Source organism: Psychrobacter sp. 1Y10 (assembly GCF_052259005.1).
Classification (GTDB): domain Bacteria; phylum Pseudomonadota; class Gammaproteobacteria; order Pseudomonadales; family Moraxellaceae; genus Psychrobacter; species Psychrobacter saeujeotis.
In genome coordinates this window covers 1-57,671 of sequence record NZ_JBQQES010000011.1, presented here as the reverse complement: position 1 = coordinate 57,671, position 57,671 = coordinate 1, and the positions used below count along the sequence as shown (strand labels likewise).

Sequence of the window (57,671 nt, the reverse complement as noted above, 5' to 3'; positions counted from 1 at the left end):
TAGTAGGCGTTTTCAGTAAGAGTATGATCCGTCTCGTCAACTACTTGGGTTAGCTCTGGTATTTGCTGCTTGAGCTGTACTTCAACCCCTTGACGCAAAGTCATATCGACAGCTGAACAACCTTGACAACCACCGCCAAATTTTAATACCGCAGTCAGGCCTACGCCTTCTTCTTCAATCAGTTCAAGCAGTTGTACATCACCACCATGCGCAGCCAAGCTTGGATTAATCTCAGACTGCAATACGTAGTTGATGCGTTCTTCAACACTGGCATCAGCACCGACTTTGGGCACTTTTGAGTTCGGTGCACGAAAAGTCAGCTGACCACCGAAACGGTCTTTATTATAATCAATGACTGCGTCTTCTAAATAAGGGACTGACGCCGCCTCAATAAAGGCCGAAAAATTCTCGTAATCGAATCGCAAATCAGCGCTGTCTTCTTCGCCTGGCTGATTGTATGCCATACAGCATTCTGCACGCGGTGTACCAGGATGCTCAACGAATATACGTACACCGATGCCATCAGTATCTTGCTTTGACAGCAGATCAGCCAAATAACCTTGCGCTGACTCGGTAATCGTAATATTGCTCTTGGTCTCAGCCTGTTCAGTGTCTAATGCTGACTCAAAGTCTGCAGACTGGTCTAATTGACCAGCAGTTTGGTTGTGCTCACTCATAAGGTTTCCTATGCGTTGTGACACAAATGCTATGTCTGTCATAGTTGCTGTGTCGTGAATTTTATAAACATAAATTTTATAAATGAAATAGATGAATTACTAAATACTGCAGTTTATCGTTGTATGAGCTTGGTTTGACTACAGTTTTAATAAAGTTATGACGACTATTATAACGCATTCAGATGATAATTCCGACTGCGCCACTATGATCTAACTATGACCGTCACAAATGGTTGCGATTGGTTTTTTAAATAATCAAATTTAAAAAGTAGAGGTCGTTAAGCCCTCGTGATAATACAAAACAAATAGAGTATGTGTTATAGCCTATATTAAGACTGTGTTGTTAATTATCAAGCGTTGGTAGACTCTTATGATAGACAAAATAAAATACGCAAAACGCTAATAAGAGCAGTGTTCCAATTTTTAACATGTTATTAATTTATCTGAACGATATTTATTTATGCTTTACTTAGTAATGATATTTTTTAAGAATCCCTAGTACCTATTTAATACCTATATCATTAGTACTTCTCCCAAACGACTTGTACGAGACCACTTTTATGATCACGAAAACGCTAAGTTTAATAGAGACTAAGGATGGTGAGCAAATTGCTATTTGGCGAATTATTGAAAGCATAAAGGTTAGTGAAACATCTGATGATAATGTTGCAGCTCATACCTCTATTGAAAGTATAAAGGTAGCTAAAACACAAAATATATTACTGACGCATGGTACGTTTTCGGACAAACACACCTGCTTAAAAATCGCAGAGTACTTAGCCGGTCTTGGTCATCACTGCTACATTATGGAATGGCGCGGACATGGTCACAGCTCAGTGCCAAAAGATAAATTTAACTTTGAAACCGTCGCAACTTATGACTTTGAAGCGACTTTTGGTTATTTATTTGATGAATTAGAGCTGGATAACTTACACTGCGTTACTCATAGCGGTGGCGGCGTTGGCTTGACCATGTTTTTAGTCCAAAACCCACGCTATATTGATAAAATCAATAGCATCACTATGTTTGCCTGCCAAGCGTTCGGGGCGGTCGTAAATGTCAAAAACTACACTAAAATACTAACAGCCAAATTACTTACCCGACTATTTGGCTACATCCCTGCAAAAAAACTCAAAATGGGCCCTATTAACGAAAGTTATTATACGATGAGTCAGTGGTTTGATTGGAACCTACAAAAGAACTTTAACAGCAGCTTTATTAAACAAAGTAATATTCAACAAGATGTGTTTGCAAAAAACATTATTGATAAAAGTACTGTGAATAAAGATGCTGAGAATGAAGTGACCAATGCTGATGACAGCTTTGATTATCGTCAGTATATGCCAATGATTACCACGCCTATCTATGCTATCAGTGCCAGAGGCGATAAATTCATATCACCCACTGCTGGCTGTCAGTTATTTTTCAATACTTTTAATAATCCTACTAACGTGTTTCGTGAATACTCAATCAGCCGTGGGGATTTGGACGACTATACTCATAGCCGTATTATGATTAGCCGCAACGCTGCTAAAGAGATATGGCCGACGGTTGTCGCATGGATTGATAAGCATGCGAAGTGATTGTTTATTTATCTTATTTATCGCCCCTATTACATCTAATCAAATGAACTTCACACCATATTAAGGACAAGTATCAAAATAAACTAACATCAGTAACGACACACCACTAAACATCTTTACACTTGTCAGCAACTCCTATGCTGTGTCAGTATTGGCGTCATTAAATTGTTTTCAATCAAAAAAATAAGTAGTAGGAAATTGGCATCTATGAGTGAATTGTCAGAGCAACATTTGGATAAGCAAGAGAGCAAACATTACCGCTATTTGGTATTTATTGGTCGTTTTCAGCCGTTCCATCGTGGCCATAAAGCCGTCATCGATGAAGCTTTAAAACGTGCTGATGAAGTTATCATGTTGATTGGTTCAGCCAACTTGCCGCGTAGTTTGCGCAATCCTTTCAGTGTCACTGAGCGTGCAGCGATGATTCAGGGCGCTTACTCAGCAGATGAAGCAGCTCGTATTCACTGCGTCGGCTTGGATGATGCACTCTATAATGACACGCGCTGGCTACAATATGTACAAGCAGGCGTCAAGTCTATCACCAGTGACTTAAATGCTGATATCGGTCTTATCGGTCACTCTAAAGACAGCTCTTCTTATTACTTGTCGCTATTTCCAAACTGGGCATCAGTTTCTGTGCCTAACTATCATAACTTATCTGCTACACCGATCCGTGATAGCTACCTAATGGGCGCAACCCCTACCCCTGAGCGTACACCTGAGTCTACTCGCAAAGTCTTAGATGAATTTAAAGAGACGAGTCATTATCAGCAGCTACACGAAGAAGCAGGCTTTATTGATAAGTATAAAAAACAGTGGGAATCCGCGCCTTACCCACCGACATTTATGACTGCTGACGCCTTGGTCGTACAGTCAGGACACATATTGTTGGTAGAGCGGCGCAGCATGCCGGGACGAGGGCTTTGGGCGCTGCCTGGTGGATTCCTTAATCCAAAAGAGACCTTATTTGACGCCTGCATCCGTGAGCTACGTGAAGAGACCCGTCTTAAAGTCCCTGAGCCTGTACTGCGAGGCTCTTGCCATAGTCAGCATACTTTCGATGACCCTTACCGCTCGGCACGCGGACGCACGCTTACCCAAGCCTTTTACTTTCAACTAAAGAATGACGCAAATGGCCTGCCAAAAGTAAAAGGTAGTGATGATGCTGTACACGCTTTTTGGTTACCCCTAGCCGAGCTTGATGCCACCATGATGTTTGAAGACCATTATGCGATTATCACTAAGATGGTTGGATTGTAATATAGTCAGTCCAACATGAAAAAGATACCGCGGAACTGGAATGAATTTTGCGCAGCCTCTGTCAGCGTAGGTACAGCAAGCCAGAAAAATTCATACCAGTTTTGTGTTATCAAATAATGCGTCCATTTTATTTAGTAACAGGTATAGCTCATCTAACTGACCGTTTAGTTCATTATTTAAGTGATTACTAACCGACAAAATTCTATATGATTTTATGAGCGTTCTTTCACAAATTTTTATTCTATAGGTTTTAGCGCCCAAGCTGATAGACGGCAAGGGCTAATCGTCGCAGCTGTTTTTTTATTAGCGCAGCTGCGACATATCAAAGCAGAGGAGTTCTGTGATGTACACCAGCAATTTGAACAATCTAATTCTTAACAGTGACAGCTATAAAACCTCACATTGGGTGCAATACCCAACTGGCAGTGAGTATCTGTCCAGCTATATCGAAGCTCGCGGTGGCGACTATGAGGTGGTGTTTTTCGGCTTACAAGCTTTTATTAAAGAATACTTAAGCACCCCTATTACTCATCAGGATATCGATGAAGCCGAAACGGTGATTCATGCTCACGGTCTAACGTTCAATCGTGCGGGATGGGAGCGTCTGGTCGATAAGCATGGCGGTTATTTACCTCTACGTATCGAGGCTGTGCCTGAAGGTAGCATCGTGCCTGTGTCCAACGTAGTCTGCCAAATTACCAATACTGATCCTGAGTTTTATTGGTTACCAAGCTATATCGAAACTGCCCTGCTGCGCGCCATCTGGTATCCTTCAACCGTCGCTAGTGTGTCACATTATTGCAAAGGTGTTATCCGCCGTGCGTTAGAAAAGTCTGCCGATAATTCAGAATCACTCATTTTCCGTTTGCATGATTTTGGCTCACGTGGCGCTTCTAGTCATGAGTCGGTAGCGCTCGGTAGCTTAGCGCATTTGGTTAATTTCGCTGGTACTGATTCTATGGCTGCTTTGGTTGCTGCTAGTCGTTGGTATCAAATGGGCAATGATATGCCAGCGTTCTCCATTCCTGCCGCTGAACACAGCACTATGACTGCCTGGGGCCGTGATGGAGAGGCCGCTGCTTTTGCCAATATGATTGAACAGTTCGGTGGCAAAAATAACGCCTTTTCAGTGGTCTCTGATAGCTATGACTTATGGAATGCCATTGATAATATCTGGGGCGATGCGTTAAAAGACGATGTCAAAAATATGGGTGGTACCTTGGTTATTCGACCAGACAGTGGCGAGCCGGCCAAAGTCGTACGTGAGGCACTGGAGCGCCTAGCAGTAAGGTTTGGTACCAGGCTTAACAGCAAAGGCTATAAAGTCTTGCCTGATTACGTACGTATCATCCAAGGCGACGGCATTAGCCCGCAAAGTTTAGGTAAAATCATCGATGTCGTGATGAAGGCTGGCTTTAGCGCAGAAAACATCACCTTTGGTATGGGCGGCGGCCTGTTGCAACAAGTCAATCGCGATACGATGAACTGGGCTATGAAAGCCAGCGCCATCTGTATCAATGGCGTATGGAAAGACATCTATAAAGACCCCGTCACCAGCCATTCTAAACGCTCAAAAAAAGGCCGCTTAGCGCTGATAAAAGACGATAACGGACAAATAAAAACCATAAAAATAGATGATTTAAATACTGATACAGCTAACCTGTTACGTGATGTCTATATCGATGGCAAACTGCTCGTGGAAGACAGTCTCACTAGTATACGGGAGCGCGCAGGATGGTAGCTCCTCTTAAAATGTCAGCCATTGCCAAAGATGTATTACTCGCCCCTATTTACTTATATCAAGGTCACAAAGTCAAACGCGACACTGTGCGCCTTCCTGAACCAGATGGCGAAAGACACGGTCATATTCAATTAGGTGACTCTCAATTACGTGACTCTGCTAAAATGGCAGTAAGTAAGATTACAAGAACGCTAAGCTTAATGATCGTTGGGGACTCTGCAGCCGCTGGTGTTGGTAGTTTAACGCAGCAAGAAGCGCTTGCTGGCAAGTTGATACCTGCCTTGCAGCAACAACCAGTCATTAACGCTCATTTCGATGCACTAAACTGGGAGTTGCAAGCGACAACGGGACATACCAGTTTCGATATTTTGCGCCGATTATATATTCTACCTACTCCCAGCCAGCCAGTTGATATTATGGTTTTGAGTGTCGGCGTTAATGATACGACCTCCAACGTCTCTACAGCAAAATGGCAACAGCAACTTGAGCAAATCATTACCATTGCTCAGCGTAAGTTTGGCGTACAAACACTTATTTTCTCAAGCCTACCACCGATGGCGCAGATGCCTGCTTTACCGTCACCGCTTAATAACTTTATCGGGGCAAAAGCCACGAAGCTCGACCAAGTATTGCAGGATGTTTGTGCCAAATATAATGATGTACATTATATGGCAGCAAACTTTACGCTAATGACAGAAAAGCATGCCAACGGTACCCCTATCGATAGCGCCACTATGTTTGCCAGCGACGGCTTTCATCCCAGTAGCTTAACGTATGGCTTTTGGGCACAGCAGTTGGCAGAGCTGATTGCGCAACTGCTTGAATCTCAGCTTGATGAGCATAGCAAATAAAAGCCTTTGTCCAATAAGCCACTTAAACTACGTTTAAAAAACGTAAAAAAACCGCTGAATTATCAGCGGTTTTTTATTACTTGGCAAAATAACTTGACGCAATAAGCGCAAATTACTCAGCAGAGTCAGCGGCTTTTTTACTACGGCCACCAAACGCGCCAAAGCGTTTGTTGAAGCTTGCAACACGACCTTCAGTAGAAGTTTTACGCTGCTCACCAGTATAAAAAGGATGCGATGCACTTGAGATATCAAGTGGATAATATGGGTATTCTTTACCTTCATATTCACGAGTCGCTTTAGTCTTAGCTGTTGAGCGCGTCAAAAAGAACACGTCAGCATTAGTATCATGGAACAAAACTTCTTGGTAATCAGGATGGATATCTTTACGCATAATAAGCTCTCTATGTCCGATGCATGCTTAACATCATTGACCAATGGTCAGATGATTGCATACGTAACTGAGGCACTAAGGACATGTACAAATCTGGCAACTGCGTCACTGGCTTATTCCAGCACTCAGCACCATATCTTTGCTCTCTTAGCCTTCCCCAGCGGGAAAATTAAACCGCGATTTTAACGGTTTTTGGTATTTGATGCAAGCAGCATGTAAGTCCTCAGTACTTATACTGCTAGCAACAATGAGCGCATAGTCCATGATATCACAGCTTCAAACAGCGCTATCATAATCGATGTCTCTACCTCGACTAATGGCGATCTGATAGAAAAAGTAGAATAAATTTAATTGCTTATTATCTGCTTTGGCCCAGCGCTGTACGTGACAAGCGTTTTATAAAAAAGACAGCCACTATGGTGACTGTCTTCTTATTATTTGCATTACGCTTTATTTGGTTGGAATAATATGCCAAACGCCAAGCTTATTGTCGCCGTCTTTGTCACCCACTTTGGTATCATTGGCATAAAAATATAATGGTTTACCATTCATGGCCCATTGATATTTACCGTCTTCACGTTGAAAAGCAGCAAACTGACCAGAAGCCTTGGCATTACTAGGTGCCATAAATGCAGGCCAAGCTACCAAGCAAGCACTACCACATTCTGATTTATTCATCGAATCTTTATCAAAAGTATATAAAGTCATATGATTGGTTGCATCAACCAGCATACCGTTTTTACTCGCCACTGGTACAGTGTTATTGCTCGTCGCTTGCACATCATGCATACCTGATGTGTCATTGCCAAATACGTTGTTTAACGTAGAGCACCCTGTGAGCGTCAAAACTCCTGTCAACGCAGACAACATAAGAATATTTTTCATCATAACTTCCTTGTAATTAAAAACAATATGGGTTCAAATTTATATGTCTCTTTTTACTTGTGGTCTTTTATCTTAGCGTTTGTTTAGCGATGTCTTTAACCATACAATATACGCCTAAATCCGACTGCAAGCGTCTCAATATAGCATACGCTACAAACCTGTCGTTTCCATTAGAATATAATTTTACAAAAGCGCCTTAAACTTACAAATTAATTAAAAACGTCCATTTTTTATTATTCAAATACCATATAGGTATTTTTTGATAAAGTTTTGATATTGCCTGCTCATTTAAAATGTCCTGTTTAAACCGTACATTCCATCACTGTTTGTTGACAAAATTAATGCATCAAATTACGTATTTACCGTCATGTTCATTACAGATTTTCGTAAAATAACACCATAGAATGTAAGTATGGCTAAACAATTAAAAACATGACTCTCACGACTTCATATATGTGTTGAACTTGGTAGTTAGCATACACATATCAGTACATACCATACATTCAACCAGATACTTCTAACGAAATTTTAACGAATACGCTGAATACGGTCTCAAGATGAGACTATCAAGGATATGACAACGACAATGACTCAAACTTTTATTAAAGATCAATCAAAATTAGCCTTAGGCGATGCTTTATCTCAGACAGCAAAGCTCAATACCCCTGCTAAACGTGTGGGTATATTAGGTGGTGGTACAGCAGGCGCAACGATTGCTATTCGTCTTGCAGCCTTAGGGCTTGAAACTTATTTGTTTGAAAAGAAAAAATCCTTAATTGACGGTCCGCCAATGTGCCATTTGCATGCAGGTGGCAACTTGTACCGCGAAATACCTGACGAAGACTGCGTCGCACTCCTTGAACAATGTATCGATATTTTGCGCCTTTATCCTTATACCATTGATGTACGCCCGACTGTATTTGCAGTGCCGACACGTGATGAAGGGCTACCTGAAGACTTATTGCCGCGCCTTGATATCTTAACAGACGCTTATCGTGAGCTTATCGCGCAAGATGCTAATAACAAAGTATTGGGCGAGCCTGACAATTACTATCAACTATATAGTCATGAAAAGATGATCGAGCTTTCTGAACAAGAGCAAGTTGCGGTACCAGAGACAGTTGATGAATGGATGATACCCGTTGCTAAATATTTGGACTTAAATAAAGTTAAGTTTCCACTGATTGTTGTACAAGAATATGGCTGGAACATTTTTCGTTTAGCAGCATCTGCGCAGCTAGCATTAGAAGAATACAATCATGCTCATGTCTTTACTGACACACAAGTTAAGCAAGTGATGCCAGTCGATTGTGAGAATTGTACAAATGCGGATCATCATGTTACCAAGTGGCGTATTGACTACCAGCAGGCTAATGCATCACAAACGGAAGCGGTTGAAGTCGACTACCTAGTGAATGCCTGTGGTTTTCGTACTGGAGTTATCGACGATATGGTCGGGGTTAAAGTCACGCGTATGGTTGAATTTAAATCCTCTTATATCACGCGCTGGGATGATGCAGGCGGGCAAATACCAGAGATTATTGTCTATGGTAATCGAGGCACACCAGAAGGTATGGCACAGCTCACGCCTTACCCAGATGGTTATTTTCAAATTCATGGTATGAGTAAGGCGATTACTTTGTTTAATGATGGTTTAGTTGCTTCTAATAAAGGTAGCGCCCAGCCTAAGTTACCGCAGCAATATGTACACTATATCGAAGATGGCTGGGACAAAGCCCCATTACAAGCACGTAGCCAGCAAGCGATTGAATATGTGGCTGAGTTTGTACCGACGTTTAATAGTGCACGTACCATTGGTAATGCGTTATATGGAGGACAACAAATCCCGGGCAAGGATGACACATTACGAGTGGCTGATGTAAGCTTATATTCTAATATACGCTACGCGCGCGCTGAAAACGTCAAAGCCTCATCAACCTTGATTGCCGCTGATCAGATCGTTCATGAATTAACACAGCTTGGACTGATCGCAAACGATACTGCTGAGGATCGTCGTCGTTATGCGCACGAATGGACTTATCTTGTACATAACGACAGTACAGCTGTTGATAATGTGGCACGCGTACTGGCTGAGGAGCGTGGGTTTCCTCAAGCTATGGCTGGTGTCAATCGCAGTATTCGTGAAGCCACTTTAGCAAATTTGGCGTCTAACACAATATAATATATCACTCCAACTCACACAGGTAAGAAAATACAAAAAAGGAGCAGATGACCAAATACTGGTTGTCTGCTCCTTTTTCTATCCTGCTATATAACTACTAATAATGAATACAGGCTATCTTACTTATCAATTGATTGACCTTATGATACTTGGCTTTCATTTCCAGCCATCTTCTCTGTATCAACCGCATCTTCTATCGTTACTAGTGTCTGTAGTAAGTCGATTGCTTCGTTGATAGTATTGCACACCACCAAACGATCGAGATCTTGCTGCTTCATAAAGCCTTGCTCAGTGGTATATTTTAAATGCTCAATCATACGATCATAAAAGCCATTAATATTGAGAATAATCATCGGTTTTTCGTGCTGATACAGCTGACGCCATGTGGCAATCTCCATTATCTCTTCTAATGTCCCAAGCCCGCCTGGCAACGTAATAAAAGCGTCTGCGTACTCTGCCATGACCGTTTTACGTGTGTGCATCGTATCAGTCAGATGCAGCCGTGTTAGCTGGTCATGCGCAATTTCATGTTTGAGCATAAACGTTGGAATCACACCGACAGCTTGTGCCCCGCCTTTGATAACTTCGTCAGCCACTGAGCCCATAAGACCAATACTGGCACCACCATATACCAAGCCCATACCGTTTTTTGCCAAGGCTTGTCCCAACTCACGTGCTGCTTGCTCATAAATATCACTATTGCCCAAACGCGAACCGCAATAGACTGCGACCAATGGCATAGTCAACGCTGATTTATCTACTGCCTTTTCAATATGTGCAATATCTTGGCTGGTCAATACTTCATAAGTGTCATTGTTAATTTTCATTTGCATAAAGCGCCCCTAATTTTGTATGGATTATCATTTGTGTGTATGACTATATTAAACTGTTTTAATAATTGTGTGCTTTGAACAAATACATTGCTCGCAGCTGATACCAAGTGTGTTTATTTTTCATTGTAGATAGAGTGTTGTCGATGCTCTGTTAATTACGCATAATAAACATAAATTGGTTTCACGTCTATTTTCGGACTTTGGAATATATAAACGATGAAAGATAATGTTAGATAAAGAGATACAACCAAGCATTTGTCTTGCTAGCATTCCTCTTAGCATAAGCTATGTTAATGGCTAATAACAACTTTTTATCACTGACGTATAATGACCAATCTTGGTAATAATACGCTGTACTTACAAGTATGCTAACCTTTACAGCATATCATTTATTAATAATCATCGCTTATTGGTACACATCATAAGGTATGGCAATGCATCAAAACCAAACACCACTTTCTGCAAATAAACAAGAGCGCATGTCTGCCACGCCTCTTGATACTACAAGCAACGCTCCATTAGAGACGAAGGTTACAAGTATCGATACTTATGCGTTGACCATCATATCTGATCGCAATCGAGCGTTAGCAGCGACCGTCTACCGTCCTAAAACTTCTGTAAACACAGCCGTGATGATCGCGCCAGCGACTGGTATCAAACGTCAGTTCTATCACAGTTTCGCGACTTTTTTAGCAGAGCAAGGCTTTGGAGTACTAACCTTTGATAATGAAGGTATTGGTGAGTCGCTGACGACCGATTTGACCAAATGTGATGCCTCTCTTATCAGTTGGGGGCGACATGATATGCCAGCCGCCCTCGATGCCTTACAAGATGAGTTCGGTAATGCCACTTATCACCTGATTGGCCATAGCGCAGGCGGTCAGCTGATTGGCCTTATGCCCAACTATGCCTCTATTGCTTCAGTTTTTAATGTCGCTTGTTCATCAGGGCGCATTAAAAATATGGACATGCCTTATAAGCTCAAGGCCATGGGTTTTATGGACGCCTTTATTCCACTCACTAACTTAACCTTAGGCTACACCCCAGCTGATAAAATCGGTATGGGCGAGCCGCTACCGCGCGGCGTAGCTCGTCAGTGGCGCGCGTGGTGCAATGGCGCAGGCTATATCAAGACCGCCTTTGGCAAAAGTGTCCACACGCATTTTTATGCTGAGATTAGCATGCCAGCATTATGGCTCGGCTTTAGCGATGATGACATTGCCAATAGTAAAAACATGGATGACATGATTCGCGTATTTACCAAAATGCCAATCGAAAAACGCATCTTTGATCCAAAAGACTTTGGCCTAAACAGCATTGGACACATGCGCTATTTTAGTAGTAGAACCAACGCTAAAGCTCCTAAACTGTGGCAAATGGCAGTGGATTGGCTAAACGAGCAATCACAATAAATATAATGCATCTTATATTCAAACCGCTTATTTATTTGTTGATGCTATTAGCCTCTTCTGCCCTGAGGCGCTTAGTCAAAGCAGAATGCAATGACGGTGTCATGTTATGAATGTTGCCTAGCATCCACTTAACGTAACCAATAGGTACTTCTTTAATAAGCTTGCCTTTATACTTACCAAATGGCATCTTCGCGACTGGGTTGGCGGTGTTCGAAATCTTGTGCGCTGTCTCAAAATCTATGGGCTTGATTTGTAGGCGCTCACAGCAAGCTTGGTAAAGCAAATAACACATGCGCGCATCACCTAGTGCATCATGTGCAGCAATGGTCATTTTGCTGGCTTCCTCTTGTCCCAATAACTGCTCAATACATTTGGACTGCCCATAATAGCGCCATTCTGGAAAAGCGACGCGCGCCAGTCGCACGGTACAAATCAGCTTAGCAGACGGCCTACCGATCACTCGCCAATCAAAGCGTACGTTATGGCCAATCAGATACTGCGGCAAGTCAAATTCATCCAATTCAAAACGCTCAAGTCCAGCGACATCATCATCGGTAATGCCATGAACTTTGATCACAATTGGTGATATAGGACGGCCACTGTTAAAGTATTTCATCCACTCAAACCCACTGGCCACATTAATGGTTGCAACTTGGATAGGTCGTGGATCTCGACCTTGGTCGGTTTCAGTATCAATAACAAGCGCAGTATCAGTCATAAAAAACCAGTCATCAGTATTAGTCCCAAAAGAGTCAGTCAAGAATCTAGCCAATTCACTATAAAATCTATGCCAGTAGTAAATTCTTATAAAAGTATCGATTTTTTTCTATACTAACTATAGTATTGTCATATGCATGCTCAGTCTTTATGGGGATAAAAGCGTCATATAACAATGACATACAAACATTAAAGAACAAGGCATCTATAATATTAAGGTGTGTTGTACACTCGACCTTTGTAAATGTCCAACACGATTTAGAGTAAACCACAAAACACAATAAGAGATGTCGATGCCAGTAGATCAAAAAAACCAGCAACCAAAGCCTGCACGTTTGCGCCGTATGCTGAGTGTGTTAATCAAAGCTGCTGTGCTATTGGCCTTATTATTTGTATTCGACAAACTTCTCCCAAGTATCAGTCAACAAACACAGTCCTTTGTCGTCGCAAAATGGCAACAGTTGAGTCTGCTACAACAAGAGTTGCCAACAGAAGATAGCCTGCCAAGTCCACTACCAGATCAGCACCTGACCGATACTTGGGGCGCTGCTCGTAGTCAAGGTCGCACACATGAAGGCATCGATATCTTTGCACCGCGCGGCACACCAGTACAGTCAACGACGCAAGGCATTGTCAGTAAGGTTGGCGAAAATACATTAGGCGGACGTGTGGTGGTGATCGTAGGTCCTGGCGGTGCAGGACATTATTATGCACACCTAGAAGATTATGCTGATATAACTCCCAACGACTGGGTAGATGCTGGTGATATCATTGGCTATGTTGGTGATAGTGGTAATGCCAAAGGTACACCGCCACATGTACATTATGGTATTTATATCAGCGGCAGTGCTGTCAATCCTTACCCACTTTTACAAAAAGACTAAAGCATAGGCTCAGATCGTACATGATTGGTGGGGAACAGCGCACTAAACGTCGACCCTACGCCTTCTGTTGACTCAATTTGTAAGTTTACATCGTATTGATACAAGACATGTTTGACAATTGCTAGACCTAACCCAGTACCGCCCGTAGCACGGCTACGACCACTGTCGATACGATAAAAACGCTCAGTCAACCGCGTGATATGTTGCGGCGCAATACCGATACCATCATCTTCAACAGCAAAGCGACAGCCTTCAGAGGTCTTCGCCCAACTGATTGTAATATTGCCACCTTTTGGCGTATATTTAATAGCATTAATAACCAAGTTGGATAAGGCACTATTTAAGTACATCTCTGACCCGTACAACCCATCGTAGGTGTCTATCTGCAAGTGAATGCTATGATTATATTCTTGGTTATAGGCCTGCGCGTCATCATAGATATGGGTAAGCAGTTTGGTCATATTAATATAATGAAACTCATGCGTCTCTTCAATCTCAATCCGAGACAACAGTAATAAATCATTGACGATTCTATTCATACGCGCTGTCTGCTGGGTCATCAGCTCAAACCCACGCTGCCAATGCGGCGGCATGTCTGGCTGATCTGAAAAGTTTTCGAGATAACCCATGAGGACTGTCAATGGTGTTCTAAGCTCATGTGAGACATTTGCCACAAAGTCGCGGCGCATTTGTTCCAAATGATGCAGGCGAGTCACATCATAGATGATTAATAGTTTTTCGTCCCCAAAAGGGGTGAGCTCACATTTCAAATAACGCTTAGGATCTCGCCAAGATGCCATATGCACACCATCGTTGGGTGTCGTCATGACTTGATAGTACTGGCGAAACTCAGGCACATTGATAAAATCAAAAATACTCCTACCTTTATCCGCTACTTGTAACAATAGCAAATCCTCAGCAGCTTGATTCCACCACTCTAGACTATCATCATCATTGAGCAATATTACGGCGTCTTGTAGAGCGCGTAATGAGCTTCTTATTTTTTTGAGCTGACCCATCACTTCTTGCTGGGTTGCTTGATCTTGCGGGTGCTGTTCTGGCTCGTTTTGTTGCTCGTTTTCTATAGGCATTATCATATCATTCATTACCCTTACGACTATCTACTGCGTTACATTGTCATTCATATGTCGTTCTGTTTAGAACTGGCTCATACTGGTTCAATGAGACTCGAAAACCGATAGCCAGTACCACGAACCGTTTGGATTAAAGTATCGCAGTCGTGGGGTTTTAATAATTTACGCAAACGCCTGATATGCACATCGATCGTCCGATCTTCGATATAAACATTGCCGCCCCATACCTGATCAAGCAGTTGTGTGCGCGTATAAGCACGCTCCGGATGACTCATAAAAAACGCCAATAGCCTATATTCTGTCGGTCCGATATCCACAACCTTATCATTAGCCGTAACGCGTTGGCTTTTAGGATCTAGGCTCAGCTTACCTATCTCGATGGGCTTATCAGCACTCAGCGCACTACTACGACGCAATACCGCTTTAATCCTTGAGATTAGCTCTCGTGTTGAAAAAGGCTTGGTCATGTAATCATCAGCACCAGCATCAAGCCCATGAACTTTACTGTCCTCTTCACTTTTGGCCGTCAGCATAATGACTGGTATCTCAGCAAGCAGCTCATCGCTTTTAAGCATACGACAAAAATCAATACCACTTTTATCTCCAGGTAACATCCAATCTAATAATATGAGCGCAGGACGATGATCAACCACTTGTTGATGCGCCTCTGACACATCAGCCGCTTGCAAGCTGTCAAATCCAGCCATCTCCAATGTCATCACCACCATTTCACGAATCGCAGGCTCATCTTCGACAATCAAAATTTGCTCATTATGCATAGGACAACCTTATTGTTAAGCGCTGAATAATTATATAAGAGGGAAATTTAAGCTAAAAAAGACGGTAAACACTCGTTAATGACCGTCTATTAAACGCGTTAATTATGACAGTTTGATGACATTCGCTCTTTAAACTTCTAACAAAAAGTTTAGAGGCCCATCATTGACGCTATCGATTTGCATATCAGCTCCAAACTGTCCCGTTGCAACGTTGGGATGCTGAGTCTTTGCATAAGCGACTAATTGCTCAAACAATACTTTTGCAGCCTCGGGCGGCATCGCACCGCCAAAGTCAGGGCGTCGTCCTTTGTCTGTTTTGGCCATCAAGGTAAATTGTGATACCAGTAATAATCCGCCACCTACCTGTTGTACATTTTTATCCAGTTTGCCAAGTTTAGCTGGATCAGCTGTATTTTCAAAAACACGATAAGTGACAATCTTATCGATCATACGTTTTGCCTGTTGTAAGTCATCATCGGGTCCTAAGCCAATATATGCCAAGAGCCCATGTTCAATTGAGCCTATACAACATTCATCAACTATAACACTAGCACGGTTTACCCGCTGAATTAGAGCTTTCATAAACTGCTTCCTTAAACAATTATGGTCATACGATTGAGTACTGACCATGGTAAAATATAAATATTTATTATTTCTAACTTTTATTTTCTTATTTTAACAACTACTTTGGTAACCCTTTATGACTTTATTTACCACCATTCAGCAGTTTGTACCGCAGCAAAAACTTAGTAAAGTTGCTGGACGTTTGGCGGCTAGCCGTCATCCAATGGTTAAACGTGCTTTTATTCGCAGCTTTGCAAAAGCATATGATGTAAAGTTGGATGAATACGAACGTCAAAGCTTAAATGCTTACGAGAGCTTTAACGATTTTTTTACCCGTGAACTCAAAGATGATGCTCGTGCTATCGATACTACCGTCCATGGCATTGTAAGCCCTGCTGACGGTATTGTCTCGCAGCTTGGTCAAATTAACGATCATAAGCTACTTCAGGCTAAAGGGCGTTACTACGACATCGGACAGCTACTTGCTGATAGTGATGATGGTAGTTACTTCGCTGATGGTAGTTTTGCTACTGTTTATCTAGCGCCCAGCAACTATCACCGTGTGCACATGCCTTTTACAGGTACCTTGACCAAAACTCGCTATGTGCCAGGTACATTATTTTCAGTCAATAATACCACTGCTGCTAACGTGCCCGACTTATTTGCCCGTAACGAGCGTTTGGTTTGTATGTTTGATACCGAATACGGCAAAGCAGCAGTCGTGATGGTTGGCGCTATGATTGTCGCCGGTATTGAGACGGTAGCGACAGGAAAAATTACCCGTACCGACGATATTCAAGAAGCTGAGCATAGTATGGTGTTGGCTCAAGGTGATGAGCTTGGGCGCTTTTATCTGGGGTCAACCGCCATTGTTATATTGCCTAAAGCTGCAAAAGCTGACTGGCAAGATAATATAATGGCGAACAGCGTGGTACAAATGGGTCAATTACTAGGGGCTGCCCATACGGGAAAATAAATAAAACCCCAATAAAAAACCCAGTCAATAGCATGACACTCATGACACTATTGGCTGGGTTTTGTTTTGCGCCGCATTATCCATCGTTTACACTATGAATAACTTCATATCATCTGTACCAAATGTTTTAGTAACGAAAATGTTTGACAATAGGATAGGTGAAAAGGATATTCTCTTCTTGCGTACCATCTCCAATATTGTGAATAATAAGCGGCGTTCCATCGGCAGTCTTTTTGTTTGAGACGATACCAATATGCGGCACATTGTCTTTTGGCAGTCGCCACGTCACGATATCCCCTGTCTTAAAACTGTCTTTATCAGTGACAGATAGTGATTTTCCATGACGCTCAAAAAACACTTCAAGATTGGCCACTCGGCGATGATCAATATTGTTATCCGGTGACTTTAATCCCCAATTCTTTGGATATTCTGACCAATTTGACTTCATGTCGTGATTGACCAGCTGCTGTAAATCTATATTTTGCAAACGATAAGCACGTACGATGACATCGGTACTTCTCCCCGTTTTCATCGGTACATCACCACGTGGAAAGTCCAGTTTTTGATAAGTGGCGTCATAATTGACTGTCACGCCGATTTGTTTTTTGGCATCTGCTGCCAGCTTGCTACCACTGCTGTTAGGACTGGCAGCCATCACTGGTTGTATCATCATTATTAAAAATACAACTGCTAAGAGCGGTTTAAAACCGTACTGCTTTACCCTATTCATCTTTTATGCCTTATATTGTCTATTTTTAATAAAATCTGACTAGGCACTTCATTATCTAGATTGTTTAATAACTACCTTTAACGATAATTGACTACTTAATCAGATTACTAATAGTCTTAAATGCAGGGTCGCGACTTGTGCGACATAGCTCAAACAATATGGTCTCAACCGTAGTAATTACCCCACCTGCGCGGCGAATACGCCGTATGGCTTGTTTTTTATCATATGGAAAGCGTGATCCTACCGCATCACCAACGATGACTGGTTGCATGCCATTATCCAGTAAATCTAACGCCGTTTGCATGACACACACATGCGTCTCAACGCCAAATAGTAGAACGATACTACGGTTTTGCTGCGCCAAATAATGCCATGAATCATCGTTGTCGCAAGCGCTAAATGTAACTTTTTCAAAACTTTTAGCATTATCACCTTCTAATAGCTCAAAAACTTCAGGTAACGTATCACCGAGACCTTTTTTATATTGCTCATTAAGCATAATAGGGATATCAAGGGCCTGTAGACCTTTTATCAACGTTGTTATTTTTTTGACGATGTTTTCGTGATCATAAATGTGCGGCGTTAGGCGCTCTTGCACATCGATAAGCATTGCTTGCGTGTTTTCACGAGCGATGCGATAAGTACGATCGGTAATCATAGTGGCCATATTGAGTACACTCCTTGTACGTTTGTAGCACATCGCTACAGACTAAATGATTGATTTGTTGTTATTTGATATACGCTCATTTAGTCATATTTCGTCCGGTGCGTCAATAAACATAATCTTTATTAACAACTTATGAACGTTATGTCATAGATGGTTTTTGATTGTTTACACACAAACAAGCCTCCAGTTATTTAACCGAAGGCTTGGGTTAGCATATTTAAATTTTACAAAACGACTGCTATTTCAAAATCTTAAACACGCTCAATCACGGTCGCGATACCTTGACCTAGACCGATACACATGGTTGCAAGGCCAAGCTCAGTGTCAGACTGCTCCATAGCGTTTAATAAGGTAACCGTGATACGAGCACCCGAACAGCCTAGTGGATGACCTAGAGCAATGGCACCGCCATTGATGTTGACGATGTCTTGCTTGTCAGTCAAGTTCAAGGCTTTAAGTACTGACAAGCCTTGCGCTGCAAAGGCTTCGTTTAGCTCGATGGTTTGCATATCATCGATGCTCATACCAGCGCGCTTAAGTGCTTTGTTCGTGGCAGGTACAGGGCCATAACCCATGATAGCGGCATCACAACCAGCAACAGCCATGCTGCGAATACGAGCACGAGGCTTAAGACCTAAATCTTTAGCTTTTTGTGCGCTCATTACTAGCATTGCTGACGCACCGTCAGATAGGGCAGATGAAGTAGCAGCAGTCACTGTACCGCCTTTAGGATCAAAGGCTGGACGTAGCTTTTGCATTTGCTCCATTGTCGCATCTGGACGAATCACTTCATCAACAGTACATAGTTGCAGACGACCAGCGGCATCATGACCTTCGATACCGATGATTTCATTGTCAAAACGACCTTCAGTAGTCGCAGCCCATGCACGGCGATGTGACTCAAGACCGAAGGCGTCTTGCTCTTCACGGGTAATGTTATTCATACGACCAAGCATTTCAGCTGTCAAACCCATCATGTTTGAGGCTTTTGCATAATGCTTAGAGGCTGCTGGGTTTAGATCCACGCCATGCATCATACCAACGTGACCCATGTGCTCAACGCCACCAATGATAAATACATCACCTTGGTTGGTCATAATTTGCGCCGCTGCCGTATGTAGCGCCTGCATAGAAGAGCCGCATAGACGGTTGACCGTTTGACCGCCAGCGGTCTTTGGAATACCAGCCAGCAGACCAATATTACGACCGATGTTCAGACCTTGCTCAAGCGTCTGGTTGACACAGCCCCAAATAATATCTTCGACATCGTTGGTATCGAAATCGTTACGCTCTACCAAAGCACGGACCAATTCCGCTGAGATGTTATCAGCGCGAACATGGCGAAACATACCGTTTTTAGATTTTCCCATGGCTGAGCGTACACCGTCTACGATGACCACATCTTTTGGACTTAAAGTTGTCATACTATCTTCCTTTTCAATTTTTATTGTCAGTGTTATCAGTTCGCTTTGATACTAGATACGATATGTACTTGTATACCTAACTTTTTAGGGCTAGAAACAAATTGAACCGAACAAAACGGTACGCTTGCTGTTCACTTTCTCGATATAGCCATTGCTATCAGCGATACTTGCAAACGCACCCCACTTATCCTTATACGGTATGCTCGTTACGCTGTGGCGTAAAAAGTCTCACCTGCAGCTGCCATGTCGCGAATCTTTTGCGGGGCTTCATAGGCTTTGCCAAGGTGTGCGTACTTTTCACACAGTGCCAAGTAGTTATCTAGACCCATTTGGTCGATATAACGGCAAGGACCACCGCGGAACGGCGGGAAACCAACACCCATGATCATCGCCATATCAGCCTCACTTGGCGTGCTGACGATGTTGTCTTCTAGGCAGCGGACGGTCTCATTACAGAAAGCCAGCATGGTGCGGTCGATGATGGTTTGATCATCAAACGCTTGCGTGTCGCTATCTGTGGTGGTTTTTAACAGCTCGTAAGTGGCGTCGTCAGCGACTTTCTTTGGCTTACCGCGCTTGTCTGTTTCGTACTTATAGAAACCAACACCGTTCTTTTGACCTAGACGCTCATTGTCATACAGATGCTGAATCGCGCCCTTATAATCAGGCTTCATACGGTCAGGGAAGCCTTCCGCCATGACTTCTGCGCCGTGCACACCAGTGTCTAGACCGACCACATCAATTAAGTAAGCAGGACCCATTGGCCAGCCAAATTTCTCCATGACTTTATCAACATGGACAAAGTCAGCACCTTGCTTAAGCAATAAATCAAACGCACCAAAGTATGGGAACAATACGCGGTTCACTAAGAAACCTGGGCAGTCATTTACCACAACTGGCACTTTACCCATTTTTGAAGCTAGCGCGACAGTGGTCGAAATCGCTTCTTCAGATGACTTCTCGCCGCGGATAACTTCTACTAATGGCATACGGTTTACTGGGTTAAAGAAATGCATACCGACGAAGTTTTCAGGACGCTCAAGTGCTTCGGCTAAGAAAGTAATAGAGATAGTCGAGGTGTTTGACGCTAGGATACAATCGTCTTTTACTAGACCCTCTACTTCTTTTAGTACCGCACGCTTGACGTTCGGATTCTCTACTACCGCTTCGATAACGATGTCAGTTTCAGCAAAGTCACCATAGTTAAGGGTTGGACGAATACGGCTCAAGGTTTCACCCATTTTCGCTGGGGTCATTTTACCGCGATCAACCATCTTGCCTAATAGCTTGCTGGCTTCGCCCATACCAAGATCTAATTGCTCAGACTTGATATCTTTCATAATAATTGGCAAGCCCTTGCTCGCTGCCTGATAAGCGATACCGCCGCCCATGATACCAGCACCCAATACAGCCGCTTCATTGATATCATGTGCTTGCTTGCTGTGCTGCTTCGCTAATTTTTTAACCAATTGATCATTTAAGAATAGACCAACCAAGCTTTCTGCTTGTGGCGTTTTCGCCGCTTTAGCGAAATAAGTCGCTTCCACTTCAATTGCTTTATCACGTGGCAGATTTACATGCTTTTCAATCGCTTCAATAGCAAGCGCAGGCGCTGGGTACTGCTTAGGATTAGCTTTGGCAAAGATCATACCTTTTGCGCTGTTAAACGCCATCGCTTGTTCAAGCTGATTTAATTTAACAGGCTCAAGCTTCTCTTCACGCTTCGCTTGCCAATCAAGCTCACCTGAGATACATTTTTTGACTAGGTCAATTGCCGCATCTTGTAAGTCATCAGCAGGTACGGTCGCATCAACCAAGCCTAGCTTTAAGGCATCCAACGCTTTTTGGGGCTTACCAGTCGCGATGAGCTCAAGCGCGTTATCAATACCGATTACACGTGTACTACGAACCGTACCACCAAAACCTGGGAAGATACCCAATTGAGTTTCTGGTAGACCGATAATCGCTTTGTCACTCATGACGCGATATTCGCAAACTAAGGTCATCTCACAACCACCGCCAAGCGCCGCGCCATTGATAGCAGCTACTTTCGGGAACGGTAAGTCTTCAAAGCGATTAAAAGTATCGTTAATACCAACGACCCACTCTTTAATCTCACTTTCTGGCTTCTTAAATGAGCCGACGAATTCAGTGATGTCAGCACCAGCGATAAAGACGCCTTTGCTTGAAGTGACGATTAAACCTTTGACGTCATCAGACTTTTCAAGTGCACTGACCGCTTCAGTAAACTGCTTATTGGTTTCGGCATCGAACTTGTTCACGCTCTCATTTTCGGCGTTGTATTGCATGTTGGCGATGCCATCCTCTAGCATTGTCACCGTGATGCGATTTCCTTGATATACCATTTGAAACTCCTTGCTATGTAATAAAAGCTATGTAATAAAGATCAAATTATAAAAGCTACGTTTTAGAATGAAAATAACTAGCTAATGGTTGTAAATAAAACGAATAAAATTACTGTCAATTTATAAGTCTACAACCCAACGACTGATAAAAGACAGTGATGATGTGTTTATTATTTTGCGCTCATTGATATGGCGCTTGGTTATACTGTTTTGACGTCATTTAGTGTAGGGGATTATGCCCCCAACTGTCACAAGCTAATATCAGACTCACAAGTCACTATTAACATTAATTGATAACATCCAAACTCGTCAACCAATCACTGACATCTACCTTGTACTTTATACCTTGTCACTAGTTTTTTTATATGCGTATTAGTTTGTGAATTCTAAATACCATCTATTTGATTGAGCAACAGTACCAAGACGTGTGATTACTTCATCAAAACACATTCAACCTATAAGTTAAATCACCAATACGTAACCAAAATAAAACAGCGCTTAGCATATACGCATAAGCCATATCAGCTATCATGTTACACTGGCTTGTTATCTATTTTTATTCACGTATTCTCTATTTTTATTTATATGGTGGTTGGTTGAGTTATGTCTGTTTCTACTGCGCCTCGTTTTGTTCCTTTTACCAATTTTGAGCACTTTTATAGCACATTACGCGCACAGTTAGCGCAAGATATTGACGTATTATTTGCTTATGCAAACTTACCAAGTCCGCTTGATGACGCATGTCGTTATGTGATGACTGGACAAGGCAAATTGGTACGACCTTTATTAGTGGCCAGTAGTTTTGTCAGTATTGATGCCAGTATAAATGTAGATGGTGAAGCAGATATTGAGACAGATGATTTATTTGACATCTCAAATTTAACAGATCACGTAAAAATCGCTGACTTACAATCACTGCTAGAAAACGACTCAGATTATGACATGTGTCGCCGCGCTGCATTGGCTGTAGAGCTATTGCATACGTATTCATTGGTCCATGATGACTTGCCATGCATGGATGACGATGAGCTGCGCCGAGGCCAGCCAACTTGTCACATTGTGTTTGACGAAGCGACGGCACTACTGGCGGGTGATGTATTGCAAACTTTGGCCTTTGAGGTTTTAACCGCAGAGCTGCCTACCTTCGCGCCTTTTGATTCAGACATTGCAAGCCAGCTATTGGCCGTGTTTGCACCGCGCGCTCGCCGCATGGTCTCAGGTCAAATGCTGGATCTGAATGCTGAAGCGCGTACTAATATTTCTCAAGAAGAACTAGAAGCCATTCACCGCGACAAAACTGGCGCGCTGATCGAAGCGGCAATGCTAATGGGTGGAATTTGTGCTGGAGCAACGGCTTTGCAGCGTATGGCATTACAAGAATGCGCGCAGCATATTGGACTGGCCTTTCAAGTGCAAGATGATATCTTGGACGTCACTACAACCACCGACGCCTTAGGCAAACCCGCTGGTAGCGATGAAAAACTAGACAAATCTACCTATGTCAAATTAATGGGCGTGAGCGCTGCCAAAGACTACGCCCAATCATTATTTAATAATGGACAAGCCGCTATCACTCGCGAGCTTGGTGGTGATGCAGATGATAATGCATTATTAGCATTGATAGAATGGTTATGGTCGCGTAAAAAATAATACAGTCAACTCAATATAGAAACGATATAGCGTGACTGGTATGAATTTTTTGCAGCCTCTGTCGGCGTAGGCACAGCAAACAAGGAAAATTTATACCAGTCACACGTCATAAAACCATGTATCTGTTTTATTTGATCTTGACTATAGATTAAAAACTCCGTTAAAACTTTAATCATCAAAAACAGCAAAGAGTGGTCAACATGGAAAGTACCCCTATTCCGCGTATTTACCTTGGCACTGGCGGCTATAGCGATACTGACTTATTAGGTACGTTGTATCCAACAGGCACTAAGAAGGCTGACTTCTTACGGGAGTATGCCAAGCAATACGGTGCGGTAGAGATTAACAGCACTTTTTATGCACCTATTGGCCAAAAAGCTTTTGCTGGGATGGTCAATAAAGCGTACGTGCAAGCAGACAGTCAGTTAAAGTTTGCCGTCAAGCTGCATCAAGACTTTACTCATGCCCGTAAAGGCACAGCGGAGCACGCACAATCTTTTCTTAATGCCTTGACGCCGCTAATCGAAGCTGATGCTCTTGCGCCTCTATTACTTCAATTCCCGCATGGATTTGATCGTACTCGCGAGCATCGGCTTTATCTAGCCAATCTTGTTAGCTGGTTTCAAGATTATCCACTAGCAGTCGAGTTTCGTCATAACGCATGGCACACCCCGCAAGTGGTCGATAGCTTTAAAGAACAAGGTCTGATTTGGTGTAGCGTCGATTATCCCAAAGTCAGCGGATTACCGCCGTCACGGCTGATATTTACCGAGCGCACTGGCTACCTGCGGATGCATGGCAATAATTTAAACTGGTGGGATGCCATGAGTGCCGCCGACCGCCATGATTATCGCTACTCTGAGTCTGAGATGCAGGACTGGGCGCAAGCCATTGCCAATCAGCGTCAGCATTTTGATACGCTGTATATCTTCTTTCAAAACACCGTTAAGGCTCATGCTTATTATAATATTGCGATGCTTAGGGATGCTTTGGATAAGTTTGGATTTGAGGTACTTTGATATTTAAACCATATGAAAAGCAATTAACGCCACATAGTTTTATGCTTTAAACCAAAAAAAAGGACGCCTCTCAGCGTCCTTTTTTTATTTACTCGTCAAGTCTAAAAATGCTTACTTACCTTCAACACCTGCATCTTGACCTTTGTATTTAGCGTTTGCGTAGTCCCAGTTCACTAGCTTGTCTAGGAACGTATCGACATAGTCAGGACGACGGTTACGATAATCGATGTAGTACGCGTGCTCCCATACATCACAAGTCAATACCGCGACTTTATCATGAGCCAATGGGTTATCAGCATCGCTGGTCTTCATAATAGATAGTTTGCCACCGACTTTATCAGTTACAAGCCATGCCCAACCTGAACCAAACTGTGACGTTGCTGCGTTTTTGAACTCTTCACGGAACTTATCATAGCTACCGAAATCTTCTTCGATTTTACCTTTTAGATCACCAGTAGGTTCGCCGCCACCATTGTTTGGCGTCATGCAGTTCCAGTAGAACGTATGGTTCCAAACTTGCGCTGCTTGGTTAAACATAGTCTGCTTGCTATCGTCTTTCGCAGTCGCTTCGATGATCTCTGGCAACGTTTTGTCTTCTAGGCCAGAACCTGGTAGCAAGTCTTTTAATTTATTCACATAAGCTGCGTGATGCTTATCATGGTGATACTCTAACGTTTCGGCACTGATATGTGGCTCAAGTGCGTCTTTTGCATAAGGAAGATCTGGTAGTTTAATATTTGACATAGTTATTTTATCCTTGCTTATTTGGCCACTCATATTTTGTGTATATCAAACAAGACACCACAAAATACCGAGCTAAATTGGCTGAGTTTATTGTTAATGAATGAACGTTATTGCTTGATGTGCTAGTGCCCATCAGGATGAATCTAAAGACTAATTTAATCAAATTAGCGAAAACATTGTTATTCACTTAAAAGCCAAGTGATTGACTTAAAAGCTATTATTAACTCTAAATTCACAAGCTATAAGCTATAATTCACTGTAGCTTGCCAGCTATTATAGCAAAGCATTCACACAATATCAGTTACTGAATGTTATAAGCTTTATTGATAGTATCTTGTTTCGTGCACATTCTATTAAACTATAGAGTCGGGCGTACAATAAAACCATTAGATTACGACGCAGGACTAATGTTGTTTTTTAACTTTATAACTATTAATCATATATGACTATCAATGACGGATATATTTTATGAGTCCAGCTTTACCATTACCCAAAACTACTCAAAACCAGTGGGTGCTTGCCAGTAATAATAAAGGCAAGCTGGCAGAATTTAAAAGACTCTTCGCTGAAGCCAACTTAGACGTTACTATCGTACCGCAAAGGCAGTTAGAGATTGAGGACGCTATCGAGGATGGTTTGAGCTTCGTTGAAAACGCCATTATTAAAGCGCGTCATGCCAGCCGAATCAGCGGACTGCCAGCTATTGCTGATGACTCAGGCTTATGTGTGCCAGTCTTAGGAAATGCACCAGGTATCTATTCAGCGCGCTACGCAGGCGAACATGGCAACGATGTCAAGAACAACGCCAAGCTTGTCACTGACTTGCTTCCTATCCGTGATGAGCAGCCAGATACACCCATTAAAGGTATGTTCGTCTGCGTACTGGCAATGGTACGTCATGCTGATGACCCGCTGCCGATTATCGCCCAAGGTCTATGGCATGGGGAAATCTTGGAGGCGCCGCATGGTGACGGCGGCTTTGGTTATGATCCGCTGTTTTGGTTACCCAAGCTGCAAGCAACTGCCGCAAGCTTAAGTGCCACTGACAAAAACAGCATCAGCCACCGCGGGCAAGCTATCCAGCAGTTATTAGAGCAGTTATAGCTATTTATATAATGGCTACTGACATAAATAGCGCTCGTTCTTTTTACGATAATAGGTTTTTAGTCTTAACTTTCTGTACTTGTTTATTAATGCTTTTTTATTAGTGCTTTTGTCTATTAGTACTTTTGCTTACCGTCCATCCTGACAGATAGCTTTTACTTTAATTAACAGATAGATTATACTGTTCTACTTTTAAAATTTTATTACAAGATTCTGGTCGACTGTACCATTTATAAAAGCACAATGTTTATAAAAGCCTAACGTATGAAAGTGCAATAGTCATTGCAGCGCTTTTGGTAGAGAAGATTGGTCTTGGATTATCGATATTGGATACTAGATGGTGTTATTTGCACTATTTGATGACCGACTTATCAGTATCGAAATATAAGTATTTTAGTACCCCTATTCATTCCAATGGCAATCGGCATAACCCTTATATATCTAGAGGGGCGATTGCCTGTTATTTTAATCATAAAGGTGTAATTAACATGGCTACAGATTTACAAGTCACAACCAACAAGCTGTCGGAAAAAGAAACCCAGCTGACGGTGAAAGTTCCTGTTGAAAAAATTCAAAACAAAGTTGAAGGCCGTATTCGTCAAGTTGCGAAGACTGCCAAGATTGACGGTTTCCGTAAAGGTAACGTCCCTATGTCTCATATCCGTTCACAGTATGGTGCTGGTATTCAGCAAGAAGTGATCAATGATGTGATTCGCGATACCGTGTTTGAAGCAATCAAATCTGAAGACATTCGCGCCGTTGGCATGCCAAACATCGATGATGTCAAATTAGAAGACGACTTCTTAGTTTATCAAGCGACTGTTGAAATCTTCCCAGAAGTCGACGTCCAAGGTATCGATGAGATCGAAGTTGAGCGCCATACCGCGACTGTTAAAGATGAAGACGTCGATACTATGATCGAAAACTTGCAAAAGCAGCGTCAAGAGTTCGTCGAGAAAAAAGGCATGGCAGCCAAAGACAATCAAGTGACTTTCGACTTTGAAGGTTCAATTGATGGTGAGAAGTTCGAAGGTGGCTCAGCTGAGGACTTTAAATTGGTTATCGGTAGCAACCAGATGATCCCAGGTTTTGAAGCTGGCATCAAAGGCATGAAAGCTGGCGAAGAAAAAGTCATTGACGTAACTTTCCCAGAAGACTATCAAGCTGAAAACCTAGCGGGTAAAGAAGCTCAGTTCAAAATCAATGTAAAATTGGTCGAAAAATCAAAACTACCTGAAATCGACGACGAGTTCCTTGAGCTATTTGGCGTGACTGAAGGTGGCGTTGACAAGCTAAAAGAAGACGTACGCAAAAACATGGAACGCGAAATCAAAAACGCAGCGCGTAGCCAAGTTAAGCAAGCGACTTTTGATGCGCTACTAGAAAAGAACGAATTTGATGTACCAAATGCGATGCTAGAGCAAGAAATCGAACGTCAACGCAACATGATGATGCAGCGTTTTTCTCAGCAGTTTGGCGCTAATGCTGATAGCTTTGATAAAGACATGCTGCCAAATGAGCTATTTGAAGAGCAAGCGTTACGTGCAGCCCGTCTTGGTATCATCGTGGCCCGTGTTATCGACACACAAAACCTTGAAGTAGATCAAGAGCGCGTTGAGACCTTCATCAAAGAAGCTGCAGAAAACTATGAAGACCCAAGTGAGGTCATCGAGTACTACACCAATGATAAACAGCAACGTGCAAACATTGAGTCTGTCGTATTAGAAGACCAAGTGGTTGATTATCTCATTGATCAAGGTAACGTCACTGACAAAGAAGTTAGCTACCAAGACTTACTAGCGGCTCAGCAACAACAGCAACAAGCTATGTAAATTAGCGTTCTCACGCTATTGATCTAGAGTGTAACAAGAATGCCCTAACGGTTTGTTGGGGCATTTTTATTCGTGGTTTATGAGGCTGCCCCTTGATAATTGAGCGCAAACACCCTATCAATAGGGAATCATTCTTTGTACAACCATCTAAGTTGTTATTATGAGTCACGCTGTCCGTTTAATCGCTACTTTTTAGGATTTGTATAAACGCAAACGTAGAGACGCAATTATTTTAGGCGTCTAATTATCGGGTACTGCTATTAATTATTATTAAAGTTAACTGAAAATTAATACAGCCTCATAATTAAACCAGTTATCATGGCGTCAGTTGTTGTTAATTACTATGGCTAATGATTACAAAGCATTTATATCGAACAAGGCGTAATACTTAATAACGCTTACATATTATTGTCTGATACACTATTTTGCATCTCACTATTAGACTGTAGCACGATAAACCCTTAGCTCATTTTGTAACTCTATTTTATACACTTATTTATAGGACATTTTATGACAGATTATGATCGCATCACCGCCAACCCTCATTTTGATATGTTAATGAGTGCACATAACGATGTGCAAAGCATGCAAAATGCACCTCAAGCAGCATTGGTACCGATGGTTGTAGAACAGTCGTCACGCGGTGAACGCTCTTTTGATATCTTCTCGCGCTTGCTCCGTGAGCGTGTGATCTTTTTGACAGGTCAGGTTGAAGACCACATGGCCAATCTAATCGTGGCACAGCTGCTATTTTTAGAAGCTGAAAACCCTGATAAAGATATCCACTTATATATTAATTCACCAGGTGGTTCAGTCAGTGCAGGTTTGGCTATTTTTGATACTATGAATTTCATTAAGCCTGAAGTATCGACTATTTGTATGGGCGGTGCTTACAGTATGGGTTCTTTCCTATTGGCTGCTGGTCAAAGAGGCAAGCGCTATGCACTAGCCAATTCTCGCGTAATGATTCACCAGCCTTCAGGTGGTGCTCAAGGTCAGGCAACAGATATCGAAATTAACGCGCGTGAAATTCTAAAAACTCGCGCACGCTTAAACGAGATTTTGGCTGAGCGTACTGGTCAACCAGTAGAAAAAATCGAAAAAGACGTTGAGCGTGACTTTTGGTTAGATGCTAAAGAAGCAAAAGAATACGGTCTGGTTGATGAAGTATTAGAACGTCGCCCTGATTCTTTATAAAGACAGCACCTACCCAGCTAGATAGATAGCTATGTGGTATGAAACTAATATTACTATTGCCAACACTCAAATAAACGCAGCAATCAAGTATTAGCATCACGTACATAGGTTTAGCAAGTATAGACAGTACTAGTGATTGAGCGTTAGTTTGTTGTTGGAAATGGTACAAGCATTAAATTTTAGGAGTGCCTTTATATGGCAGAAAATAACAACCCGCATTGCTCGTTTTGTGGTAAAGCTAAAAGTGAAGTCAAGCAGCTTATTGCCGCTGACGATGCCAATATCTGTAACGAATGTATTGAACTATGTACAGATCTAATCGCTGATAGCACAACTGATGACTCTGATGGCGAGATTGATACCTCATGGGTCAATAAAAAACTGCCAACTCCTAAAGAGTTGCGTGCCAAGCTTGATGAGTACGTCATCGGTCAAGATGCTGCCAAAAAAGCATTGTCTGTCGCTGTTTACAACCATTATAAGCGTCTAAAAGTCAGCCAAACCTTGGCCAATGACAGTAAAAAGGCCAAGATCGGTGCTGATGATGCTATGGTTGAGCTAGCCAAAAGTAATATCTTGCTGATTGGTCCAACTGGCTCTGGTAAGACTTTACTTGCGCAAACCTTAGCACGTCTATTAGATGTGCCTTTTGCAATGGCTGATGCTACTACTTTAACCGAAGCTGGTTATGTCGGTGAAGACGTTGAAAACATCGTACAAAAGCTATTGCAAGCTTCTGACTATGATGTGAGCAAGGCTGAGCAAGGTATTATCTATATTGATGAGATTGATAAAATCAGTAAAAAAGGCGATAACCCGTCTATCACACGCGATGTATCAGGCGAAGGCGTGCAACAAGCCCTACTCAAGCTTATCGAAGGTACTGTCGCTGCGATTCCGCCACACGGTGGTCGTAAGCATCCGCAGCAAGAGCTTATTCAAGTAGACACCAGCAATATCCTGATTATCGTTGGCGGTGCATTTGCAGGTCTTGATCAAGTGATTCAGCAGCGTACGGAAAAAGGCGGTATTGGTTTTAACGCCGATGTCAGCTCAAAAGATGACAGCCGTCGCAGCTCAGATTTGCTCCAGCAAGTCGAGCCAGAGGATTTAATCAAGTTTGGTCTTATCCCTGAGCTAATCGGTCGTTTGCCAGTGTTGGCAGCACTTGAAGAGCTTGACGAAGAAGCATTGGTACAGATCCTAACTGAGCCAAAAAACGCTCTGGTAAAACAGTATAAGTATCTGTTCGATATGGAAGGCGCTGATATTAGCTTTACTCAAGAAGCGCTTGATGCCATTGCTAAAAAGGCTATGGAGCGTAAGACAGGTGCACGTGGTCTGCGCTCTATCGTAGAAAACGCCCTACTTGAGACCATGTATGAGCTACCTTCAATGAAAAATGCCAAAACGGTAATGGTTGATGAGCATGTGATCAACGATGGTAAAACCCCTAAAATTGCTTAATTTATGGTTCAGTTAAGATAGTTAGTTATAAATAATTCGCTATCACTACAAAAAAGCGTCTAGCATTTCGTGCTAAGACGCTTTTTTTATGTTTGTTTATTTGTTCTCATTGAATCCTCAAAATGTTCATTGCACCAAAAATGACAGCGGCGTCTATTAATGAGAAGTAGATAAAATTAAAATCATGCTAATGTAGATATTTTATTTTAATCCTTATCTTCAATTGCTGCCGTTTATCTTGAATCTTAAGTTTAGAATACTGATCATTAATGACTATAACAAAGGACTGTTTACCATGCTAAATAACGTTACTGCTACGGCGAGCTCATTACGCCAACACCTGCCCTTTTCATCTAATCAAGACCATGACATCACCCCTTATTACCGAAACCATGTCGCCGCGATTACTGGTGCAGGATCTGGCATGGGGCGCGAGCTTGCCATTCATTTAGCGCAAATGGGCTGTCATGTCGCGTTATCAGATATTAACGCTGAGCAATTGGCACAAACCAAGGATTTACTCGTTGGTTACGATGTCAAAGTGACTACTACAGTACTCGACGTCTCAGACAATAAAGCGGTTGAAGCTTGGGCCGATGAGGTCATGAGCAATCATGGCAAAGTGAACTTTATATTCAATAATGCAGGCGTGGCACTCTACTCTACCGTAGAGGGCAGTAGCATTAGCGAGCTTGAATGGGTAATGGATATCAACTTTTGGGGCGTGGTTTATGGCACAAAGGCATTTTTGCCATTGATTAAAAATAGCGTAAAACTCAGTGAAACTGAAAGCAGCGCTGCTAAGACAGACAATAAGTCACGAAAGTTTAATGAGCATGGTCATATCGTCAATATCTCAAGTCTGTTTGGCTTGACCGCTCAGCCGTCACAATCCGCTTACAACGCCAGTAAATTCGCTGTGCGCGGCTTCACCGAGAGCTTGCGCCAAGAGTTAGATATCCAGCGCTGCGGCGTGTCAGCGACCTGCATTCATCCAGGTGGCATCAAAACTAATATCGCCAACAGTGCGCGCGGTAATGACAGCATAAACGACATTGGCATGCGTACTGGCCCAAAAGCCATCAGAAGTTTTAATAAGTTTTTGAAATTTGATGCTAATGAAGCTGCTTGGATTATATTAGAGGCGGCGGCGACCAATCAGCGACGCTGTTTGATTGGCAATGATGCCAAGATGATAGATGCTGTACAACGGATATTTCCAGCGCGTTATAGTCAGGTGTTAAACGACGCCAACAAGCTTTCTCGCAAGCTAAAGCCACGTCGTGATAAAAAACCAAGCACCGCTAAATAGTTTTGTTTATTGGCTTTTTATTTGCAGAAAAGCCCAGTTATTTAAATAAATGGGCTTTTTGATATTTCACGTATTATTTTCAAATAAATACAATCTATCAATTAATGAGTAAAGGTTTCTAAGCGATAACCTTCTGATTTCATGCAATAACCTACTAATTGTTTTGCTTTTTTTTCTGAAAGATCTTTAGCACCAACCTCTACTCGACAATGTCCAATTTTATCTTTGACGCTTTGTTTAGTTGCTCCTTCTTTATACCAAGTCGTATAAGACTTAGGTGTACTAGCACAAGCAGACAAAATAAGAGTAGTAAATGTTAAGACGAGTAATTTATTAAAGCTGTTCATATCTTTCAAAATCCAAAAAATAGTGGGTTAAACAAAAGTTTGATTAGTCTCAGTATTATAAGGAATTTATTACAAAACAGCAACTTTATAGCAATATAAGGTGAAAGAATAATATAAAGTATGATAAGTAAATCAGTATTCAGTTTTGAAATAATAATTAATGTAGATAAAACTATTTTCGCAAAACGCGGAACTTTCTTTAAACTGTTAAGGCAGTTTCATATCACCAGCAACCAACCAGCCCATACGGCGCATTACATAGGCGATGATACCAGCAATCACTGCTGGTAGTACAAACATTAATAAAATAATCGCTGCCCATAACTGACCTGTGCTCATGATCCCTTCTGACGCCTCAATGACGCCAAATACGCCGACTAATCCCGCCGTACCCATCCCAGCACCTGTCGCCGTACAAGCAAGTCCAAAGCCGACTGTCGCGATAGGACCAACGATAGCGCTAGCGATAACGGCTGGCAATAGTATTAGCGGCTTTCTTAATACATTAGGAATTTGTAGCATACTCGTGCCGAGACCTTGAGAAACCACACCGCTCACGCCGTTGTCTTTGAAGCTCGCCACGGCAAAGCCAATCATATGTGCCGCGCAGCCAACGACAGCCGCCCCGCCAGCCAAACCGCCAAGCCCAATAGCGATACAGATAGCCGCGCTTGAGGTTGGTAGCGTCAATAAAATACCAACTACGACTGCAATGACAATTCCCATTAATAACGGTTGTAACTCAGTGGCCGCTTGGATACCTTGTCCAATAGCATCAACAGCAGCGACGATAGGTGGATTAAGTAATGCACAAACAGCTAATGCTACTGCGCAGACCAGTAGCGGTACTAATAAGATATCAAGCTTTGTTTTGCCCGCGACCCATGTCCCGGCGCGATAAGCAAATACTGATGCCAAATATGCACCTATCGGATTACCGGGCAGAGCGACAAAGGTCGCCGGTCCACCCACTTGCGGCGTAAAGAGCGTCCCTGCCATTAGCGCTTCAGAATGCGCGCCAAGCATACCTGCCACTAAGCAGCTAAGCATAACCAACGTCGGTGCTTTAAGATAATAAGCAATACCAACGCCGATACCAGCGCCCATCAAGATCGAAGCCAGCTTACCGACAGCGATAAGGGCGGGCATATCTAACCAGCCACCGATTTGCGAGATGATAAGACCAGCAATCAGAGTGACAAATAGCCCTAAAGCCATACCAGTAAAAGCATCAATAAAATATTTTTGAAAAAATGCTTTAATCATGCTGATAGGTAGTGCCAAGTTAGATACAGTCATAGCCATACTCTTTATGAACGTTTTGGTAATAGAGATATAATAAAACAGCTAGGGGAGATATATTCAATAAAAACAAGAGATAAAAAAAGCGTCATTGCGACGCTTTTTAATCAGTGACAAACTATAAAAACACTCGCAAGTAATCCAATCTAACGACGTTGCTCAACGATAATTGAATCAATACCGTTATTCTGTAGACGTTGCTGGGCAGTGGTCACTGCTTGACGAGTATTCATCGGCCGCGAAATAACTTGATAAATTGGCAAACCGTTACCTGTGGTATTCTTGACCACTCTAGCGTCAACACCAGCCATTAGTACTTGAGCGCGGCGGCGATCGGCTTCATCAGCGTCACCGAAGCTATTGATTTGTAGAATATAAGTGGTCGCAGGTTTGGCAGGTTGTATACTAGCAGTACCCGAATTTGCGTTATTGGCACGGTTGGTAGAGTTGCTGTTGCCATTGTTGCTAGTAGGCGTTGTCCCGTCGTAGGTCGCATCTTCTTCAACAATAACAATATCATTGTCACTATCATTATCGGCCGCATTGTTGCCGCGACTGGGCTCAATGGTGGTACTTTCCGAAATACCAAAGTTGCCCGGGTCATCATTACGGCTGCTAGAGCTGTCTTCAGGTTGAGTAACCACGACATCAGGTTCAAACGCTCCTGAATCACCTAGTTGACCGTTCTGATTAAGGTCTTCATCAGGGATAGTAGCCATTTCTTGATTTGGCAAGATATCATAAAATTCATAATCGCTATTATCGGTATCCGTCTCAACACGCGGCTGCACTTGCCGATCAGGATCAGAATCAGCAGTGCTATCAGCAGGACTAAAATCAAATAATGGTGAAAGATATAAAAACACTCCTATCATAAGCGTTAATATAGCCCCGACTAACATCCATAATAAGCCTGATACGCTACTTGTTTTGCGCTTTTCTGTCGCACCTTTAGGTTTTTTGGCTAGCATGGATCTTTATCTCCCTACTGAATCTATCATAATCAAATTATTGCGCTTTGACGTCTGCGCTTATACTACATGCTAGACGGTGCAGACAATCCTAATAAACTAAGCCCATTAGCCAACACTTGACGTACCGCTTTAGATAGGCGCAAACGTGCTTGCATCAAATCAATCTCGCTTTGGGTTGGTGTTTCACCTGACGTTAAGCTCACAGGCAAAATACGATTGCTGTCATACCAGCCATGAAACAGTGCCGCCAACTCTTTTAGGTAGTTGGTTAATACATGAGGCTCGTAACCTGTCGCAGATCGTAACAATGTCGCAGGATATCCTGCCAGCAATTTAATAAGCTCATCTTCATTGGGAGCGGTGAGCAGATTTTGATGCTCCAAACCAATTGTATCGTTTACCACAAGCCCATTATTTTGTAGCTTCTCCAATACTCGGCAAACACGTGCATGTGCATACTGAATATAATAAACTTGATTGTCCTTGCTTTGTGATTTAGCAAGCTCCAAATCAAAATCAACGTGTACTTCAGGCTTACGTGCCACGTAATAAAAACGTGCCGCGTCATTACCTACTTCATGACGTAGCTCACGTAGAGTGACAAATTTACCCGAACGTGATGACATTTGCACTTTTTCACTGCCACGCCATAAGGCCACAAATTGTACCAATACAACATCAAGACGTTCAGCGTCGATACCAAGCGCCAATAATGCTGCTTTTACTCGCGGTACATATCCATGGTGATCTGCGCCCCAAACATTGATGACCTTATCGAAACCACGCTCAAATTTGTTCTTATGGTAAGCGATATCAGAGGCAAAATAAGTCGTCTGACCATTGGCACGGCGTACCACACGATCTTTTTCGTCACCAAAATCAGTCGATTTAAACCAAATGTTGCCGTCCTTTTCGTACAAGTAGCCTTTTTCATCTAATACTTGTAGAGCAGGCTCAATCTCGCTGTCAATCGATCTCTCACTAAACCAGCACTCATAGCGTACGCCAAAGTCGTTTAAATCATCTTTGATATCAGCCAAAATGCTACTAAGCGCTGCATTCAAAAACAGCTCATAGCTGGCACCAAGTAAGATTTTACTATTGTTAATCAAGCCATCAATATGCGCTTCTTTGTCACCTGATAGCAGTGTTTTTTCACCATCAGCGTTTACCTCAAACTGCGCATCTTCTACTACTTCTTTAGCGACTTGGGCAAAGCTATGTACGTAGCTATCACCATGCTGTGTCTTTAATGTTTGGGCGATATCACGGACATACTCTCCTTGATAACCGTTGACTGGGAACGTTATTTGCTCGCCATTGGCCTCCAAATAACGCAAGTACGTACTGGTCGCTAAAATATCCATTTGACGACCAGCATCATTGACATAATACTCACGCGTGACGTCATAGCCAACTGCTTCAAGCAAGTTTGCCACACTCATACCAAAGGCTGCACCGCGCCCATGACCGACATGCAAGCTTGATGTTGGATTTGCCGACACAAACTCAACTTGTACTTTTTGTCCTTCAAATTGATCGCTTAAACCAAAGCGCTCTTGTCGTTTAAAGATATCATCTAATACCGCAAACTTAGCTTCGGCGTTTAAGAAAACATTAATGAATCCTGGGCCTGCAATTTCTACCTGTCGAATATTTTGATTGTCAGGTAGCGCATTGACGATTTTTTCAGCCAATTGACGTGGATTGGCTTTAGCAGCTTTGGCGGCTGTGAGCGCGATATTACTGGCAAAATCACCATGACTAAGGTCTTTAGTACGGGTAATTTGACTATTATTCTGCCAATCATTTGGCAACGTGCCATCTGCTTGTAGGGTGCGAATAGCATCATCAAATAGTGATGCTAGCGTATCGATTTGGGCTTGTGACATAGGGATTTTAACTCAGTTAAATAAACAACAAAAAACAGTATAAAATAGGAGGGTGCGCACAGTCGATAACTGCTTATTATAATAGCGCCCGACATTTGAAGGAATAAAATAATATAAAAAAATAAGTAACCTGTAAATATAACAATCTTTGCACTTTATTGCACTATTTGCACCGAAATTAGCGCTAAAATCTTATGCTTATACTAAAGCAGATCATCAATTGGTACATTTGTCTATTTAGTGGTCTTGTAATGGCTAAGTTAGCCTGATTATTCAGCTTATATTATATTCAAGTGTGAAGCGTTAAGTAACCTTGACCAGTAGTATTGACGGAGCAGTCATGTCAATTGTAGCGTTCCTGTTGCCTCATCCATAGCGGTAGTTTATACCTATGTATTTCCGCGTTATAATAGCTGTTTATATTGTACCCTTCTATTTATTTGTCGTGCCTTCTATTTGTCACCGCTCATATTATGAGTGGTAAGACGCGCTCATTAGGTCGATTATTATAAAAAAAGCTATAAAATTTAGATATAAATAGAGGGCACATTACCACTTTATAGGATTATGCTATGTTTGCTATTGCCGCTAGTACCGTCACCAGTTGGGGACTGTACGTATTATTACCTATATTTATCGCATTCTTATTCTTTATTGTTTGGGACATCACTAAAAAGTCCGAAGCGGGCCGTGCAGGTACTTTTTGGATATTTTTAGCACTAGGAGCAGGTTTTATGGGCTTTGTGCTCAAAATTTTATTGGAAGTTGCCTTTGATAAATGGCTACTTTAATCTTTGATTATCAATGAGTACGAAACATGACTCAATACATAGTGAATAATCACATCGGTAAGCCCATCTTAAAATACCAAATTAAGCCCCAAAAGCTACACGTCAGAGGTTATATTATTTCTTAATCAGGCTATTTCTTGGCAATGATGGTCGCACGCATCGGTGCAGGATAACCTTCTACAGTCTTTGTAACATCATTAGAATCTAAGAAATCTGCTAACGAATGATACGTCATCCATTCGGTTTTGCGCTGCTCCTCAGTCGAGGTCACTGCCACATCAACGCAACGCACGTCAGTGAATCCTGCCTTTTCTAACCAACCGATTAATGCCGCCACCGATGGTAAAAAATATACGTTATTCATCTGCGCATAACGGTCATGCGGTACCAGCACGGTATTGGCATCGCCCTCAATAACCAAGGTCTCAAGCACTAGCTCGCCACCTTTTACCAGTTGGCCTTTGAGCTGTTGCAAATGTTCAAACGGTGATTGACGATGATAAAGCACACCCATGCTAAATACCGTATCAAATAGCTGACTGCCTTGGTCGCTACTGGCAGGCAAGGCCTCAAGTGGTACAGGAATATAATGGGTACGGTAGCGGCCTGTCTCATGAGCATCGGCAGTACCAACGAAATGACGAATCGCCATAAACTGATGATAAAACAGACATGACGGATCTACGATAATGACTGTATCTGCCCCTGCCCCTGCCATACGCCAACCGTGATAGCCAGAGCCGCCACCTACATCCAATACGCGCCGACCTTTTAACGTGCCCAGATGCGGTGCGACCCGCTGCCATTTCCAATCACTGTGCCACTCAGTATCAATCTTAATACCTGACTCATCATCGCCAATTTGAAAAGGCCCTTTACGCCATGGCATGAGCTGCTTAAGCAATGCCGTTGTTTGTTTGCGCTGAGACTCTCTCAGATTTGCCTCAATCGTCAGTACATCACTGTTTAGATCGACACTATTAACGGTTAAATTTGGCAAACGCGCCACCGATGCTTGGTAAGCAGGCGCGTGCGCATAGTTGGCTTTGTCTTTTATATCACCCAGCCATGTTGGCAGTTGCTTAAGCCACTCATAAGCATTGGGCTTTTCTTGCGCAAGTGTCAATAAGGTTAAATACAGTTCACGTTCGGCGTTAGCAATGGTGTCATTAATCATAAAAAACCATGTTTGATAAAAATGGAAAGATGAGTCAATAATTTAGATAGCTATTTAAACGCTACAACAGAAACAAAGTTTAAAAACTGAAACCAGGTCAGATGACGCTGAAAACCAACTTGGTCTAAACGCTGATGATGCTCATCTAAAGTATCGGTGATCAGGACATTTTCTAGCGCATTACGTTTGCCGCTAATCTCCATCTCGGTATAGCCATTGGCGCGTTTAAAATCATAATAACGCTCAACCAACCACGCATCGTACTGCTCATCAAACGCATGGGTCTTTTCGGTCAGGACCAGTATGCCACCCTCCTCTAGCGCATTATAGATAGTCTCCAATACCGCTACCCTATCAGCGGCTGGCAAAAACTGTAGCGTTAGATTAAGAATCACCATATCACATGGCTCAAGCTTGACGTCACGAATATCCGCAGTGATAACTTCAATATCATGCTCAGGATAATTATCACTCAATAATGTGGTTGCCTCGTTTGTCATCGCAGGTGAAATATCAATGGCTTTAATCTGTAAATCTTGTGGCTCAAACTCACCTGCCAGTGTCATACTGGCAGCACCCAGCGAGCAGCCCAAATCGTAAATGCGACTGACACGCTGACCACTTTCACTCTGCTGACGATACTTACAATGACGACGGGCAAATATGGGTAGCATCGCCAGCACTTGACCATAACCAGGCACACTGCGGCGAATCATATCGGGGAAGCACGCCACTACTTGCTCATCGAAAGAAAAACGCGCCGCTTTATCGAGTGGCGTGGTAAACGGTTTATCAAATAAGGTGTCATGTTTGATAGCAGGCTTGGGTTGGCTCATGGGGTGGCTCATTTTTGGTTTTTAACAATGGAACTTTGCTTAGGAATTATTCAGCAAATTCGATTAATGCTTTAGTCAATTCTCTTTAAAACCGAAAAAATACTATTAAGATGGATTTTTCGCAGCCTCTAGGCAGAGCAGCATGAAAAGAAAGTTTATCTCAGTAGCATTTGGCTGTTAAGGAACAGATGTTATATCTCATTGATTATATAAGACAGATGTCATTGTTCCAGAGCAGACTAACGTAGCAAAAGCTCATTATAACATTACTGTTTGTTACTTATCACGTTAGGCTTGCCTGCTAAGCTGAATGAGTATTGCTAAGGACGATTAAGCATTGAAAAATGCAGATATTGTAACCAAATAAAGACCTTAGCTCATTTTTATAATAACAGGTATAACAATAGGAAAAATTATGCAAACCATTATCTTAGGCGGTGGCTGTTTTTGGTGCACCGAATCCGTATTTTTATCAGTGAAAGGCGTGCAATCTGTTGTATCAGGCTATATGGGCGGTGATGCTGTATCCGCTAATTATGAAGCGGTTTGCAGTGGCAACACAGGACATGTCGAAGTTATCAAAGTTGAGTTTGATGAGACTGTCGTACCGTTAGAAGTGGTGCTTGATGTGTTCTTTGCCACTCATGATCCCACTACTAAAGATCGTCAAGGTAATGATGTCGGTAGCCAGTATCGTAGCGTGGTGTTCTATACTGACGAAGAGCAAAAACCAACCGTCGACCGTACCATTAACAAACTACGTGATATGGGCGTTAATGTCGTTACAGAAGTACATCCAGCTATGGAATTTTATAAGGCAGAAGAGTCGCATCAAGACTTTTTTAATAGAAATCCAGGACAGGCCTATTGCAACTTTGCAATACCACCAAAGCTTGCAAAACTACGTAAAGAATTCAGTAAATACATAGTGAGCTAAATACTGGCAGCCATCTTGTAAGCTTTAAAAGCCAAGGGTTAATACGCTTGGCTTTTTTATTGCATTTAGCGGTATGATAGTTGGTAACGATAAATATTTAGCACATTGATATTTTTAGGACATTAATCTTTTTGGGGTAGTTATATGAACTCAGAATTCTGGCAATCGCGTTGGCAAGAAGGTCGTATTGGCTTTCATCAGTCTGAAGTTAATCCATTACTCATAAAATACTTTAACCATTTAAACTTACCTGCTGGTAGTCGTGTACTGGTTCCATTATGTGGCAAGTCTATTGATATGGTATGGCTAGCAGAGCATGGCCATGATGTGGTCGGGGTTGAATTGGTTGAGACCGCCATCCAAGAATTTTTTGCTGAACAAAATATCTTCCCTACGGTACATCAGCATGCGGATAATCCAGCGATCAAATATTATCAAGGTCAGCTTGCAGAACAAACCATCACGTTATGGGTTGCTGATATTTTTGCACTGGCCGCTGATGATATCGGTGATATCGATGCAGTTTATGATAGAGCTGCTTTAATCGCCCTACCCGCTGATACGCGTCCAAAATATAGCGATCAGATTCAGCAGCTCAGCCATCACGCATCTCAACTGTTACTTACCTTAAACTATGATCAAAATGAATGGGCAGGCCCGCCGTTCTCAATTAGTCATGATCAAATCCAGCAGTATTATAGTGATCACTATCAAATAGCCGAGCTTGAAGGTGAACCTGCCACCTTAAATGCCAATCCTGAGATGACAGTGACCGAGCATGTTTGGCTATTAAATAATAAACAAGATTAACTATCTCTAACGACGAAATAGTGGTTAAGCAATGATTCAATCATAACGGAGAAACCTGATGAAAATTATAGTTAGTCTCGTAAGCTTAATCGCCTTTTCGCTGGTCGCATTACCAGGTCCGCTTTATAAATATGGTGTCGTTGACCTAGGTACTGCCTTTACAGGATTTAAATTTGGTGTGTTTGTTGGTATCGCTGCACTCGTACTGCTGGGTATACAAGTACTATTTCAACGTAACACTGTCAGACTTAGTAGCGCACTGGTAGCAGTGATATTTTCTGCGATTGCTATCATTGTGCCGCTTAGTATGATGGATACTGCCAAAAACGTACCGCCTATTCATGATATTTCAACTGACCTAACAAACCCACCTAAGTTTGTGGCTATTGTCCCTCTACGTGCCGATGCACCAAACCCAGTCGAATATGCTGGTGAAGAGACGGCAAAGCAACAACGCAACGCTTATCCTGAACTGCAAACCTTAACTTATACGCAATCAAAGTCTGAACTAGTGAAAGCTACCGAACAAGCCGCTGTTAACTTGGGCTGGGATTTGGTAAATGTTGATGCTAGCACTGGTATCGTTGAGGCGACCGATTCGACGACGTGGTTTGGTTTTAAAGATGATATCGTCATACGGGTAACTGATGAAGGTGGCGAACATCTGGTCGATATTCGCAGTAAATCACGGGTTGGCGGTAGCGATTTGGGCACAAATGCTGAGCGTATTCGCAGTTTTATTGACGAGTTGAATGAGGTTTTGAGTGATTGATTAGTTTTGGACATACATAGAACATGAGCCAATTTAAAAGCTATAGTGTTTGCCATTATTATATAGACGATAACTCTAGCCTTATCCCTTCGTCCACTTATATAGTAGTTATTTATAACCTTCAGGCTTCAATACTTTTTCTTTACTAGTAATATTGGTTACTCTAAAACCTGCTATTATAATGCACTATTGTCACCTCATATTTTCTTGTTTTTCTTCTTAGTCGCTCTTTTGACTATCCCTTTTTACCTATCTTTTTTGATAGCCTCTTTAAATTTTATAGGATACTTTCATGCGTTTGAATAAGCTCTCTACTCTCTCTTTGTTAACCGCTGCAATTGGCTTAAGCCTTGCCAGCACTTCACAAGCAGCCAAACCTGATGCCCCCTACTTATCTAATAGTGAATTTCAGCAATGTTTGGATAATTTAAAAAATTCGAGTAAGTTCCGCGGGGTGGACAGTTATACTTTTAATAACTATCGTCCAAGCGCGCCTGATCCGAGCGTCATTCAGTCGCTTAACTATCAACCAGAATTTCAAAAAGACGTTTGGGATTATTTGTCAGCGTTAGTGGACAAGGAGCGCGTAGAAGACGGTATTCGCGCCAAGCGTCAGTGGTCGGATACACTACGTCAAATCGAGTCGCGTTATGGCGTAAAAGCTGAGCATGTACTAGGTGTATGGGGCGTAGAATCCAACTTTGGACAGACCTTAGGCAAAAAACCATTGTTCGAGTCGTTAGCAACTTTATCTTGTTTTGATCGTCGCCAAAGCTACTTTCAGGGCGAGTTTGCTAATGCGCTCAAAATCGTACAACGCGGTGATATTGCACCAAGTGATATGACTGGATCATGGGCAGGCGCTTTTGGGCAGACACAGTTTATGCCGAGCACCTTTTTAGAGTTGGCAGTGGATTTTGATGGTGATGGTCGCCGCGACTTGGTCAATAACGTACCCGATGCGCTGGCCTCTACCGCCAACTTCTTGGACAATCGTGGCTACCGCACAGGCGAACCTTGGGGTTATGAAGTCAAACTTCCCGATGGTTATTGGGCAGCATCCAATCGCAAAGATAAAAAATCGATGAGCCACTGGCGTAATCAAGGCTTAACCCTTACTAACGGTCGTCCGCTACCCTATGACTTGAATCGTGCTGGCTTATTACTGCCTGCTGGCAAGGATGGTCCTGCTTTTTTAGTGGGTAAAAACTTCGATACGTTTTACTCATATAATGCCTCAGAAAACTATGCGCTTGCGATTGCCCATTTATCAGACTTAATCACTAAAGAGGACAGTAGCAAAACTGACTTCATTACCGCATGGCCGACGGATGACCCAGGTATCAGCCGTCAACAAGCCAAAGATATCCAGCAAGCATTGTTAAACGCAGGTTACGATATTGGCGGTGTCGATGGCATCATCGGTGATAATACGCGTACTGCTATTCAGCAATATCAAACCAGTCGTGGTATTTTTCCAGCTGATGGCCGTGCAGGACAAAAATTCCATCGTTTGATTATGGGTAATACTACTTCTCATAGGGTTCAAGAGAGCAACCACTATGGTCAGCCCGCAAATAGTAGGCCTCTAACACCAGCATCTGCTGATCGTATGGGTCAACTGATCCAACAGCAAACGACGATTACGCCAAGCACGCCTTCGTATGCGTCACCAAATCAACCTTCAAGCAACATTCGTTATCGCCGCGTAGTTGGTAATGATGGCGTAACTCGTTTAATCAGAGTTGATGAAGGGTCGTAGCTATAGAGGTTGCAATAGCAAGTCAAAAAAAAGCCACGCTATACCTAACGTGGCTTTTTCTTTGCTGATTTATTAGGCTATTTTAAAACCTCTGTCAATAAAGTAGATACTTAGGAGGATTTAAACAATAGGGGGAGGGTTTGGTTTGCCATTGTCGCCGCCCCACTCTTCACGAGCTTTGTCATCTAAATCAGCTGGTGTCTTAGGCTCCCACTTACCGTTTTCTTTCCAAGTTGCATCGCCCCAATCCTCATCTTCAGCTTTTCTATCTAAATCTTTATAAGCTTTTGTAGGGTCAATACCACGACGCTTCATATCTGCCACTTGCTCTTCTAGTGTGCGAAACTGATCAGCATCGTGCATGGCTTTTTCAAGGCCGTCGAGTTCATGAGTTAAATCATCATGTTTGCCAGTAGTCATTACGCTCTCCTTTAATGGTTTAAAATATCTGGTTCAGTATTCAAAATTATGCTTAATAAAATATTTTTATAAGTTTTTATATTTATAAATATTATCTACATTCATTTATTCAGTAGCATATACTTTATCTACTGTCTTATTATCGCTAGTCTATGATAAATTAACAACTACTGCCTCGTATGCTTTGTATTACAAAACGTAGCCTATTATCGTTGTGGCAAAATACAGTTTGTTTGTTACTTCTACCTATTTATGATCATGAATAAATCTAGACGATGACGTGATGATTGCGCCCTAACCCATATAAACCTTAGTGTACTCACATATTGCTATCTTTATATATTTTTTTGGCATAAAAAGTCATTTTCCATAACTCTTGTGATGCCTTTGCACCGGACGCTGTCAACTGAATCCAATTAGCAGCCACCAATAGGCTTTGTAACTTATTCAAATCATTTTGAGCAATTTGGCAGCGTGAAACTGCATGGACATTAGGCATCATTTTTTTAATGTCTTTGTCTGCCTTAATGGTAATTAGACGATTTAGACAACCTTGCAAACCATGATTTGAAAAGGTTCCAGGCATGCGTGCCAGCGCATGTAATATTTGCTCCCAAGTCAGGCTCGTTGACATTGTGATATCAGTTAAGTTACCACCTTCGTAGGCTTGAGCACTGTACTGCATGTCAAATTTTTCTGATAAATCAATGGATTGTGTGATGTTATCCGTTGCATCAATACTTTCATCTGATTGGCTATCGAGATTATCATCATCACGAGGCTTACGACTTACCTTAGTAAAAGTGCTCGATGTTGACCCAAAGTCACGCGGCGTCACATGACTCTGAGTGATAGAATCTTTGGTACTACGATCTATTGTTGTCCGGCTTGGTACCCCATTTAATTCGGCAGTTATATTGTCATAAGCGATTTTAAGAAGCTCGTCAATATTGGTATTGTCATCATAATAATAGATGTCTTCTACTTGTTGCTCCACCAAGCGGGTAAAGTCGTGTAATTGACGACCCACATCGACAGAGCGAGTTTGAGATTTAACTAGCACAAACATAGGTTTTAGCTTGGCCCTTGCACTTAGATAACTCAGATGCATTTGGCTAACACCTAGATTTTGTGTTGTACCATAGCTGTCACCGATAACGACGATCGCGTAATCACAAGCGTCAACAGATTGTCGGCCATATAAAGAAGCTTGCGGCAGTCTAGGTGAGACGTCATAGGTCAAGAACGCACGAGATTGAAAAAACACTGCCAAACCGTCTAGTACCAACGGTTGCTCATGAGCTACGCATATTATATGGACGTGATAGCGACGACTTTGCAATATACCCCCTACAACGACAGTGATAATAATGACATAAAAAAGTGCCCAAACATGCAGGCTTTATAAATATAAACTTAGCACAATCTTAGCAAAGTATGGACGATTTGTGATTGATTTGTGGCAATTATTCTAGTAACGATAGTATATCAAACTGCTAAATATCTTGAACTGTCAGAAAAGCACATTTAAACAATTGGTTTAACAGTTAAAGCATATACTGTATTTGTATATGCTCACCTAAAAGACACGACACCAACTTATCTAGCCTTTCATCATGTTTGGTTGCATAAAAAACCAATGGCGGCCTGTTATGACAAGTCGCCACTAAAGACTTTTGAGCCAATAGCTTTTTTTCAGCGAGTAAAGACTGGACACGCGTGGCAATCGCTTGTCCTGAGTCTACTACCTGTATGGCAAACTGTTGGGCTTTGATCTCATGAATCAAAAAATCTTTGAAAAAAGGATAATGCGTACATCCTAATACCAAATAATCTACCTTAGCATGTGCAAAGTGTCGTAGCTGCTGACGTAAACGCTGCGCGACCTCAGACGTCTCTGTCATACCAGACTCTACCCATGGCACCAATTGCGGATCAAAGTATTTGGTTACTTGAGTTCCGCTAGGGATCGCTATATCAGTAATGACTTGATTGAGTAACGTCCCATCTAAGGTGGCTTTGGTGGCCAGTACGGCCACATGACCACTGTTGCTGGCTATGACAGCAGGTTTGAGTGCTGGGACTAAACCCACAATAGGAAGGTTTGGATAATGTCGACGCGCGGCCTCTAATCCGTGTGCAGACGCACTATTACAAGCGATAACGATCAACTTACAGCCTCTTTGGTACAGCCATTCTACTGCTACTAGCGTTAGTTTTTCAATATCTTGACTCTCACGATTGCCGTAGGGTACATGTAATGTATCGGCATAATAGATATAGTGTTCGGCTGGTAGTTGCTGCGCTAAATGCAGATAAACTGATAGCCCGCCCACACCTGAGTCGAAAAGACCAATCGGCGCTGAGTCGTTTTCGCCCTTCATACCACATTTATAGTTGGTTGAATTGACCGATATGTCTTTAGCGTTGGTAACAAGTCTATTTGTCACTGAAGGCAAAACAGCATCAACAGTACTCATAGCTTAGTACTACTATCATGGTGTAGAGCGAGCTTAGCAAGATTTATATGTTGATTCACAATGTATGTATTGCCATGTTGTTTGATAAAAGACTTATTTTAAAGCATACCAACGTCTGACGCACCCAATCGGTAATCCATGTTTATAATGAGTAAAAATTAATTATCAGGCATGAGTAACTGATAAAACTGTCCCCCACTCTGTAAGGTCAGTATCACTTCATCGTTTTGCTCTGTCAACTGACCAATTTCTGTGAGATGATAAAATGTATTACGGCCGATCAATGCCGTTAAACCATTGCGGACAAGCATATAAGGGCGCACTTGCTCTTTTGCAGTTTCTTTTTGCGGTGTGCTTGGTTTGTATAAACGCAGCTCAATCGGATGCTCGTTATCCAAACGCACCACATCACCTGTCGTCGTTGTAAACTCTAACCAACTTACCCCCTCTTCAGTCACGATACCTACATCATTAATCAATAATGGGACATCTTCGACCTGAATACGTAACTTTTGGACTGGGGTTTTTAAAAAATACTCAGTAGTACTGTTGGTTTGTTCTTTCCATAAGACGGTAGCAAACAAGCTGATCAATGACTGCCGGGTCACCATGACCCCTTCATGCCACCATTCTCCATTGGCTTTGATGACTAGATCCATATCTATCGTTTGCTCTGGTTGCCATTTATCAAGCGGAGGTATAGAACGTCCTTGACGAGTACCAGCGGATGATTTTAGATAGTGGCTTAGAGAGTCTAAGTTGTTTAGACTTTGAGAGCTCTGCCCACTATCCTTACTACCTTTACTATCATCAATAGCTGTCATGTCTATATCACTAGTCTCATTAATCGTGTTACTGCTCATAGCATTGTTTCCTAATATTCATCAAAGTTTGATAACGACAGCACTATTATTAATTATAGTTTCGGGTATGATAAAACGATTAGACTTTAGATGCTCATCGTATTAGTCTTACCTTAACACTGATATCTATAAATGCGTATCGTGTTTATAGGACTTTTCTTTTATAATGAGTAACGAATTTTATTAAAATGACGATAATTATGTCGTTTTGATTGTCCTTTATTATGTTGTTCATTAATATGATCTCAATGAAGATATTGTCGATTAAAGCCGCAAAGACAGTTTTTATCGGGCAGCCATATGTCTGAGAGGTACTTGTGTCGCAAGCATATTATTTAAGTGCGAACGTGATACCCAGAGATAAGCCACTATAGAGTTTAGGAGTAGGTATGCAAGAGCAAGATAAACAAACGCCAGTCATTGATGCTGATATCGTTAATACTGACGCACCAAGTACTGTAGATACATCCACGACAGAATCGCCAGAAAATACACAAGACAATGTAGAAGACAACTCTGCTGAAAAAGCGTCAACTGAGGCTGCTGTCACTGAAGAAGTTACCAAAGAAGAAGCCGCTGAAGACAACCTTGTTGATAAAGCACCTGCTGATACAGCACCTGAGCCTGAACCAGTAGAGCCTGAAATTGAGCGCGAATCGATGGAGTTCGACGTTATTATCGTCGGCGGCGGTCCTGCAGGTCTGTCTGCGGCTATTCGCTTACGTCAGCTTGCCATTGAAGCAGGCAATGACGAATTTATGGTATGTGTTGTCGAAAAAGGCTCTGAGTTTGGCGCACATACGTTATCAGGTGCGGTGATTGAGCCACGTGCTTTGGACGAATTGATACCTGATTGGAAAGCTAAAGGCGCGCCTTTAAACGTGCCGGCTATCGAAGACCGTGTTTACATGCTAGGTTCTGAGACTAAAAGTACCAAGCTGATGGACTCAATCGTACCAGCCAGTATGCATAACGAAGGCAACTATATTGTCTCATTGGCCAATGTTGTACGCTGGCTTGCTGAGCAGGCAGAAGAGCTGGAAGTTATGATGTTCCCAGGCTTCCCAGCTTCTGATATTTTATACAACGATGATGGGTCAGTAAAAGGTATCTTGACCGGTGATATGGGCGTAGCCGCCGATGGTGAAGCCAAAGCCAGTTTTGAGCCAGGTTATGAATTACTGGCAAAATATACTATTTTTGCTGAAGGTTGTCGTGGTCACCTTGGCAAACGCTTAATTAGCCGTTTTAGCCTAGATAAAGACTCTGATCCGCAGCATTATGGTATCGGTCTAAAAGAGCTATGGGAAATTGCACCAGATAAACATGAGCAGGGTGTGGTCATGCATGGCTCAGGTTGGCCTTTAACTGACACGGGGTCGACAGGCGGCTGGTGGTTATATTTCGACGAAAACAATCAAGTTAGCTTTGGTATGGTGATTGACTTATCGTATTCTAATCCATACATGTCACCGTTTGATGAAATGCAACGTCTAAAGTTACATCCGCTTATTCGCAATATCCTAGAAGATGGTAAACGCGTCTCTTATGGTGCGCGCGCTTTGACCAAAGGCGGTCTAAACTCTTTACCAAAATTCACTTTCCCAGGTGGGGTACTTGTGGGTGATGATGCAGGGTTTTTGAATCCAGCAAAAATCAAGGGCACACATACTTCAATGAAGTCAGGCATGCTTGCAGCTGAAGCCATCTTTGAAGCACTACAAGCCGATCGTCAGCATGATGATGTGGTGGCATACAGCACGATGTACAAAGAATCATGGCTTTATGAAGATAATTATGAAGCACGTAACTTCGCGCCTGCGATGCACCGTATGGGCCAATGGATGGGTGGTGCCTTTAACTTCATCGAACAAAATATCCTACGTGGCAAAATGCCATTGACTATTCATGATAATTTAAAGGATTACGATCAGCTAGAGCGTGCAGCTCATGCATATCAGCCCGTATATCCTAAACCTGATGGTAAACTGGTCTTTGATAAATTGTCTTCAGTATTTATCTCCAACACCAATCATGCAGAAAACCAGCCCACACACTTGAAACTGACAGATCCGACAGTACCTGTGTCTATTAATTTACCGTTGTATGCTGAACCTGCACGTTTATACTGCCCAGCTGGTGTTTATGAAGTGACAAAAGACGCTGAAGGCGCAAAGTTTGTTATCAACGCGCAAAACTGTGTCCACTGTAAAACTTGTGATATTAAAGATCCGTCACAGAACATTACATGGGTAACGCCAGAAGGCGGCGGCGGTCCTAACTATCCAAACATGTAAATCATGTTTTAGATAATTTTCATTATAAACAGCTAGCTACTTTCCAATAAAAACCGCCCTTATCGTTAAGGGCGGTTTTTTATACTTATCTATCTAATTATTAAAATAAAGCTTAGTCGGTCCAAGCATCACGATTTGCCTCATCTTTCAACTTAACAAAGTCATCAGGGTCAAATTTGATTTGGTCTCCAGTTTTGCCTTCTTTTACTTGACGTTCATAGTCACGTAATATTCTAAGTGCCACAGGTGATAGGATTAGAATGGCTGTTAAGTTGGTTAAGGCCATAAGCCCCATAGATAAATCAGCAAAGTTCCATATCGCAGGTAGACTTGCGATGGCACCGATGAACACCATCCCTAATACCATAAAGCGGAAAATCATAATCATAACTTTGGCGTTTTTGGCACCAGAGATAAACTCAAGATTAGACTCACCATAACTGTAATTAGCAATGATAGAGGTGAATGAGAAAAAGAAAATAGCAATAGCAACGAATATAACACCCAGATCACCAACATACTGTGATAAAGCCAACTGCGTTAGCTGAATACCTTCTTGTTCAACGTTTGGATCAACCACACCTGACAGAATAATGATGGAGGCTGTGGCAGTACAAATAATCAATGTATCCATAAAGACACCTAGCATTTGCATAAAGCCTTGCACCGCTGGATGATCTGGATAACTTTTAGCAGTTGCCGCAGCATTAGGTGCTGAACCCATACCGGCTTCGTTGGAGAAAAGACCACGCTTGATACCGTTAATCATTGCCTGAGCAATACCATAACCAATGACACCGCCTGCTGCTTGCTCAAAACCGAATGCGGACTTGACAATAAATGCGATAGCAGATGGAAATTGACTAAAGTTAGTGACGATAATAAATAGCGCTAATAATATATATAAAATGGCCATTACTGGGACAATTTTACCTGCAATACGCGCGACCGAACGTAATCCACCAAAGACTACTGGTGCGACCAATACCACCAATACTACGCCCGTCATCCACGTAGGAATACCAAATGCTTCGTTGGTTGCCTGTGCGATAGTATTTGATTGAACACCATTAAAAGCCAAACCAAACGCAACGAGCAAGCATATGGAGAAAAATATCGCAAGCCAGCGTTTACCTAAGCCTTTTTCGATATAGTAAGCGGGTCCGCCTCGGTACACGTTATCGCTATGAGGTACTTTGTATGCTTGCGCTAAAGTCGACTCGATAAAACTGGTCGACATACCAACGATTGCAGTCATCCACATCCAAAACACAGCCCCAGGCCCGCCAAGATAAATGGCTATCGCGACCCCTGCCAAATTACCCGTACCAACCCGTGCAGCAAGAGAGGTCATCAAAGCTTCAAACGAGCTGATACCACCATCTTTGCGGCCTTGATTAGACACACGTAATAGTTTCCACATATGTCCAAAATGGCGGAACTGAATAAAGCGTGTGACCACTGTAAAATAAAGACCTGCACCAATTAATACGAACATTAATAATCCGTACCAAGGGTTATTAACAATTAACCAATCGTTATTACCCCAAATGATACTAACACCGTAATTTACGATATTGTTAAACCAACTTGCTATCCCTTCGCCCATACTTTCACCTTCATTTCATATATTAGTGATGCTGTAAACTGCATCATAAGCTTATATTGTTTGTCCGATGGTTTTGTAGTTAGCGCTGTCTTTAAAGCCAGAGCGCAACGCCATCAGTAACCGTTACTACGAAGGTTATCTTCGATCTTTTCTTAAAATGCCTTATATGATTACATTGGCTGTAACCAAACCGAACATTCCTGTATCTATATTTTAACTCACTATGAGTGTTTTGGCTCTTTTACTCTAACCGACTAGAAGGCAATAAGCTTAAACCAACATAATTCTCTTAAATATACAAAGAATTTAGTCAAATTATCATTATTCGCGTGCCCCCTATCAACCTACGTTACTACTTACGTTAATTTTTTTATAAAATAAATGGCGTAAAGTGAATATAACCATTAAGATAACAAGGAAATTTACTATTTTTCAGTCTAAAACGATAGTTGAGAAATCGTTTTTGTTCCAATCAGCACCATAATTAATATTAAGTTTCTGCTAAATAAACATTTAGTTACAATAAGTAATTTACATTTAATTATTGTTAATTGAGTAAATATTGTATATATTCCTAATAAGTTTATGACTAACCAGTTTAATAATAACAATATTGTTATTTGACTTTTATAACAGATGTACAGATTTTGTAGTTGTCTATAATTCTTATATACATTTTTAGTTTTGGCAAGTGTAAAACATATGTGTAAAAATAACGATTACAGTGATGTTGTTTAATCAATAATAAACTTATTTATGATCAAATTTGTATTGTTAACTTTATCTACCTCAGATACAAGTCAAATAGAGTTTAACAAACAGAATATTCAAAAGGTTGGATAAAAACGACGGAGTGTTAATTTATATAAACCTCCTTTGAATTTTTAAATTACGCTGTTCTCTAAGATACGTTACTACGTTACATTGTCAGCGATATTGCACCAGTGATTATATCTTTATAAGATTTTAGTGTTACAAGAAATCGCCTCAAGCTTATCCATGTTGTTGGTAATTTTTGATTAATAATATTGATTGGTCATTCTGTTTTAGTTTTTTGTACCCTGTGGCTCTATTCTTTCGCTATAAACGATACAGCTTTAGACAGTATATGCTAAACCATAATGACTTATTAAAACTCAATTATTAGTCTTGTATTTATGTCAGGCAAAAGGAGTTGTCCTATGGAAAACCACAACGACCCATCCGGTTATTGGCGTGCCAATGTCCGTCTCATCTTAGGTAGCCTTGTTATCTGGGCTCTATGTTCTTATGGCTTTGCTATTTTATTACGTCCGCTACTTGCAGGAATTCAATTCGGTGGTGCTGACTTAGGCTTCTGGTTTGCGCAGCAAGGATCCATTGGTATATTCATTATCTTAATTTTCTTCTACGCTTGGCGTATGAATAAGTTGGATAAACAATACGGCGTAGATGAGGAATAAGCCATGAGTCAGTATGTCATTAATATTATTTTTGTAGGGCTATCTTTCGCGCTCTACTTCGGTATTGCTATTTGGGCTCGAGCTGGGACGACCAGTGAGTTCTATGTGGCAGGCGGCGGCGTTCACCCTGTCGTCAACGGTATGGCGACCGCGGCTGATTGGATGAGTGCGGCGTCTTTCATCTCTATGGCAGGTCTTATTGCAGCAGGTGGCTATGGTGCGTCCACTTATTTAATGGGTTGGACTGGTGGTTATGTTCTACTAGCCATGTTACTTGCTCCTTACTTACGTAAGTTCGGTAAGTTTACCGTTCCTGATTTTATTGCCGATCGCTTTTATTCTAAGACTGCAGCTATGATTGCCGTGGTTTGTTTGATTGTGGCGTCTACCACATACGTTATCGGTCAGATGACAGGTGCTGGTGTTGCCTTCTCACGCTTTTTAGAAGTTGAGAATGATACGGGTCTGATTATTGCTGCTGTCGTGGTTTTCTTCTATGCCGTACTAGGTGGTATGAAAGGGATTACTTATACACAGGTTGCGCAGTATGTGGTCTTGATGATTGCATATACTATCCCTGCGGTCTTCATCTCACTTGAGCTAACTGGTAACCCTATTCCAGGATTAGGCTTATTTTCAACACACGTAGAATCAGGTATTCCATTATTAACTAAGCTTGACCAGATCGTGGTTGACTTAGGTTTTGAAGCTTATACTGCTGATGTGCCTAATAAGCTTAATATGGTGTTATTTACCTTGTCGCTTATGATCGGTACAGCAGGTCTACCGCACGTTATCATTCGCTTCTTCACTGTACCTAAGGTGGCTGATGCGCGTTGGACTGCAGGTTGGACGCTAGTGTTTATCTCTTTGCTATATTTTACAGCCCCTGCAGTTGGTGCTATGGCGCGTCTAAACTTAAACGATACTATTTACCCGCAAGGGGTTGATCAGCCTGCGCTTGAGTACAATCAGCGTCCTGATTGGATGAAAACTTGGGAAGATACAGGTCTCATTAAGTATAATGATCTAAATAACGATGGCCGTATTCAAAGATACTTTGATAGTGGTCTTGGTAATGCTAAGTTGGCATTAGCAGCAGCTGAATCTGAAGGAGGCGACGTTGCTGCAGCTACTGCGGCGGTAGCAAAAGCACAAGACGCTCATGATCAAGAGCTTGATGGTCGCTTTGCTGATGCTGGCTGGGCTGGTAACGAGCTTGATGTCAACAATGATATCATTGTATTGGCGAATCCTGAGATTGCACAGCTTCCACCTTGGGTTATTGGTCTAATTGCTGCAGGTGGCCTGGCAGCAGCATTATCGACAGCAGCAGGTCTATTGCTCGCAATTTCATCAGCCATTAGTCATGATCTAATCAAACGTAACTTAAATCCAAACATCACTGATAAAGGTGAGTTACAAGTCGCTCGTATCTCTATGGCGGTCGCTATTGTTGTGGCTACTTGGCTCGGACTAAATCCACCTGGATTTGCCGCACAGGTCGTTGCATTGGCTTTTGGTATTGCAGGTGCCTCACTGTTCCCAGCGCTAATGATGGGTATTTTCTCCAAGCGCATTAATAACTTAGGCGCTATTTGTGGCATGCTTACCGGCCTACTTACGACCTTGGTTTACATATTTGTCTTCAAAGGCTGGTTCTTTATTAGTGGTACTGCCAACTTCCCTGATACTGCTGAATATTGGTTGTTTGGTATCTCGCCATTATCATTTGGTGCGATTGGTGCGCTACTTAACTTTATCGTAGCCTTTGTGGTATCTTACGCTACTGCGCCTCCACCGATGCATATTCAAGAATTGGTTGAGAGCGTACGTTCTCCGCGCGGTGCTGGTGGTGCAATAGATCACTAGTCTTACGTACAATGATATATGCTTTGTTATTATATATCACTCACAGGCAGTAACTGCTTGTGAGTGATTTTTTTATCTCATAATTAATAATTATCTCACAAGAGTTGATATGTTCTACTTTGTTAGATGCCTCTTATCAAACATGGCTATTATGTTAAGGAATATTTTATGCTTTTTGAGTTTATTGCCACCATAGCTGCTGCCTTTGGTATGGCTGGATTAGCACTTATCATAACTCACCTCAGTAAATTGGCTGGTAAACGCGCACCAAAATGGCTAATCCCTCTATTTGCCGCTATTGGTATCTTTAGTTTTCAGATTCATCAAGAATATAACTGGTATCATCAGCAAGTCGCTAAGCTCCCTGAAGGTGTAACCGTTATTAAAACAGCTGAAAGTACAGAATGGTTTCGTCCATGGTCTTACGTTAAACCACAAATATTACGCTTTATAGCAGCAGATGTTGATAATGCGAGCGTACAGCTGGACAACTCGGATATATATTTGGTCAATTTGTATTTGTTTGAAAGACGTAGGAGTGTGCAGAAAATTCCACAAGTTATAGACTGTAGTGTTCCTGCACGTGCAGATTACGTACTACCAGAAAAAGGCAGTACGCTTACAATTGATGAGCATGTGAGACAAACAACTGCATGGCGAGACTTGGCAAAAGATGAGCTACTATATACCAGCGTCTGCCCCACTAAAGCCTAACTACGAACGGTCGTACTCGTATAATGATGCTTCGAGTTTGCTCCTAATAGCAAGCCGGCGCATAAACCGCCAAAGTGCGCGGCAAAAGAGATACCAGACTGTGGCATCAGTCCTTGTTTGATAATAAGCCAATAACCTGTTCCCATGACAATACAGGCCAGTAAGTAACCCCAACGCTTAGCGAATAAGGCTCCCCCTATCATATAGCCGAGCATGGCAAAACACAGCCCTGAAGCACCGATATGTATGGATAATGGCGAACCAATGACCCACGTAACTACTCCTGAGGCGACAACCAATTTAAAAACGGTGCGATAAGCGTTGTTTTCAAAAAACCCAAACAAAAATAAAATCTGTAATAAGGTTACTGTGTTACCGAGTAAGTGAGAAAAATTACCATGCATTGTCCATGAAGCAACTATGCCGATCATACTGCCTATGTCTAATGCACGTGGCACAATACCAAAAATATTCCACAGTCCAAATAATACAAACTCATTTAAAAAAAACATCCCCCACATTGGTACAAGTACAAAAGCATATAAGCCAATAACCTGCTTAAGTCGAACCATCACCAATGCTAATACTTGTCGCCAATTCATCTTTGATCCTCTCTTTTAACTTTATATTAATGGTCTACAGAAGAAATAACAGGCTGTGCGGAGGTAAAGGGTAATAGCGAAGTATCTTTGTTAGCAGTTAAATAACTATTAGCATATAGTAAAGACGTTGAGTGATAAGGCACCAATGCAGTAGGAACAAAGTGACGAGCCGCGTTAATATGCTGAATGGAGTCATCAAAAAAGATATGCGGTGCAAAGGTCTTAAGTACTGCTGTTTTTTCAAGCCCTCCTAAGAAAAATGCCATATCAACATCTACGCCCCACTCACGTAGCGTCTTGATAGCGCGTAAATCAGCGGGTGCATTACGAGCTGTCACTAGCGCAATCTTTATTGGACAATGATCGAGCCGTGCTGGTAAACGTTCCTGTAAGCTTGAAAGCTTAATTAACAGTTCAGCATAAGGACCTTTCTCAATCGGCAAATCACGCATCAATGCTTCACGTTCATGGAAAGCCTGCAAACCTTGTTGCTTATATAACAACTCTCCTGAATCGTCAAACAGTACAGCATCGCCATCAAAAGCTATACGCAACTGCTCAGTATCAAGCTCATAGGTATCTACAGGCGTGGCATCAAGTATCGCACAAGCACAGATATTAGCATCTGCAACTTGTTGCGCGTCGTCACGATTGGTAGTCAAAAATAGGTCTACTTTAAAATCTGCAATATAAGGTGCAACCGGACTGCCAGAGATAAAAGCTGAACGTGATATATTTAGTCCATGAGCGCGTATGGCATTGAGTACTTGAATACCAGTATCAGGGCTACTTTTTGAGACAATAACAACTTCTACTAAAGGGGCTTCAACATCTGAATCTATTGGTGGCTGATTGTAGTTGTTTAAATTAAGAAGAGCCTGAATGAGCGGATAACCTGCACCTATGTTCAAATCATCATTCTCACGTACTGCCATATAATCACGAAATTCTTTGACGGCATTATCAGGCCTTTGTTGCAACAATTGCAATAAATGGTTTTCTGATTCTGATAAATCAAATAGCGCTGTTGCAGAAATTGCAACTATCAAGGTATTACTAAAATCAACTGCCATGACTATCTCTACTTATAATATTTCATATATTCAACATTTTAGGTGACCAGTTTACTACATCTTCAGTGTTCTTATAATCTTAAGAACTGATACGCCAATATCATTTAATTAGTAAAATTAAGATGTTAAATACTATTAATCATTTGTCTGAGCATTACCATCTAAATCTAACAAGGTAGCATTGGAGTAAACAGTCTTATACAAAATCCACAAAAAAGCCATACCGTTATAATAACGATATGGCCTAAAGAGATTAATTCTAAAGCTTATTATTCATCAGCTTTAACCAAGCAGCACCAAAGAGATCGCTGGGAACGCAACCAGAATAACCAAGCGAATGACATCAGAGACAATAAAC

General features: G+C 42.0%; 50 protein-coding genes (1 of these 50 running past the window's edge). 24 read left to right on the top strand and 26 right to left on the bottom strand.

From position 1 onward, the window contains the following. Positions 1 to 677: the 5' portion of a Fe-S biogenesis protein NfuA gene (nfuA, locus tag ACTXGH_RS12805; protein ID WP_439263497.1), read on the bottom strand. The gene continues 7 nt to the left of window position 1, outside the view; 677 of the gene's 684 nt are visible here — the first part of the coding sequence; the start codon lies at positions 675 to 677; its stop codon lies beyond the left edge, outside the window. A gap of 560 nt (positions 678 to 1,237) precedes the next feature. Here nfuA and ACTXGH_RS12800 point away from each other — a divergent pair. The 4 genes from ACTXGH_RS12800 to ACTXGH_RS12785 all read left to right on the top strand — a co-directional run bounded on the left by ACTXGH_RS12800 (position 1,238) and on the right by ACTXGH_RS12785 (position 6,112). After that, entirely contained in the window at positions 1,238 to 2,260 is a 1,023-nt protein-coding gene (locus ACTXGH_RS12800) for an alpha/beta fold hydrolase (RefSeq protein ID WP_439297002.1), read from the top strand. 207 nt (positions 2,261 to 2,467) lie between these two features. Further along, entirely contained in the window at positions 2,468 to 3,520 is a 1,053-nt protein-coding gene (locus ACTXGH_RS12795; protein WP_439297003.1) for a bifunctional nicotinamide-nucleotide adenylyltransferase/Nudix hydroxylase, read from the top strand. Positions 3,521 to 3,863: 343 nt separating this feature from the next. Then, entirely contained in the window at positions 3,864 to 5,261 is a 1,398-nt protein-coding gene (locus ACTXGH_RS12790) for a nicotinate phosphoribosyltransferase (protein WP_439297004.1), read from the top strand. Continuing rightward, the gene (locus ACTXGH_RS12785; RefSeq protein ID WP_439297005.1) at positions 5,255 to 6,112 is read left to right on the top strand and encodes an SGNH/GDSL hydrolase family protein; all 858 of its coding nucleotides are present in this window, start codon (positions 5,255 to 5,257) and stop codon (positions 6,110 to 6,112) included. The genes ACTXGH_RS12790 and ACTXGH_RS12785 overlap by 7 nt, the downstream gene beginning before the upstream one ends. Before the next feature lie 112 nt (positions 6,113 to 6,224). On the opposite strand, the gene ACTXGH_RS12780 is transcribed toward ACTXGH_RS12785, so the two are convergent. Both ACTXGH_RS12780 and ACTXGH_RS12775 read right to left on the bottom strand, forming a co-directional pair. Beyond that, on the bottom strand, positions 6,225 to 6,503 hold the full coding sequence (locus ACTXGH_RS12780; protein ID WP_058369928.1) for a type B 50S ribosomal protein L31: 279 nt from the start codon (positions 6,501 to 6,503) through the stop codon (positions 6,225 to 6,227). A 450-nt stretch (positions 6,504 to 6,953) separates the two neighbouring features. Beyond that, a complete protein-coding gene (locus ACTXGH_RS12775; protein WP_299221809.1) occupies positions 6,954 to 7,391 on the bottom strand; it encodes a COG4315 family predicted lipoprotein in 438 nt (145 codons plus the stop codon). Positions 7,392 to 7,974: 583 nt separating this feature from the next. Between ACTXGH_RS12775 and ACTXGH_RS12770 the strand changes: the two genes are divergently transcribed. After that, positions 7,975 to 9,570 carry an FAD-dependent oxidoreductase gene (locus ACTXGH_RS12770; RefSeq protein ID WP_439263510.1) on the top strand — a complete coding sequence of 532 codons (1,596 nt, stop codon included), beginning with the start codon at positions 7,975 to 7,977 and terminating at the stop codon, positions 9,568 to 9,570. A gap of 140 nt (positions 9,571 to 9,710) precedes the next feature. Here ACTXGH_RS12770 and ACTXGH_RS12765 read toward each other — a convergent pair whose 3' ends face one another. After that, positions 9,711 to 10,403 (bottom strand): LOG family protein, encoded by a 693-nt coding sequence (locus tag ACTXGH_RS12765; protein ID WP_439263511.1) that lies wholly within the window; start codon positions 10,401 to 10,403, stop codon positions 9,711 to 9,713. Positions 10,404 to 10,837: 434 nt separating this feature from the next. Between ACTXGH_RS12765 and ACTXGH_RS12760 the strand changes: the two genes are divergently transcribed. Continuing rightward, a complete protein-coding gene (locus ACTXGH_RS12760) occupies positions 10,838 to 11,815 on the top strand; it encodes an alpha/beta hydrolase family protein (protein WP_439263512.1) in 978 nt (325 codons plus the stop codon). A gap of 31 nt (positions 11,816 to 11,846) precedes the next feature. Here the strand turns inward: ACTXGH_RS12760 and ACTXGH_RS12755 are convergent, their stop codons facing one another. After that, positions 11,847 to 12,575, bottom strand: coding sequence for a 3'-5' exonuclease (locus ACTXGH_RS12755; RefSeq protein ID WP_439297006.1), 729 nt, complete (start codon positions 12,573 to 12,575; stop codon positions 11,847 to 11,849). Between the two features lie 250 nt (positions 12,576 to 12,825). Between ACTXGH_RS12755 and ACTXGH_RS12750 the strand changes: the two genes are divergently transcribed. Continuing rightward, positions 12,826 to 13,416: a M23 family metallopeptidase gene (locus tag ACTXGH_RS12750; RefSeq protein ID WP_439297007.1), complete on the top strand. Its 591-nt coding sequence runs from the start codon at positions 12,826 to 12,828 to the stop codon at positions 13,414 to 13,416. Here the strand turns inward: ACTXGH_RS12750 and phoR are convergent. The 3 genes from phoR to dtd form a co-directional block, all read right to left on the bottom strand. Then, complete coding sequence (gene phoR, locus ACTXGH_RS12745; protein WP_439297008.1) at positions 13,413 to 14,513, bottom strand: phosphate regulon sensor histidine kinase PhoR; 1,101 nt, start codon at positions 14,511 to 14,513, stop codon at positions 13,413 to 13,415. The genes ACTXGH_RS12750 and phoR overlap by 4 nt on opposite strands. 71 nt (positions 14,514 to 14,584) lie before the next feature. Continuing rightward, entirely contained in the window at positions 14,585 to 15,289 is a 705-nt protein-coding gene (phoB, locus tag ACTXGH_RS12740) for a phosphate regulon transcriptional regulator PhoB (RefSeq protein WP_439297009.1), read from the bottom strand. A gap of 129 nt (positions 15,290 to 15,418) precedes the next feature. Then, positions 15,419 to 15,871, bottom strand: a complete 453-nt coding sequence (dtd, locus tag ACTXGH_RS12735; RefSeq protein ID WP_439263522.1) for a D-aminoacyl-tRNA deacylase — start codon at positions 15,869 to 15,871, stop codon at positions 15,419 to 15,421. Between the two features lie 118 nt (positions 15,872 to 15,989). Here dtd and asd point away from each other — a divergent pair, with 118 nt between their 5' ends. Beyond that, entirely contained in the window at positions 15,990 to 16,829 is an 840-nt protein-coding gene (gene asd / locus ACTXGH_RS12730; protein ID WP_439263524.1) for an archaetidylserine decarboxylase, read from the top strand. 127 nt (positions 16,830 to 16,956) lie between these two features. Here the strand turns inward: asd and ACTXGH_RS12725 are convergent, their stop codons facing one another. From ACTXGH_RS12725 to fadB, 4 genes are all read right to left on the bottom strand, one after another. After that, positions 16,957 to 17,559, bottom strand: coding sequence for a DUF1287 domain-containing protein (locus ACTXGH_RS12725; protein WP_439297010.1), 603 nt, complete (start codon positions 17,557 to 17,559; stop codon positions 16,957 to 16,959). Between the two features lie 91 nt (positions 17,560 to 17,650). Further along, the gene (locus ACTXGH_RS12720; RefSeq protein ID WP_439263528.1) at positions 17,651 to 18,226 is read right to left on the bottom strand and encodes an isochorismatase family protein; all 576 of its coding nucleotides are present in this window, start codon (positions 18,224 to 18,226) and stop codon (positions 17,651 to 17,653) included. A 251-nt stretch (positions 18,227 to 18,477) separates the two neighbouring features. Next, positions 18,478 to 19,650, bottom strand: a complete 1,173-nt coding sequence (gene fadA, locus ACTXGH_RS12715) for an acetyl-CoA C-acyltransferase FadA (protein ID WP_439263530.1) — start codon at positions 19,648 to 19,650, stop codon at positions 18,478 to 18,480. Positions 19,651 to 19,856: 206 nt separating this feature from the next. Then, a complete protein-coding gene (gene fadB, locus ACTXGH_RS12710) occupies positions 19,857 to 22,016 on the bottom strand; it encodes a fatty acid oxidation complex subunit alpha FadB (RefSeq protein ID WP_439297011.1) in 2,160 nt (719 codons plus the stop codon). A gap of 603 nt (positions 22,017 to 22,619) precedes the next feature. On the opposite strand from fadB, the gene ACTXGH_RS12705 reads away from it, so the two are divergent. Beyond that, positions 22,620 to 23,666 carry a polyprenyl synthetase family protein gene (locus ACTXGH_RS12705; protein WP_439297012.1) on the top strand — a complete coding sequence of 349 codons (1,047 nt, stop codon included), beginning with the start codon at positions 22,620 to 22,622 and terminating at the stop codon, positions 23,664 to 23,666. 200 nt (positions 23,667 to 23,866) lie between these two features. Further along, positions 23,867 to 24,685 carry a DUF72 domain-containing protein gene (locus tag ACTXGH_RS12700; protein ID WP_439297013.1) on the top strand — a complete coding sequence of 273 codons (819 nt, stop codon included), beginning with the start codon at positions 23,867 to 23,869 and terminating at the stop codon, positions 24,683 to 24,685. A gap of 111 nt (positions 24,686 to 24,796) precedes the next feature. Here the strand turns inward: ACTXGH_RS12700 and ACTXGH_RS12695 are convergent, their stop codons facing one another. Next, positions 24,797 to 25,429: a superoxide dismutase gene (locus ACTXGH_RS12695; RefSeq protein WP_439297014.1), complete on the bottom strand. Its 633-nt coding sequence runs from the start codon at positions 25,427 to 25,429 to the stop codon at positions 24,797 to 24,799. A 468-nt stretch (positions 25,430 to 25,897) separates the two neighbouring features. Here ACTXGH_RS12695 and rdgB point away from each other — a divergent pair, with 468 nt between their 5' ends. The 5 genes from rdgB to ACTXGH_RS12670 all read left to right on the top strand — a co-directional run bounded on the left by rdgB (position 25,898) and on the right by ACTXGH_RS12670 (position 32,341). Then, a complete protein-coding gene (rdgB, locus tag ACTXGH_RS12690) occupies positions 25,898 to 26,533 on the top strand; it encodes an RdgB/HAM1 family non-canonical purine NTP pyrophosphatase (protein ID WP_439297015.1) in 636 nt (211 codons plus the stop codon). A 488-nt stretch (positions 26,534 to 27,021) separates the two neighbouring features. Next, positions 27,022 to 28,365 (top strand): trigger factor, encoded by a 1,344-nt coding sequence (tig, locus tag ACTXGH_RS12685; protein ID WP_439263539.1) that lies wholly within the window; start codon positions 27,022 to 27,024, stop codon positions 28,363 to 28,365. A 585-nt stretch (positions 28,366 to 28,950) separates the two neighbouring features. Continuing rightward, positions 28,951 to 29,562: an ATP-dependent Clp endopeptidase proteolytic subunit ClpP gene (gene clpP, locus ACTXGH_RS12680; protein WP_439263545.1), complete on the top strand. Its 612-nt coding sequence runs from the start codon at positions 28,951 to 28,953 to the stop codon at positions 29,560 to 29,562. A 195-nt stretch (positions 29,563 to 29,757) separates the two neighbouring features. Next, positions 29,758 to 31,029, top strand: coding sequence for an ATP-dependent protease ATP-binding subunit ClpX (clpX, locus tag ACTXGH_RS12675; RefSeq protein WP_439263541.1), 1,272 nt, complete (start codon positions 29,758 to 29,760; stop codon positions 31,027 to 31,029). A gap of 295 nt (positions 31,030 to 31,324) precedes the next feature. Then, positions 31,325 to 32,341 carry an SDR family NAD(P)-dependent oxidoreductase gene (locus tag ACTXGH_RS12670; protein WP_439297016.1) on the top strand — a complete coding sequence of 339 codons (1,017 nt, stop codon included), beginning with the start codon at positions 31,325 to 31,327 and terminating at the stop codon, positions 32,339 to 32,341. A gap of 101 nt (positions 32,342 to 32,442) precedes the next feature. On the opposite strand, the gene ACTXGH_RS12665 is transcribed toward ACTXGH_RS12670, so the two are convergent. From ACTXGH_RS12665 to argS, 4 genes are all read right to left on the bottom strand, one after another. Then, positions 32,443 to 32,688 carry a hypothetical protein gene (locus ACTXGH_RS12665; protein ID WP_439297017.1) on the bottom strand — a complete coding sequence of 82 codons (246 nt, stop codon included), beginning with the start codon at positions 32,686 to 32,688 and terminating at the stop codon, positions 32,443 to 32,445. 207 nt (positions 32,689 to 32,895) lie between these two features. Next, positions 32,896 to 33,987, bottom strand: a complete 1,092-nt coding sequence (locus tag ACTXGH_RS12660) for a PTS transporter subunit IIC (RefSeq protein ID WP_439297018.1) — start codon at positions 33,985 to 33,987, stop codon at positions 32,896 to 32,898. A 149-nt stretch (positions 33,988 to 34,136) separates the two neighbouring features. Next, positions 34,137 to 34,961, bottom strand: a complete 825-nt coding sequence (locus ACTXGH_RS12655) for an SPOR domain-containing protein (protein WP_439263580.1) — start codon at positions 34,959 to 34,961, stop codon at positions 34,137 to 34,139. A gap of 65 nt (positions 34,962 to 35,026) precedes the next feature. Further along, complete coding sequence (argS, locus tag ACTXGH_RS12650; RefSeq protein ID WP_439297019.1) at positions 35,027 to 36,856, bottom strand: arginine--tRNA ligase; 1,830 nt, start codon at positions 36,854 to 36,856, stop codon at positions 35,027 to 35,029. Between the two features lie 572 nt (positions 36,857 to 37,428). On the opposite strand from argS, the gene ACTXGH_RS12645 reads away from it, so the two are divergent. Further along, a complete protein-coding gene (locus tag ACTXGH_RS12645; protein ID WP_058369544.1) occupies positions 37,429 to 37,647 on the top strand; it encodes a DUF2788 domain-containing protein in 219 nt (72 codons plus the stop codon). Between the two features lie 130 nt (positions 37,648 to 37,777). On the opposite strand, the gene cmoB is transcribed toward ACTXGH_RS12645, so the two are convergent. Continuing rightward, entirely contained in the window at positions 37,778 to 38,824 is a 1,047-nt protein-coding gene (gene cmoB / locus ACTXGH_RS12640) for a tRNA 5-methoxyuridine(34)/uridine 5-oxyacetic acid(34) synthase CmoB (RefSeq protein WP_439297020.1), read from the bottom strand. A 50-nt stretch (positions 38,825 to 38,874) separates the two neighbouring features. After that, positions 38,875 to 39,672 carry a carboxy-S-adenosyl-L-methionine synthase CmoA gene (gene cmoA / locus ACTXGH_RS12635; protein ID WP_439297021.1) on the bottom strand — a complete coding sequence of 266 codons (798 nt, stop codon included), beginning with the start codon at positions 39,670 to 39,672 and terminating at the stop codon, positions 38,875 to 38,877. 403 nt (positions 39,673 to 40,075) lie between these two features. Between cmoA and msrA the strand changes: the two genes are divergently transcribed. From msrA to ACTXGH_RS12615, 4 genes are all read left to right on the top strand, one after another. Further along, positions 40,076 to 40,597 carry a peptide-methionine (S)-S-oxide reductase MsrA gene (msrA, locus tag ACTXGH_RS12630; protein WP_439297022.1) on the top strand — a complete coding sequence of 174 codons (522 nt, stop codon included), beginning with the start codon at positions 40,076 to 40,078 and terminating at the stop codon, positions 40,595 to 40,597. Between the two features lie 144 nt (positions 40,598 to 40,741). After that, positions 40,742 to 41,407, top strand: coding sequence for a thiopurine S-methyltransferase (gene tmpT / locus ACTXGH_RS12625; RefSeq protein WP_439297023.1), 666 nt, complete (start codon positions 40,742 to 40,744; stop codon positions 41,405 to 41,407). Between the two features lie 58 nt (positions 41,408 to 41,465). Further along, the gene (locus ACTXGH_RS12620; protein ID WP_439297024.1) at positions 41,466 to 42,179 is read left to right on the top strand and encodes a DUF1499 domain-containing protein; all 714 of its coding nucleotides are present in this window, start codon (positions 41,466 to 41,468) and stop codon (positions 42,177 to 42,179) included. Between the two features lie 292 nt (positions 42,180 to 42,471). Beyond that, entirely contained in the window at positions 42,472 to 43,941 is a 1,470-nt protein-coding gene (locus tag ACTXGH_RS12615) for a lytic murein transglycosylase (protein WP_439297025.1), read from the top strand. A 120-nt stretch (positions 43,942 to 44,061) separates the two neighbouring features. On the opposite strand, the gene ACTXGH_RS12610 is transcribed toward ACTXGH_RS12615, so the two are convergent. From ACTXGH_RS12610 to ACTXGH_RS12595, 4 genes are all read right to left on the bottom strand, one after another. Next, positions 44,062 to 44,361: a hypothetical protein gene (locus ACTXGH_RS12610; protein ID WP_058369554.1), complete on the bottom strand. Its 300-nt coding sequence runs from the start codon at positions 44,359 to 44,361 to the stop codon at positions 44,062 to 44,064. A gap of 319 nt (positions 44,362 to 44,680) precedes the next feature. Beyond that, positions 44,681 to 45,703, bottom strand: a complete 1,023-nt coding sequence (locus tag ACTXGH_RS12605) for a DUF4062 domain-containing protein (protein ID WP_439263599.1) — start codon at positions 45,701 to 45,703, stop codon at positions 44,681 to 44,683. A gap of 205 nt (positions 45,704 to 45,908) precedes the next feature. Then, positions 45,909 to 46,745, bottom strand: coding sequence for a glutamate racemase (murI, locus tag ACTXGH_RS12600; RefSeq protein WP_439297028.1), 837 nt, complete (start codon positions 46,743 to 46,745; stop codon positions 45,909 to 45,911). Between the two features lie 254 nt (positions 46,746 to 46,999). Continuing rightward, positions 47,000 to 47,704, bottom strand: a complete 705-nt coding sequence (locus ACTXGH_RS12595) for a DUF1285 domain-containing protein (RefSeq protein WP_439297026.1) — start codon at positions 47,702 to 47,704, stop codon at positions 47,000 to 47,002. A gap of 659 nt (positions 47,705 to 48,363) precedes the next feature. Between ACTXGH_RS12595 and ACTXGH_RS12590 the strand changes: the two genes are divergently transcribed. Further along, on the top strand, positions 48,364 to 50,001 hold the full coding sequence (locus ACTXGH_RS12590) for an electron transfer flavoprotein-ubiquinone oxidoreductase (protein ID WP_439263616.1): 1,638 nt from the start codon (positions 48,364 to 48,366) through the stop codon (positions 49,999 to 50,001). Positions 50,002 to 50,113: 112 nt separating this feature from the next. Here the strand turns inward: ACTXGH_RS12590 and ACTXGH_RS12585 are convergent, their stop codons facing one another. Next, the gene (locus tag ACTXGH_RS12585) at positions 50,114 to 51,610 is read right to left on the bottom strand and encodes an alanine/glycine:cation symporter family protein (RefSeq protein ID WP_439263603.1); all 1,497 of its coding nucleotides are present in this window, start codon (positions 51,608 to 51,610) and stop codon (positions 50,114 to 50,116) included. Positions 51,611 to 52,791: 1,181 nt separating this feature from the next. Here ACTXGH_RS12585 and ACTXGH_RS12580 point away from each other — a divergent pair. The 3 genes from ACTXGH_RS12580 (at position 52,792) to ACTXGH_RS12570 (ending at position 55,638) form a co-directional block, all read left to right on the top strand. Further along, the gene (locus ACTXGH_RS12580) at positions 52,792 to 53,052 is read left to right on the top strand and encodes a DUF4212 domain-containing protein (RefSeq protein ID WP_299221704.1); all 261 of its coding nucleotides are present in this window, start codon (positions 52,792 to 52,794) and stop codon (positions 53,050 to 53,052) included. A 3-nt stretch (positions 53,053 to 53,055) separates the two neighbouring features. Next, the gene (locus ACTXGH_RS12575) at positions 53,056 to 54,924 is read left to right on the top strand and encodes a sodium:solute symporter family protein (RefSeq protein WP_439263605.1); all 1,869 of its coding nucleotides are present in this window, start codon (positions 53,056 to 53,058) and stop codon (positions 54,922 to 54,924) included. A gap of 168 nt (positions 54,925 to 55,092) precedes the next feature. Next, positions 55,093 to 55,638 carry a hypothetical protein gene (locus ACTXGH_RS12570; RefSeq protein ID WP_439263607.1) on the top strand — a complete coding sequence of 182 codons (546 nt, stop codon included), beginning with the start codon at positions 55,093 to 55,095 and terminating at the stop codon, positions 55,636 to 55,638. Here ACTXGH_RS12570 and ACTXGH_RS12565 read toward each other — a convergent pair. Both ACTXGH_RS12565 and ACTXGH_RS12560 read right to left on the bottom strand, forming a co-directional pair. Further along, entirely contained in the window at positions 55,635 to 56,240 is a 606-nt protein-coding gene (locus ACTXGH_RS12565; protein ID WP_439297027.1) for a rhomboid family intramembrane serine protease, read from the bottom strand. The genes ACTXGH_RS12570 and ACTXGH_RS12565 overlap by 4 nt on opposite strands. Before the next feature lie 26 nt (positions 56,241 to 56,266). Next, positions 56,267 to 57,313: a 5'-nucleotidase gene (locus ACTXGH_RS12560; protein WP_299221694.1), complete on the bottom strand. Its 1,047-nt coding sequence runs from the start codon at positions 57,311 to 57,313 to the stop codon at positions 56,267 to 56,269. Positions 57,314 to 57,671: the final 358 nt, after the last annotated feature.

Bases quoted from the DNA above. Each gene is read 5' to 3' on its own strand.
- ACTXGH_RS12800 (WP_439297002.1), top strand. From the start codon at position 1,238: ATGATCACGAAAACGCTAAGTTTAATAGAGACTAAGGATGGTGAGCAA.
- ACTXGH_RS12795 (WP_439297003.1), top strand. From the start codon at position 2,468: ATGAGTGAATTGTCAGAGCAACATTTGGATAAGCAAGAGAGCAAACAT.
- ACTXGH_RS12790 (WP_439297004.1), top strand. From the start codon at position 3,864: ATGTACACCAGCAATTTGAACAATCTAATTCTTAACAGTGACAGCTAT.
- ACTXGH_RS12785 (WP_439297005.1), top strand. From the start codon at position 5,255: ATGGTAGCTCCTCTTAAAATGTCAGCCATTGCCAAAGATGTATTACTC.
- ACTXGH_RS12780 (WP_058369928.1), bottom strand. From the start codon at position 6,503: ATGCGTAAAGATATCCATCCTGATTACCAAGAAGTTTTGTTCCATGAT.
- ACTXGH_RS12775 (WP_299221809.1), bottom strand. From the start codon at position 7,391: ATGATGAAAAATATTCTTATGTTGTCTGCGTTGACAGGAGTTTTGACG.
- ACTXGH_RS12770 (WP_439263510.1), top strand. From the start codon at position 7,975: ATGACTCAAACTTTTATTAAAGATCAATCAAAATTAGCCTTAGGCGAT.
- ACTXGH_RS12765 (WP_439263511.1), bottom strand. From the start codon at position 10,403: ATGCAAATGAAAATTAACAATGACACTTATGAAGTATTGACCAGCCAA.
- ACTXGH_RS12760 (WP_439263512.1), top strand. From the start codon at position 10,838: ATGCATCAAAACCAAACACCACTTTCTGCAAATAAACAAGAGCGCATG.
- ACTXGH_RS12750 (WP_439297007.1), top strand. From the start codon at position 12,826: ATGCCAGTAGATCAAAAAAACCAGCAACCAAAGCCTGCACGTTTGCGC.
- phoR (WP_439297008.1), bottom strand. From the start codon at position 14,513: ATGATAATGCCTATAGAAAACGAGCAACAAAACGAGCCAGAACAGCAC.
- phoB (WP_439297009.1), bottom strand. From the start codon at position 15,289: ATGCATAATGAGCAAATTTTGATTGTCGAAGATGAGCCTGCGATTCGT.
- dtd (WP_439263522.1), bottom strand. From the start codon at position 15,871: ATGAAAGCTCTAATTCAGCGGGTAAACCGTGCTAGTGTTATAGTTGAT.
- asd (WP_439263524.1), top strand. From the start codon at position 15,990: ATGACTTTATTTACCACCATTCAGCAGTTTGTACCGCAGCAAAAACTT.
- ACTXGH_RS12725 (WP_439297010.1), bottom strand. From the start codon at position 17,559: ATGAATAGGGTAAAGCAGTACGGTTTTAAACCGCTCTTAGCAGTTGTA.
- ACTXGH_RS12720 (WP_439263528.1), bottom strand. From the start codon at position 18,226: ATGGCCACTATGATTACCGATCGTACTTATCGCATCGCTCGTGAAAAC.
- fadA (WP_439263530.1), bottom strand. From the start codon at position 19,650: ATGACAACTTTAAGTCCAAAAGATGTGGTCATCGTAGACGGTGTACGC.
- fadB (WP_439297011.1), bottom strand. From the start codon at position 22,016: ATGGTATATCAAGGAAATCGCATCACGGTGACAATGCTAGAGGATGGC.
- ACTXGH_RS12705 (WP_439297012.1), top strand. From the start codon at position 22,620: ATGTCTGTTTCTACTGCGCCTCGTTTTGTTCCTTTTACCAATTTTGAG.
- ACTXGH_RS12700 (WP_439297013.1), top strand. From the start codon at position 23,867: ATGGAAAGTACCCCTATTCCGCGTATTTACCTTGGCACTGGCGGCTAT.
- ACTXGH_RS12695 (WP_439297014.1), bottom strand. From the start codon at position 25,429: ATGTCAAATATTAAACTACCAGATCTTCCTTATGCAAAAGACGCACTT.
- rdgB (WP_439297015.1), top strand. From the start codon at position 25,898: ATGAGTCCAGCTTTACCATTACCCAAAACTACTCAAAACCAGTGGGTG.
- tig (WP_439263539.1), top strand. From the start codon at position 27,022: ATGGCTACAGATTTACAAGTCACAACCAACAAGCTGTCGGAAAAAGAA.
- clpP (WP_439263545.1), top strand. From the start codon at position 28,951: ATGCAAAATGCACCTCAAGCAGCATTGGTACCGATGGTTGTAGAACAG.
- clpX (WP_439263541.1), top strand. From the start codon at position 29,758: ATGGCAGAAAATAACAACCCGCATTGCTCGTTTTGTGGTAAAGCTAAA.
- ACTXGH_RS12670 (WP_439297016.1), top strand. From the start codon at position 31,325: ATGCTAAATAACGTTACTGCTACGGCGAGCTCATTACGCCAACACCTG.
- ACTXGH_RS12665 (WP_439297017.1), bottom strand. From the start codon at position 32,688: ATGAACAGCTTTAATAAATTACTCGTCTTAACATTTACTACTCTTATT.
- ACTXGH_RS12660 (WP_439297018.1), bottom strand. From the start codon at position 33,987: ATGACTGTATCTAACTTGGCACTACCTATCAGCATGATTAAAGCATTT.
- ACTXGH_RS12655 (WP_439263580.1), bottom strand. From the start codon at position 34,961: ATGCTAGCCAAAAAACCTAAAGGTGCGACAGAAAAGCGCAAAACAAGT.
- argS (WP_439297019.1), bottom strand. From the start codon at position 36,856: ATGTCACAAGCCCAAATCGATACGCTAGCATCACTATTTGATGATGCT.
- ACTXGH_RS12645 (WP_058369544.1), top strand. From the start codon at position 37,429: ATGTTTGCTATTGCCGCTAGTACCGTCACCAGTTGGGGACTGTACGTA.
- cmoB (WP_439297020.1), bottom strand. From the start codon at position 38,824: ATGATTAATGACACCATTGCTAACGCCGAACGTGAACTGTATTTAACC.
- cmoA (WP_439297021.1), bottom strand. From the start codon at position 39,672: ATGAGCCACCCCATGAGCCAACCCAAGCCTGCTATCAAACATGACACC.
- msrA (WP_439297022.1), top strand. From the start codon at position 40,076: ATGCAAACCATTATCTTAGGCGGTGGCTGTTTTTGGTGCACCGAATCC.
- tmpT (WP_439297023.1), top strand. From the start codon at position 40,742: ATGAACTCAGAATTCTGGCAATCGCGTTGGCAAGAAGGTCGTATTGGC.
- ACTXGH_RS12620 (WP_439297024.1), top strand. From the start codon at position 41,466: ATGAAAATTATAGTTAGTCTCGTAAGCTTAATCGCCTTTTCGCTGGTC.
- ACTXGH_RS12615 (WP_439297025.1), top strand. From the start codon at position 42,472: ATGCGTTTGAATAAGCTCTCTACTCTCTCTTTGTTAACCGCTGCAATT.
- ACTXGH_RS12610 (WP_058369554.1), bottom strand. From the start codon at position 44,361: ATGACTACTGGCAAACATGATGATTTAACTCATGAACTCGACGGCCTT.
- murI (WP_439297028.1), bottom strand. From the start codon at position 46,745: ATGAAGGGCGAAAACGACTCAGCGCCGATTGGTCTTTTCGACTCAGGT.
- ACTXGH_RS12595 (WP_439297026.1), bottom strand. From the start codon at position 47,704: ATGAGCAGTAACACGATTAATGAGACTAGTGATATAGACATGACAGCT.
- ACTXGH_RS12590 (WP_439263616.1), top strand. From the start codon at position 48,364: ATGGAGTTCGACGTTATTATCGTCGGCGGCGGTCCTGCAGGTCTGTCT.
- ACTXGH_RS12585 (WP_439263603.1), bottom strand. From the start codon at position 51,610: ATGGGCGAAGGGATAGCAAGTTGGTTTAACAATATCGTAAATTACGGT.
- ACTXGH_RS12580 (WP_299221704.1), top strand. From the start codon at position 52,792: ATGGAAAACCACAACGACCCATCCGGTTATTGGCGTGCCAATGTCCGT.
- ACTXGH_RS12575 (WP_439263605.1), top strand. From the start codon at position 53,056: ATGAGTCAGTATGTCATTAATATTATTTTTGTAGGGCTATCTTTCGCG.
- ACTXGH_RS12570 (WP_439263607.1), top strand. From the start codon at position 55,093: ATGCTTTTTGAGTTTATTGCCACCATAGCTGCTGCCTTTGGTATGGCT.
- ACTXGH_RS12565 (WP_439297027.1), bottom strand. From the start codon at position 56,240: ATGAATTGGCGACAAGTATTAGCATTGGTGATGGTTCGACTTAAGCAG.
- ACTXGH_RS12560 (WP_299221694.1), bottom strand. From the start codon at position 57,313: ATGGCAGTTGATTTTAGTAATACCTTGATAGTTGCAATTTCTGCAACA.